This is a genomic window from Novosphingobium aquimarinum (assembly GCF_009746585.1).
Classification (GTDB): domain Bacteria; phylum Pseudomonadota; class Alphaproteobacteria; order Sphingomonadales; family Sphingomonadaceae; genus Novosphingobium; species Novosphingobium aquimarinum.
Genome location: NZ_WRPO01000011.1, coordinates 1 through 56329 on the forward strand (window position 1 = coordinate 1; position 56329 = coordinate 56329).

Genomic DNA, 56329 nt, shown 5'->3' on the forward strand with positions numbered 1-56329 from the left:
TTCAACAAACTCAAGAACTGGCGGCGCATCGCGACCCGCTACGACAAAACCAGGGAATCCTACCTTGGCTTCGTCGCTCTCGCCTCAGTCAAACTCTGGATACCCTTTGTCCACGAAGCCTAGTCGTCACTGAGTCGGACTATTTCGAACGGTTAGAGTTTGAATCGCCGCTCGACCTGAAGCTCCGATCGGACGTGCTTGGCCGCACGATCCTGTTCGTCGGGTACAGCCTAAAGGATCTCAACCTTCGCCTTCTCCTCTATAAGCTTAAGCGCACATGGGATGGCACAGCCTATGCGAAGCGGCGGCCACTGTCGTTCATCTTATTGGTCCGACCGGACGTCGTTCAGGAGGAGGTTCTGGGGAGCCGCGGGGTGTCACCGATCGTCTCTGACGCGCTAGATCCCGACGAAGCGCTGCCGGAGTTTTTCGATCGCCTCCTTGAGATGGTGCGTGGGGGCGGGTGAGCGGCCTTGGTCCTCAGCCGCAGCCGACAGCGGGGTCTTCTGCGCCTAGCCCGTGTTGAGGGATACCACTGCGCGTTCCCTCGCCAGTGGCAACAGCACTCCCATTGTGACAAGGCTTCTTCAACGTTAGCGTAACGCGCGGCAAGCCGGGGGGGCCATTTCATCCAGCATCCGCCGTGGGACCCGATGGAGCAAATCGACGTATTCACCCGCCGCCGTCCATGATCAAATTCTTAACGACAGCCAAGTCCCCAAAACCCCGCGCTCGCTCCCCGTGACATCTAGATGAACGAAGGGCCGGTTTCGGGAGCCGTTCTAGGCCGTGGAGTGTCACCTTTGTTCGCGACTGCAGTCAGAGCCCATGGTTTGCCTGAATGTTAGCTTCGCCAATTCGGTCGCTCTGAGTCAGACAGTCCGCAGGTGGCCCCGTTGCTGAAGATTTCAGAACGGATCGTAGACATGCACGATCAAACCGGGATCGCCGTCGTAATCGGCTTCGGTCAGCACCGAATAGCCATCACCGGTGTAGATCAGAACAACACAGGTCATCAGCGTCTGGGCGAGGCTCCACGCGAATTTCTGGGCGGTGGGAAGCGACATGATCTGCTCCTGTCTTCGGAGCGGGAACCTTCCCACTCGACAGGTGCACGGGCGGCCGTCGCGGGGCCGCGATCACCGGAAGCGCAGCTGGAGGCCGCAAGCTTCGCTTAGCGGACCCCCTGCGGGTTGATCGTCACAAGGCCATGCAGAGGCTAGGAGTAAGCCAAGGAGAGCGGGGCTGTGCCCGCGGCATGATACGGAGAGCAGGCCAGCTTTCCATCGCGGCAACATCAGCAGTTCACCCGAGAAAGGAATGACACCGTGTATATCGCCATGAACAGGTTCAAGATTGTGAAGGGTCAGGAAGCCGCCTTCGAAAAGGTGTGGTCGGACCGCGACAGCCATCTCGACGGCGTACCGGGGTTCAAGGATTTCAAGCTGGCGCGCGGTCCCGAGCATGAGGATCACACGCTTTATGCCTCGCACAGCATGTGGGAGTCCGAAGAAGCGTTCAGCGCCTGGACGCGGTCGGACGCGTTCCGCAAGGCGCATGCCCAGGCCGGCGATAACAGCGCGCTTTATCTCGGCCATCCCGAGTTCGAAGGATTTACGGTCGTGCTCGGCGCCGACTGACCAAACGGCATTCAACGTAGGCGACGCTCATGCGCCGCGCTTTCTGAAGTCGAACAGCGGGATGCCGAGCTTCCTCGCCTTGTCAGCGAGGTTGTCCTGAATGCCGGTGCCGGGAAACACCACGACACCGACCGGCAGCACTTCCAGTATCGTATCGTTGCGCCTGAACGGCGCGGCCTTGCCGTGGCGGTTCCAGTCGGGCTTGAATGCCACCTGGCAGACCTTGCGATTGTCGGCCCAGCAAGCGGCGATGCGCTCGGCGCCGGACGGCGCGCCGCCGTGCAGCAGAACCATGTCGGGATGCTTGGCGTACACCCGGTCCAGCGCGGCGAAGATCGCGTCGGTATCATTGCACTCCTTGCCACCGGTGAACGCGACCTTGGTGCCAGCGGGAATCATCACCTCGGTTTCGGCGCGGCGGCGGGCGGCGATGAAGTCGCGGCTGTCGACCACTGCGGCGGTCAGAGCGCGGCGGTTGACGAGGCTGCCGTGGCGCGGCCGCCAGGCCGATCCGGTGTGGGTGCGGTAAAGGTCCGAGGCGACATCGCGCATCAGTTCGTGCGCATCGCGGCGTTCGATTAGCGTCAGCCCTTGGGCGAGCAGGTTTTCCAGTTCGACCGAGGCGACCTCGGAGCCGTCCTGTTCGCGCTGCGAGCGGCGCTGCGCCTGCTCGTTGTCGTCGAGCTCGCGCTCGACCCGCTCGGCGGAGCGGTGGAACAGGTTGACCGTTGACCAGAGCAGGTCGTCCAAATCAGGTCCGAGCCGGGTTTCAGCCAGCGTCCCGACCAACGCATCGAAGATGTCGGCGATGGCTCCGGCAACACGGTCGCCGTCGGGTAACGGTCGCGGATCGGGTTCCTCCTGGTAGCGCCGAAAGCCGTAAAGCTGCAATTCGTCGAGAATGTGCGCGGTTTGCGATTGGTCGTGCGGGTCTTCGCGATCGGTCATGGCGGTTGCTCCGTTTTCGAAGACCACGCCTCTCGCGGCCTTCACGGGCGAACAGAGAGCGGGGGCGGAACGGGCCGACACCTGCAAGGCCGCAGCGCCAGTGGAGGACGGCGGAGCGCGGCTTTCTTGCTGCGCGAGGAGCCGCGTAGCGGCGGGGAAGAAAGCCGCACGCAGCCGTTGCCGGACCGGGCCGGCTCCGGTTCTCTCGCCCGCTCTGGAAGGCAAAGGCGTGCGCTAAAAGGAGACGGAGTTCACCATGATCAGCACGCGGCACACCCATTCCGCTTTCCGGTCATCAGCCGATGATCTGTTCGGCATCTTCCAAGATGAGCTGCACCCGGACATCGGCCCGCATAGCGTCCGTCCCGAACTGGCGAAGGTCGTCGTTGAAATCGCCCATTTTTGCATCGAGCGGAAGCGCGTCGATCCCGGCGTCTTGCGCCCGGGATGCAAGGTCATCGTGCGCCGTTTGACCCGCTGCATCCTTGTCGCGAGCAATATAGAGCCGGCGCAGCATGCGCGGGAATTGAAGCGCCGCAAGATGTGCAGCAGACAAAGCGGCGATCATCGGGATGGCAGGCATGATCTGGCGCAGCGACAGCATCGTCTCGATGCCTTCGCCAGCAATCATCGTTGTGCCCGATGGCCCGAACCGCACGCCATGTCCGAGCAGTTCGCCCATCGCGCGTCGCGGTGTGGCGAGGGGTGCTTTGCCGTTGCCGTGCGGAGTAAGCCATGTGCGGTGCAAGCCTGTGAGCGTGCCATTGTTATCGCGCACCGATGCGATCAGGGCCGGGAACGCGTCAGGGGTATTAGGCAAATCGTCCCGATCGGCACGATACCAACAGTTGGGATGGAAGCGTAGACAACCGCAATTGCGCAAATCGGTAATACCACGCTCGCTTAGATAGGTCTCGGCGAGCGTGCCGTGGATCGGCCGCGAGATCGCCCACAGCCACCGTGCGGCCTCGGGCGAGCCGGTGGGTGCCGATGATCGGTGCGTGGTTTCGCGAGGATCGGGAGCAGGCAGCGACAGGAAGTGCCGCGCCTCTTCGAGCGTTTCGGCGAGCGAGCCGAGCCGCCTGTTCGCGGCGATAAGGTCGAGCAAGTCGCCATGCTCGCCGGTGGCCGCATCGGTCCATTTGCCGGCCGCGCCCTTGCCGCTCTCCGGACCAGTCAACCGCACGAACATGCTGCGGCCCGGCGTGCCTTCGACATCGCCGACGAGCCAATAGCGTCCTTGGCGGTGACCCTCCGGCAAGTAGTGTCGGCAGACGCTCTCGGCGTTGCGGGCGAGCTGGCGCGCGAGGTCGGATGCCTGGTGCATCGCATCCTCCTTGAGACAGAAAGAGGGTCCGCCGGGGATCGGCGGACCCTCGAAGTGAGCAGGTCCGGGGAGCGGGAACCTACTCGGCGGCGACAGCGATGGGGGTCTCGCCGTCGACTTGCTCATTGTCGTCGATCGTCTCGTCGTCCGCCATGTACCTTGCGCCGTCTTCTTTCGCCGATTGCGCTTCGCTTTCTGCGTCGGTGGCCGTCTCCTTGCGGGTATCCTCCGACTCGGCATCGACCGGCGCGGTGCGCAGCGGCTCCGGCAGCCAGCCGGTGCCAGCGATCAGCTGCTCGGCGCGTTCAGCCTGGGCGTCCTTCTTCATGCCTTCGAGGCCATCGGCGGCTTCATCGCCCTTCGCCTCACGCACTGCCGCGACGATCCGCGCCTTGGTGACCTTGCCGAGATAGTTCTCGGCGGTGGTCGTCCAGCCCGCATCGGCCACATCGAGACCGATATCGGTCGCCAGCCGTTCGGCATGGGCAAGCGCACGCGGCCTGCGATTATAGGTCTCGATCGTGGCGTTGACTGTCATCGCCACGCAATGCGCGAACAGCGCGTTCCTGAGCTTGACCGGCATGGTCAGGATCGCATCCCACAGCTGCTCGCTGTCGTCGGGCAGCGCGCCTGCAAACGCCTCATGCCGTTCGGTGAGCGCCGTGGCGTAAGGCGTTTCGCCAAGACCCGGCGCTTGCGATCCGAAGAACACGCATTTGGCGTCGAGTTCGAGACAGCTGTCGGGCGCGTAGCTGTAGAACAGCTTAAGCGCCAGAGCGTGCAGGCAGGCGCAGAAGGCCGTGCCGTAGCTGCCGCCGACCGTCAGACGGAGCGCGACCGTGCGATGCGCGGTCAGCTCTGTGACGAGCCGGTCGGGGATCGGGCGCAGCGTGTCATCATCGTCGTCGCTATCCACGGTGCACCCGGTGTCCGGAGTGCGGGATGTGGATGCGGTCGCAGGCGATGTACCGTCGGTCTCGCCGTCATCCGGCTCGACCTTCTCCTCGTCCTCCGGACGCACATAGCCACGATCCACGCGCAACCGCCCGCCATGATCGACGCTGACGAACACGCCCGCGCGAGCGATGTCGTCCTCGTCGTAACGCACGGGCCGGTCGTCGATCGCATCAATGGCGGTCTCGATCTCGCCCAAGCGCTCGTCGACCTCGTCGGGCAGTTCGGGCGCATCGGCATATTCGGCTTCGAGCTGGTCGAGCTCGGCCTGGAGCGCATCGCGCGTCGCCTGCTCCTCCTCGGTCAGCTCCGGCTGCTCGCCCGAAATGCGGCGGAGGCCGTAAGTGTGGCCATAGGGGAAATCGAGGCCGACCTCGATCCATTTCCAGCCTTCGGCACGGATGGCTTCGGCTTCCTCGTTGAGCTTCTCGGTGACGAGCATCTCGACCAGTCCGACATCTTCGAGCCAGCCGCCATCGTCGCTCTCGAACAGGTCGCGCATGACCGCGCCGCCCGCTTCGACATAGGCATCGACGCCGACGAACTGCGCACGCTTATCCGACGCCCGGACCGAATGCTCGGTGAGCATGCGGCGGATTTGGTAAGGCTGGTTGTTGTAGCTGCCCCGCACAGCTTCCCACACCTGGGCCTGACGCTCGGGCTGGGGATTGACGGTGAACGCCATCAGCTGATCGAGCGTCATCTCATCGGCGGCGAAGGCGTCGAGCAAGGCTTCACCGACGCTGGCGAGCTTCAGCCGCTGCTTGACGATATTGGCCGAGACGAAGAACGCCGCCGCGATCTCCTCCTCGCTCATGCCCTTCTCGCGCAGTGCCTGGAAGGCGCGGAACTGATCGAGCGGATGGAGTGGCGCGCGCTGGATGTTCTCGGCGAGACTGTCTTCCTCGGCATGGCCACCCTCGCGCAGGACGCAGGGCACCGGCGCGTTACTCGGCAGCCGCTTCTGCTTCACCAGCAATTCGAGCGTGCGGTAGCGGCGCCCGCCCGCCGGCACCTCGAACATGCCGGTCTCCTTGCCCTCGGCATCGGTGACGGCGCGCACGGTGATGCTAGCAAGCAGCGTGCGCCGGGCGATGTCCTCGGCGAGTTCCTCGATCGAGACGCCCGCCTTGACGTGGCGGACATTGGCCTGGCTCAGCACCAGCTTGTCGAACGGAATGTCCCGCGAGGGGCTGAGCGCGATGGTCTTGACTGACTTGGTCATGGGTCTTCTCCATGGCGGGCCGGTCAGGAGCCTCTCTCCCGACCTCAAACCCGTCACGAAGCGCAGCGCCGCCCTCTTCCTCTGAAGAGAGCGACGCCGCGTAGGGGAATGACGCTGAGGAGGGGCGCTACGCTGCGACCCGGTCGAGCAGCTTCTTGGCGCGCGTCTCGAGATCGAGCCGCGCGTCCTGCTGGGGTTTGCTCCGTGCGTAAGCGGTGATGCCCTGTACGAAGTCGAACACGGACTCGGGCGGCCGACCTTCCTCAGCGAGGACGGTCTCGACGATCTTCGCTGTCTCCGCCTTGCCGAAGCCGCGCTTGCGCAGGAACTCGGTACGATCGTCGTCATTGCGAGCAACGATGCGTTCGCGGGCCTGCCGAATGCCGTTCAGGAACGGCTGCGGCGAAGAGTCGGCAAACCGGGTCAGCGCTGGCGCCGCCTCATGCGCGAAACGGTTAGCGGCGTATTTAGAATGCCGGATGCTGATCTCCTGAAAGTCCTCAACGCCCCACAGGTTTCGGTTCTGGCAAACGGCGCGCAGGTAGAAGCTGGCGATGCCGAGCGTCTTGGCGCCCACCTCGCTGTTCCAGCAATAGAAGCCGCGGAAGAACAGGTCGGGCGATCCATCGGGCAACTTCCCCGCCTCGATCGGGTTTCTGTCGTCGACGAGGAAGAGGAAGACATCGCGGTCGGACGCATAGAGCGTGGTCGTATCGGACGTGATGTCCACCATCGGATTGTAGACACCGGTCGACCAGTCGAGCACGCCCGGCACTTTCCAACGCGTATCGCCCGTGCCGTTGCCGGCGATGCGCTGCACGGCGGCGACCAGCTCATGATCGTAGATGCGACCATAGTCGGGTCCGGTGACAGCGCGCAGCTCGGTACGGCCATCCTCGGTCTCCAACGTCTTCACCTGCTCGGCGCGGTGATTGGTGAGGCCGTACTGCAGGTTAATAGCTGCAAGCGGTGCGGGAAGCTGGCGCATATACGCCGCCGGCGCGCCGACGAGACTCGCAAGCTGGCCGAAGCTCCAATGGGTCGGCGCCAGCGGCTTGTCCGAATCAGGCAGGACGAGCGCCAGCCGTTCGGGATCGTCGCGGTGGGCTTCAACCCGGATCGCCGCACTCTCCACCGTCCGCGTCCGGCTGCGTTCGGCGCGGCCCTTCACCGCCGCCATCAGCTCGGTCAGCGACAGATAGCGCTGGTCTGCCGGACGACTGAACCACTCGGACGAGACCCGCCCGATCCGCTGGCCGCGGCTCACATCCACCTTGTAGCCGCTGCTCCTGACGGGGCTCGCGTCGAGAACTTGAACTTGCGTCATGACATATCTCCGCGACGGCCCGGCCGGGAGCCTCTCTCCCGACGCTCGAACCGTCACGGCGACAGCCGCAGCCCTCTTACTCTCCAAAGGCGTGAGACGCGACGACTCGGATATGGCGAAAACCTCTGTCACGGGCGTGGATCAAACCGCGCCGTTCCAAACGACCAATTGCCTTCAACGTGAAAAGCGTCGTCGATGACCGTCGCGAGTTCGATTTCGTGTGGGTACGAATTGGATACCAAAAGCCCTCAAACAGGCTCGTATCCAAGATGCGAAGCCGTCAAGGCCTCGCATCTAATTGAAAATATGAGGAAATTTGGAGCGGGCGAAGGGATTCGAACCCTCGACCCCAACCTTGGCAAGGTTGTGCTCTACCCCTGAGCTACGCCCGCTCTAGACGATCACGGCCCGCTGCCGAAGCTGGCGGGCCGGAGGTGAGGCGCGCGGTTAGCATCGGTCCTGGGGGGCTGCAAGGGAAAAATGGCATCGGCGCCATGAGATCGGGGCGGGCTGTGCGAAACCGGCGGATTACCCTTCACAATTGCCCGCGAGCCCCCAAATTGTGCGAGAATTCGTCCAACGTTACGGGAGCAGCAATCTTGGCCAGCATGGGTCTCAGCATCGACGAACAAAAGGCGGTCGACCGATTCCGCAGCCAGGTCGCCGAACCCTCGATGACCAAGCTGGTGATCCTGGACTTCTGGGCGGAATGGTGCGGGCCGTGCAAGGCGCTCACTCCGTTGCTCGAGAAAGTGGCGGCCGAATACGCCGACAAGGGCGTGGTTCTGGCCAAAGTGAATGTCGACGAGGAGCAGTTCATCGCCTCGCAGTTCCAGGTGCGCTCGATCCCGACGGTCTATGCGCTATTCCAGGGGCAACCGGTTGCCGATCTGACCAATGCGCGCAGCGAATCGCAATTGAAGTCGATGCTCGACCAGCTGCTCGCCAAGCTGCCGGTTCAGGCGGGCGACGCCGCCGAGCCGCAGCAGGATGTCGCGCCGCTGCTGGCGATGGGCGAGGACGTGCTCGCCTCCGGCGACGGCGAGCGCGCGGCGGGGATCTTCGCGCAGATCGTCGACATGGCGCCGGACAACGTCGAGGCCATTTCCGGACTCATCCGCTCGCTGGTCGCTGCGGGCCATATAGAGAATGCCGAAGCGATGCTGGCCGATCTGCCCGAACCGCTCGCCAATGATCCGGCAATCGAACGCGCGCGCGCCGCGCTGACGCTCGCCAAGGACCGGCCGGACGACAGCGAACTGGAAGGGCTGCGCGCGGCGGCGGCCGAACGCCCGGCGGACATGGACGCGCAGCTCGCCTTCGCCAACGCGGCATTCGCTGCGGGCGAGCGTGATACCGCCGCTGATACGTTGCTGAAGATGATCGAAGCCGACCGCGCGTGGAACGAAGGCGCGGCGCGCACGAAGCTGTTGCAGATCTTCGAAGTCGTCGGGCTCGAGGATCCCTGGGTGGCCGCGACGCGGCGCAAACTCTCGACGATCCTGTTCGGCTAACGCGTGGCACGGATCACCATCTTCCCCCTGCCCGGCGCCGTGCTCTATCCCGGACTGCACTTGCCGCTGCATATCTTCGAACCGCGCTATCAGGCGATGATCGGCGATGCGCTGGTCCGTGACCGGCGGATCGGCATGATCCAGCCGCAGCGCGCGCAGGAAGGCGCACCGCTGTTCGCGGTCGGCTGTCTGGGCCGCATCGGCGAAGTCGAGGCGATGGAGGACGGGCGGTACAACATCATCCTCGAGGGCGAAGCGCGCTTTCGCGTCTTGCGCGAGCTCGACGTGACCACCCCGTTCCGTCAGGTCGAAGCAGTGATGCTGGAGGAAACCGGCGAACAGACCCTGGCCGCTGTCGAACGCGCAAGCTTCGAACGCGAGGCGCGCCGGTTTGCCGAGGCCCAGGGCTACAGCGTCGACTGGGACGAAGTGAATCGGCTCGACGATCTTTCGCTGATTAACGGTGTTTCGCAGATCGCACCGTTCGATCCGGCCTCCAAGCAAGCGCTGCTGGAATCGCCCAGTCTTTCGGCGCGTTGCGAGCTGCTGGTGCAGTTGATGCAGTTCTTCGGCCGCCGTCCGGAAAGCGACGACGAGGAAGGTATCACGCTGCAATAGCGGCGCCGGCCGGCATGTTGCACGCCTCGCGGATCATCGCCATTCTTCGATCCGATCCCGCTCGCTGGCGACTTCTCGAGATCGTTCGCGAGCTGGAATTGCCGGATTCCTGGATCGCGGCGGGATTCGTGCGAAATGCGGTGTGGGATCATTTGCACGGCCGCGCTCCCGCACCGATCGATGGCGATGTCGATGTGATCTGGTTCGATGCCGGATCGACGGATGCCGCGCTCGACCGCGAGCTGGAACGACGGCTGCACACCGTCGCGCCGGGGATCGACTGGTCGGTCAAGAATCAGGCGCGGATGCATGTTCGCAATGGCGACCAACCCTATACGTCGGCCAGCGATGCCATGCGACACTGGCCCGAAACGGCAACCGCGGTAGCGGCAAAGCTGGAGGCGACGGGCGAATGCCGGATCGCGAGTCCCCTTGGACTGGACGACTTGTTCGATCTGCGCCTTCGACCGACGGCGCGGTTCGCTCGTGAGAAGCACGCGATCTTCGCGGAACGCGTGCAGTCAAAAGCCTGGCTGAGCAAATGGCCGCTGCTCGGATGCGCCGAGGTCTGATCTCCCGTCGGGACAGGCCGCGCGCCGCTATTTGCCCCCTACCCCAACATCGCTTCGCGCAGGCCATCGATCACGTATTGCGCGGCAAGCGCTGCCAGCAGCACGCCAAGCAGGCGCGTGATGACCGCCTCGACGCTGTGGCCCAGCAGCTTCATCAGCGGGATCGCGGCGATCAGCGCGATCAGCGAAAGCACCAGAACCGCAGAGAGCGCGGCGAGAATGACCAGCGTCGATTCGGTGCCCTGCGCCTGCGACATCAGCAGCATGATCGTCGCGATCGAGCCGGGCCCGGCCAGCATCGGCATCGCCATCGGGAAGACCGACACGTCCTCGATTTCGGGCGTCGCCTTGACCTTTTCCACCCGCTCCTCGCGCCGCTGGGTGCGCTTTTCGAACACCATGTCGAGCGCGATCAGGAAGAGCATGATGCCGCCGGCGATGCGGAACGAGTTCAATTCGATGTGGAGCGCGGCCAGCAGCGCTTCGCCGAACAGCGCGAACACGAACAGGATGCAGGCCGCGATGAAGCACGCCTTGATCGCCATCGCCCGGGCACTGGCCGGTGGGGCGTTGGACGTCAGCCCGGCGAAGATCGGCGCACACCCGGGCGGGTCTATCACCACGAACAAAGTGACGAAGGCGGAAACGAACAAGTCGAACATCGCTCAGCTACCCGCCGGCGCCGCGACGGAACTGCGCATGACTTCGCGCAACTCGCCACCCTTGCGCATCCGCACCGTGACCGTGCGCGACAGATCGGGCGCGGTCTGCCAGGTATATTCGAGCGTGCCGTCGTCGGATCGGCCGGTGCCGTCCATCGCGACTTGCGGATTTTTCTGCTCGGAGTCGCGCTGGCGCAAGTCCGCGGGGCCGCGACCCGGCGGGCATTCGGCGATCTGTCCGGCAAGCATCTCGGGTGCGGGAAGCGGCGCGGCGAGATCGTCACCCTGATCAAGCACCCAGCGATATTCCCCGCTCCTCTGGCGGCGCCAGACCGTCGTGAAATAACCGACCGAGCCGTCCGGCCGCTGCCAGGCGCCCTTGCTCGCGCCGAGCGTTCCGTCGCAGCTCACCCAGGTTTCGTAGGGCTGCCACGAAACCGGTGCGGGCGGATTTTCGCGGCCCTTGAGCCATTCGCGCGCGTCGACGGGCTGCGGCACGAACATCACCGCGTCCTTGTCCGCCGTCTCGCGGAACGCCGTCCATTGCCCCTTCTCGCGAGCGAGCCGGTTGAACGCGAGTTCGGCCGCCACGATCGCGCCGGGCGAGCCGAACGTGGCATCGCGCAGCGGGCCGCGCGGCAGGCGCTGCCGCCCCGACTGACCGCCCGCGCAGGCTGCCAGCGCAAGGCAGGCAACGGCGCCCGCCAGCTTGGTGGCAAGGCGCGTCACAGCGCGTCCTGCGGCAGATCGATCCCTGCGTTGCGATGCGCGGCAACGAGGGTGTTGCGCAGCAGGACCGCGATCGTCATCGGCCCGACGCCGCCTGGCACCGGGGTGATCGCACCCGCGACCGCAGAGGCCGACGCGAAGTCGACATCGCCGACCAGCCGCGTCTTGCCGTCTTCGGCCGCCGGAACCCGGTTGATGCCGACATCGATGACCGTCGCGCCGGGCTTGATCCACTCGCCCTTCACCATTTCGGGACGGCCGACCGCGGCAACGACGATGTCGGCGCGGCGCACGACTTCGGGCAAGTCCTTGGTCCGGCTGTGTGCGACCGTGACGGTGCAGCTCTCCTGGATCAGCAATTGCGCCATCGGCTTGCCAACGATGTTCGAACGACCGATCACCACGGCATCGAGGCCGGCAAGCGAACCCAGCCGGTCCTTGAGCAGCATCACGCAGCCCAGCGGCGTGCAGGGCACGAAGCCCGGCAGGCCGACCGCGAGCCTCCCGGCGTTGATCACGTGGAAGCCGTCGACGTCCTTGTCGGGATCGATCGCGGCGATGACTTTCTGTTCGTCCATGTGCGCGGGCAGCGGCAGCTGGACGAGGATGCCGTCGACGGCCGGATCGGCGTTGAGCGTGTCCACCAGCGCGAGCAGGTCGGCCTCGGAGGTCTCGGCAGACAGGCGGTGCTCGAAGCTTTCCATCCCGCAGGCCAGCGTCTGCTTGCCCTTGTTGCGCACGTAGACCTGGCTCGCCGGATCCTCGCCTACGAGCACGACCGCCAATCCCGCCTTGCGACCGGCTGCCGCCGCGAAGCTGGCGGCAAGCGTGCCGACGCGGCCGCGCAGGCCTTCGGCGAAAGCCTTTCCGTCGATGATTTGGGCCGTCATGCCGGGCCTACATCGACGCGAGTGCGAGATTGCGCAGGATGATTCGCAGGATTTCGAGCCCGACGATCAGCACCAGCGGCGAGAAATCGATCGCACCGGTGTTGGGCATGATCTTGCGGATCGGGCGCAGCAGCGGATCGAGCAGCGCATTGACCGACCGCCAGATCGCATCGACGAACTGGTTGCTCATGTTGACGACGTTGAACGAGATCAGCAGGCTCAGCACGAACTGCACGATCACCAGCATGACGATGATCGAGACGATGTAACCGACGATCTCGAACAGGGTGAGGAAAATCAAGGGACGGGCCTTTCCGGAAAGGATGCCAAAGCGCGCCCGCTGATACCGGGCCCTGCCGTCGCGGGCAAGGTGGGCGCGCCGCAGTTACCCCAATGCCACTTACGCCGGGGGGCTGACTACTGCGGCAGCATCGAACTGCGATCGATCCGCCAGTTGAGCTGTTCCTCGGTCGCTCCCAGCGCATCGTTGACCCGGCTCATCACGATCGTTCCGCGGCGCGACGGCCTGCCGTCGGCAAAGTCGATGACCACCGGGGCGACATAGAACAGGGAGCCCGCCGCGCTTTCGATGTCGCCCTTGCCGACCGCGACCTTGGGACCCGCGACGCCGCCGAATTCGCTTTCCAGCTTCTGCGGCGTCATTTGCGCATCGAGGCTCCACGCACGCGCCGCCGAGTTCCAGTCACCGATCCTGAGCGCGTTGGTATAGAAGCGCAGCAGCCGCTCGGGATCCTCGCGATCGGCGAGCGCGCCGGCATCGAGAGCGTCCGCGATTGCCGTCGAAGCCCCGGTTCCGGTGGCGCTCGGCGCCGGCTCGGGAACGGCCGTCTCGCTCGCCATCGGTTCCACCAGGGGCTCTTCGGGGTCGCTGTTACAGGCAGCGAGTGCCAGAAGGCCGGCTGCGACCAGTCCCGGTTTCAGTCTCAGGATCACGGCGCGCAGTCCTTTTTGCGAATTCGTCGCCCTCACGTAAGCCCTCGAAATTGAACCGGCTAGCCTGCCCGGATGAGCGTGCCTGCACCCTCTTGTGTGAATATTTCCAGCAACATGGCATGCGAAACCCGTCCGTCAAGCACGACGGCGGCTTCGCAGCCCGCTTCGACCGCATGGACACAGGTCTCGAGCTTGGGGATCATCCCGCCCGAGATCGTCCCGTCGCCGCGCAACCGCTCGATATCGGCGGGCCGCAAGTCGCTGAGCAGGGCGCCCTGCTTGTCGAGCACCCCCGCCACATCGGTCAGCAGGAACAGCCGCGCCGCGCCCAGCGCCGCGGCGATCGCGCCCGCCATCGTGTCGGCGTTGATATTGTACGTCGCCTCGTCCTCGCCCGGCGCGATCGGGGCGATCACTGGGATCATGCCTGCCTTTGAGACCGTCTCGATCACGCTGGTGTCGATCCGCTCCGGCTCGCCGACGAAGCCGAGATCGACCACGCGCTCGATGTTGCTGTCCGGATCCTTGGCCGTGCGCGAGACTTTGCGGGCGCGCACCATCGCGCCGTCCTTGCCGGAAAGGCCCATCGCCTTGCCACCGGCGCGCGCGATCCAGCCGACGATTTCCTTGTTGATCGCGCCGGACAGAACCATTTCGGCGACTTGCGCGGTCTGCGAGTCGGTGACGCGCAAGCCGTCGATGAACTGCGATTCCACGCCCATCGTCTTTAGCATGGCGCCGATCTGCGGCCCGCCGCCGTGGACGACCACCGGATTGATGCCCACCGCCTTCAACAGCACGATGTCTTCGGCAAAGTCCTGCGCCAGCGCCGGATCGCCCATCGCGTGGCCGCCGTATTTCACCACGAAAGTACGGCCGGCATAGCGCTGCATGTAAGGAAGCGCGTCGACGAGCGTGGCCGCTTTCAGCAGCATGGCGGGATCGTGTGCCTGGGACATGGCCTGGCGTTTAGCGCGCCCGGGCGGGAATTGAAGGTCTTTTCTCGCCTTCAGGCGCGGTCGAGCCACCGTCCCAGCTTCACGAACAGCAGAATCAGCGGCGGCACCATGATCGTCGAGAGCACCAGCTTGGAGATGATCTGGCCTTCCATGATGGTGCCGATCGGAATGCCCTCGCCCGTCGCCTGGTCGATGACGCCGTAAAACGCGATGGTGATGAACAGCACCGTGTCCACCGCTTGCGACAGCAGGCTCGCGATCCAGCCGCGCAGCATCAGCAGCTTGCCGGTCTTGCCGGCGAGCCGCGTGAAGATCAGCACGTTGAGCGTCTGCGACACGCCATAAGCGATCAGCCCGGCGAACTGCAGCCGTGCGCCTTGGCCGAGCAGGCGGGCGAATGCCTCCTGATCGCTCCAGAACGGGGCCGGCGGCACCACGCGGATGACGAAGGTCAGCAGCACCATCGAGACGATCAGCGGGATGAAGCCGTAGCGCACCAGCTTGTTCGCCGCGCCTTCGCCGTGGAGCTCCGCGGTCGCGCTCGACAGGACTACCAGGAACAGGAAGGCGAAGATCCCGGATTCGACTGCGAGATCTCCGACCACCGGCCACGAGCCCAGCGAGGCAAGCTTGGTGCCGATGATCCCCGCCAGCACGACGAGGCCGCCGTAAAGCAGCGCGAAGACGAAAAGCGAGCGTGAAAGCACGAGCGGAGCGCGAGGTTGCGGGGTGTCCATGGACAAGGCCTAGCGGGGCGCGCACAATTGCACTAGCCGTACTGCAACGCGGCATCTACGTTCGGCCCCGGATTTCAACAGCCTTCCTCAAGGATCCTGCCGACGATGCACGTCGCCTTCAGCCTTTGTGGCATCGTCCTCATTCTTGCCATCGCCTTCCTTCTCTCGACCGACCGCAAAGCGATCCGGCCGCGTATCGTCGGCGCGGCGTTCGCGCTGCAGGCCGGTTTCGCGGCGCTGGTGCTCTACGTGCCGCTCGGAAACACGCTGCTGCGCGGCGCGGCGAAAGGCGTCGAAAGCCTGCTCGGCTACGCCAAGGCGGGGGTCGACTTCCTGTTCGGCCCGCTCGCCACGCCCGAGCTCGGCGGCACCAGCTTCGCCATCTCGGCGCTGCCGGTGATCATCTTCTTCGCCGCGCTGATCTCGATCCTCTATTACCTAGGCATCATGCAGCTGGTGATCCGCTGGATCGGCGGCGGGCTGGAGAAGATCACCGGCATCACGCGGGTCGAGAGCCTGGCGGCGGCCTCCAACATCTTCGTCGGGCAAAGCGAATCCCCGCTGGTGGTGCGGCCCTACCTCGCCAGCCTCGCGCCGTCGCAGCTGTTCTGCCTGATGACCGTGGGCATGGCGGGCGTCGCCGGTACGATCCTGGCCGCTTACGCCAGCATGGGAATCCGCATCGACTACCTCGTCGCCGCCGCGTTCATGTCGGCGCCGGGCGGCATCCTGATGGCCAAGCTGATCATGCCCGATCCGCGCGTCGTCGCCGAAGCGCCCGAGCCCGACGAGCGCGCCGAAGGCACCCAATCCGCCACTGCGCCGGCCGCGATGGCCGCCGCCGCGCTGCGCCGCGAGACGGTGACCGACCAGCCCGGCCTCCATCTCGACGAGACCGCAGCCCCCGCCCACGACGAAGAGCCCCCCGCCAACGTCATCATGGCCGCCGCGCAAGGCGCGCAGACCGGCGTCAAGCTGGCGGTCGCGGTCGGCGCGATGGTGCTCGCCTTCGTCGCCCTGATCGCGCTCGCCAACGGCTTGGTCGGCGCCATCGCCGGGCTGTTCGGCGCGCCCGAGCTGACCTTCCAGCAGCTCATCGGCTACGTCTTCGCGCCGGTCTTCTACCTCCTTGCCACACCCGACTGGAGTGAGGCGCTGCAAGCCGGCGGGCTGTTCGGCACCAAGATCGTGCTCAACGAATTCGTCGCCTTCATCGAACTGGGCAACGACACCGGCCTCAGCCCGCGCACCGTCGCCGTCGTCACGTTCGCGCTGTGCGGCTTTGCCAACTTCTCCTCGATCGCGATACAAATGGCGGTGACCGGCGGCCTCGCGCCCAACCAGCGCCCGGTCATAGCCAAGCTGGGCCTGCGCGCGCTGGTCGCGGGCAGCTTGTCGAACCTCATGAGCGCCGCACTGGCCGGGCTGTTCCTCGGCCTCGCCTAGCGATGCTCATGCTCGCCCTCGCCTCGATCGCGCTCGGCTTTGCCATCGGCTGGGTCCTGCGCGGGCGAATGGCGGGGCTGGACGCACCGCGCGAGGGCCCGCCCGCGCCGCCCCGGCTAGAGCGCCGCGAAGATCGAGATCGCGACGTTCAACCATAACGCAAAGCCCATCACCAGCCCGAGCACGAAGCCGACCGCGCGGTGCGCCGTATTGTTGTAGCTCATGTGGATCGCGCTCTGCGCCACGCGCGCGATCACGAAGCCCCAGGCGAACACCAGCGTCCACACGCCGACCGCGCCCATCACGAAGGCGGTGAGGCAGGCGGCGTAGATCAGCGTGGGGAATTCGAACAAGTTGTCCCAGTGCCGGGCGGGAACGCGCCCCGCCTCGGGCTCGGCCTCGCCCAGGTGCGCCTTGTAGTATCCGGGATCGAAGCCCGGGTCCTTCGCCGCCACGGTCCGCCCCGCGGCCAGCCGGACGAAAGCGATCAGTGTCAGCAGCACCAGCGCGAGCACCGGCAGGAATATCGCGGCCTGGTTGGTCACCGGCATGATGGACCCCTTCCCCGTGTCGCCAGCCCGCAGGCCCGAGCCGAATGCGCCGGCGAAGGTGACAAAGGTGACACCCTACAAACACGCATTTTCGCGCTAAGCTTTTGGTTTAACAGACAAAAGACCGCCATACCGAAGGTGACACTTTGCCATCGCGTTTTCGCCATTCGTAACCGTCCCAGTCCGCGCGGTGGCATCATGCGCGACCAGACCGCAGTAGGAAAGGCGCAAAAACGCCGGCTCAGTTGGCCGGCGGTGTCGGCGTGGCGGGCGGCGGCGCTTCCGGCGTGGCGACGGGCGAGGTCATGGTCGCATCGGGCATCGCGCTCTCCTCGGTCGGCACCGGCGTCATCGGCGTTTCGGGCAAGTCGACCGGGACTGCGGACGGGTCCACCTCGCTGGCGATGAGATTGCCGGCGCTTTCGTCGGTGACGTCGGGCTCGTACGTCGCGGCATCCTCCGACTGGCCGCAAGCGGCGAGCGCCACGAGGCCCAGAGCGGCAAGGCCGGCGCGCAAAGCGGTGCGGTTCGTGATCATGCGGTGTTCTCCCTTGGATCTGCCAAGGCAATGCACGGGAGCGGCGGGAGGTTCCGAATGGCGGCCTTCGGGCCATCCGGGCGGCGGGGGAACCGGGGGCGGAAAGGCCGACACCCCTCTCACCCCGCCTGCGGGAGGAAGCGCCACGTAATCTTCCCTCCCGCTTGCAGAATGGGGCGCCTTTTAATCTCCCCTCCCGCTTGCGGGAGGGGCTGGGGGTGGGCAATCTCCCAACCGTGCCAACCTATCAGCCTCGCAACACCAACCGCGCCCGCGAACTGCGCAACCAGGCCACGCCCGCCGAACGCCAGCTCTGGCGCCACCTCTCCCGCAGCGCGCTCGGCGCCAAGTTCAGCCGCCAAATGCCGGTCGGGCCGTATTTCGCCGATTTCCTGTGCCGCGACCGCCGTCTGATCGTAGAACTCGACGGCTTCTCCCACGACTTGCGCCCCGAGCACGACGCCGCCCGCGACCGCTGGCTGCGCGACAACGGCTACCGCGTGCTGCGCTTCCCCAACGCGGAAGTCTTCGCCAACCTGGAAGGCGTCCTCACCGTCATCCGGGAAGCCCTGGAAGCCCCACACTGACACCCCTCCCGCCCGCGGGAGGGGCAGCGAGACTTGGCGGCCCCGCCGCCTAGTCGCAGCGGGGTGGGCCGCTCAGCCCCGACGCCCGCAACCCAAGCGCACCAAACCGCCCTCCCGCCCGCGGGAGGGCCGCGAGACTTGGCGAACCGCAGGTGAGCCTAGTCGCAGCGGGGTGGGCAGACCGCGACGGCCCTTCTTACCCGCACCGCCGCAAGGCCCACCCCCAACCCCTCCCGCAAGCGGGAGGGGAGTGGTCTAGTCCCATGAGTATAGGAGAATTAGATTATTTTCCGCTTTTACTATAATGGATTTAAAAGAACGCTATAACAACTAAACGGAAATTTCATTCTTTTGAACGTCCGAATCCATCCCTAGACAAGCGAAAGCGAATTCAAACCCATAGTCTGTTACAAATATAGCAGCTTTCTCGAAAATCAGCGTATTATCTTCGACTTTTTCAAGTATTTTAAATTCTCGGATGCCTGCATATCGATTTTTAACTTCATTTATCAAATGATCATAGGCATGCTCGCCAGTAGAAAATCGATCGTCATAAATGTTTATGAGACCATTACGAGCAAGACTTGCCAGATAAATCGAAAGACAATCTTTCCGATCTAAATCCCCAGGAATCTCCATGAAGAATTCTTCTATCGAGCGCTTCGCGTGTTTTTTGGCGTCGACGATACGGGTTATAGAAAGATATGGATGAATCTTCTTTTGCTTCATGAATTTTAGCAACCGAGCCTCATCCGGCGCTAAGCTCGAGACTATCCCAACGTAGCTCGGGTGGACTGATCCAGACTTGTCTTCTCGGGCACTATTAACCAATAGTTCTGCGAACATATCCCGAAGATTGCCATCTCTTGTTTGGGACAATCCGTCAAGAATAGGCAATCCAATCTCTGGATTGACCTCAACTACTTTTTCCTCTGGAATTTGCGAAAATTTTTGCGCCAGCAATTCAAAATTCTCACGCTCAAATTCTGCCGCGCGCTTATTTAGAAGACGTAGCGGGAGGAGGATCGTGTTGCCGAGGCCGAGGAGCTCGCCAATTGCTTTTCCAACTTGCGCAACTCCTGGCTTTGCAAGATCGCCATAGATTTCCTTGAGAAGCTCAGGCGCCCTAAGAGCCAAGGCTGCGGCAGCCCCCGCAGATCCGAAACTTGCGGCCGCTTCAACTAGGTCACTCATTTGGCCATCACCTCACTCCGCCGCGACACCCTCGCCGAACAGACCCGGCTCATCGCCCGCGTCGTCGCCTTCTTCGTTCGCGGCTTTCGCATTCCGCCGCTGGTCGAAGTTGGTCCACACCGTGTTCCAGTCGCCGCGAGTGGCGCCCTTCGAGTATTCCGTCGCGCGGGTCTCGAAGAAGTTGGCGTGCTCGACGCCGTTGAGCAGCGGGGTCAGCCAGGGGAGCGGGTGGTCCTCGATCATGTAGATCTCGGGCAGGCCGAGCTGGCCCAGGCGCCAGTCGGCGATGTAGCGGATGTAGCGCTTGATGTCCTTGGCGCTCATGCCCGGCACCGGGCCCATCTCGAAGGCGAGGTCGATGAAGGCGTCTTCGAGCCGCACCGTCTTCTGGCAGCAGTCGATGATGTCTTCCTTGACCGCCTTGGTGAGGCAGCCGCGTTCCTTCACGAAAGTGTGGAACAGGCGGACGATGCCTTCGCAGTGCAGCGATTCGTCGCGCACCGACCAGCTGACGATTTGTCCCATGCCCTTCATCTTGTTGAAGCGCGGGAAGTTCATCAGCATGGCGAAGCTGGCGAACAGCTGCAGCCCTTCGGTGAAGCCGCCGAACATGGCGAGCGTGCGCGCGATGTCCTCGTCGGAATCGACGCCGAACTGCTGCAGGTAATCGTGCTTGTCGCGCAGTTCCTGGTATTCGAGGAACATGCCGTATTCGCTTTCGGGCATGCCGATGGTGTCGAGCAAGTGCGAGTACGCGGCGATGTGCACCGTCTCCATGTTGGAGAAGGCGGCGAGCATCATCTTGATCTCGGTCGGCTTGAAGACGCGGCTGTATTTCTCGTGGTAGCAATCCTGCACTTCCACGTCGGCCTGCGTGAAGAAGCGGAAGATCTGGGTGAGCAGGTTGCGCTCGTGCGCCGAAAGCTTCTGCGCCCAGTCGCGGCAATCCTCGCCCAGCGGCACTTCCTCGGGCAGCCAGTGCACTTGCTGCTGGCGCTTCCAGAACTCGTAGGCCCAGGGATATTCGAAGGGCTTGTAGGTCTTGCGGGCTTCCAGCAGCGGCATCGGGCGGGGACCTTCCTGTTACTTAGGGCCTTGGTTACGTCATGCGGAGAACCGCGCAGACATCGGTCTCCGCAAGCCTCCTGAATGCGACCGAGCAATCGGTCGAGATGGTCTTTCGTCCCAGGCTCGGGCGAAGCGTTCGCCGGGCCGTGGAAGCGCGGGCCCGATCCGCTCGCATCCTGCGGCGAGCGCCGGACGGACTGCGGGATCAAAGCCGTGATGGTCCAGATAATCACCCCGACGCTCAGGCGCCATGTCGATCACCGAGTAATCCCCACCTGCGATCCCCTTGCGCGCAAAAAGTCGCGAATCGGACTGGCCGCAGAGCCGTCCCGCAGCGGCGGCGCGGCCGCGCGGCATCGTGTGGCGGAACCACTGTCGCACCTGGCCGTTGCATTTGCGAACGCCCGGTCGCAGGTTGCAAGCACGCCTCACCGCGGCCCCAGCCATCATGGAGTATGCCCGTGCCGAACTCAGAAACGCCAGCCGGATCCGAGCCGTCCACGGGCCGGGGCGACGGCAACGCCGAGGCGAAGTCGTTCCGCACCTTCGCGGGCACGATCCACCAGCACATGCAAGTGCTCGATGTCGACGGCAAGGTGCTGGGCACCGTCGCCGAAGTGCGGGGCGACCAGATCATGCTGGAAACGCCCGACCCCGAAACCAACGAGCTGGAATCGCTGCCGCTCTCGCTGATCGACGGGATCGACGACAACCAGGTGCTCCTCGCCGGGCGCGGCGATGCGTCGTTCGGGCTCGGCGCCGAGCCTTGAGGTTTCTCACTCGGCGGGTCTGAACAGCGGCCCGCCAGGCGAACGCCTCCGATCGCGGATCGGAGGCGTTTTGCCGTCTGCCGGATAACCCGGCTCGGCGATGCTATTCGGGTTCGGCGACCATCGTGCCGAGCGGGGTCTGCTGGTGCTGCACCACGTCCCATTCCTCATGCGAGAGACGGCGCAAGGTGCTGGTGCAAACCGCCTTGTAGGTTTCGTCGCCGCGCGTGGCTTCGGCGCGATAGGCGATCACGATCAGGCCCTCCTGCGGGCGCGAGACCTGCTGGTCGCTGAAGGCCACCTCGTCCCAGTGCGGGGTGTGCTTGACGGCATCGGTCGCGGCCGCACTATCGAACACGTAAGGCGCGGTCGGGAGCGCCATCAGGCAATCGTCGCTGACGCGTTCGTCGTAAACCTTTTCGCCGCCCAACCACAGGTCGCGCTCGAAGCTCCAGATGCGTTCGTCTTCCATCGGTCTCGTCCTTGTCCGTTGATCCTTCGCGCATGCAACGAACGAACCGGGCGGGCTTGTTCCCTGCCCATCCGGGCAGGGCTGCGCCATGTCTCAAGAAAAGGCGCGAAGGACAGCGTCGGTCCGCTGGCGCCTTCGCTCAGGGTGCGATCGGGGCGAACTCGAAAATGCCGCCGTCCATCTTGAGCGCGAGATAGAGCTTGCCGTCGCGCAGCACGTAGCTGGCGACATCGGGCAAGGTCCGCGCGACGAAACCGCCCATCGATGGCTCGGGGCACATCGCTCGAGTCGAGGCCACGGGGCCGATCGCAAGGCCGCTGCCGGTGGCATGATGCGGGCCCGCGCTCCAGGTTGCAGTGCCGCGATTGCAGTCGAGCTTGAGCACGAGCTTGCCGTCTTCCGCGAACGTCGCGGTCACGGTGCGATCGGACGCGGGGCGGCGCGTGCCCTGGGCATCGTCCATCGACTGGAATTCGACGAGCTGCCAGCTGGTGCCAGCCAGATTCATCGGCCCGATCGCGGATCCGCCCGCTGCGTCCGGCACGGTGCCGCCCGCCGCGCATCCGGCCAGCGCCAGCAGCGCAGCCGCCGCGAATCCCCGCGTGAATAGCCCAAGCACCATGACCCGTTTCCTTCTTCCGTCTGCATGCGAACCAGGACACGAAGGCTGCCGATGGTCAACGAGCAATGTGTCAGCCGCGCGGCTCACGGGTGTCACGGCGGCGCAGGCCGCCCTGCAATGGCAACGTCTCGGCCATTTTTCGCTGCCGTCCCGAACAATCTGCGGTTCCACGCGTTGCCGGTTCATCAGATCAACACCATTGCCTCGAACTCAGGATAAACTTAACCTATGTCAATCGAGGCAGCAGGGGATGTTTAAAAGTGAGTAAGCCTTCGGGCCATATGCAGCTGTTTCTCAAGGGCCGCTTGCGCCACGCCATGTCGGATCATGAGAAGACGCTGCTCGAGAACATCATCGATGACGTCGAGCGCCTCCCCGATGGGACCTGCATTCTCGAGCGTGGGAAACTGGCAAATCGCAGCACGCTGCTGGTGGACGGTTTCATCGCGCGCGTGATCGAGGACGGGGGCAACCGCAATATCGTCGGCGTCCAGGTTCCGGGGGACTTCGTCGACCTCCACGCATTCGCGCTGAAGCGGCTCGATCACGACGTGGTGACGGTGGGGCCGTCCATGGTCGCCTACGTAACCCATGCGGCCCTCGCCGAAGTCGTCGCCACCGAGCCGCACCTGACGCGGCTGCTGTGGTTCTCGACCTTGCTCGATGCCGCGATCCACCGCGAATGGATCCTCAAGCTCGAGCAGTTGCGCGCCGGGGAACGCCTGGCGCACATGATTTGCGAACTGTGGCACCGGCTCAATTTCGTCGATCTGGCCGATTCCCACGGGTTCAACATGCCGCTGCTGCAAACGCATCTCGCCAATGCCTGCGGTACGACGGCGGTGCATATCAACCGCGTGATCAAGTCGCTGCGCTCGCAAGGACTGTTGGAACTCAATCGCGGCCGCGTGACCATCCCCGACCGCGAAGCGCTCGAACGCTATGCGCATTTCACCGCGGATTACCTCTACGGGCATGGCACCCTGTTCCTCGACCCCAGGACCGAAGTAGAGACGGATTAGGCTCACTGGGCGGAGGTTGCCCGGCCCCTGGCTTCTGCCGATCGGCGCTCCAGCGACAGCTAGATCTCGGGCAAGCGCTGCTCGGCAAAGCCCCAACCGGCCAGCGCCTTGTGGCCCCCGCGCTCGATGAGATCGTCGGCATCGTCGATGGTGAAGGCGTTCGCCTTGTCGAAGCCATCGAGTTCGTCCCACGCGATCGGCACCGCGACGGGCGCACCTTCGCGCGAGCGGGCGGAATAAGGCAGGACGGCCGTGGCGCCGCGCTGGTTGCGCAGCCAGTCGATGAAGATCTTGCCCTTGCGCTTGGCCTTGCTCATCGTCGCGACGAAGCGATCGGGCTCGGCCATCGCCAGCGCTTCGGAAAAGCGCCGCGAAAAGTCCTTGTGGGCATCCCACGAATGGCCGGGCACCAGCGGCACGACCACGTGGACGCCCTTCCCGCCCGAGAGCATCGCAAAGCTGGTGAGCCCGATCTCGGCAAGGCGCTTGCGAATGTCGACGGCGGCGGCTTTCACGTCGCCGAAATCGAGGCCTTCATCGGGATCGAGATCGAAGATCATACGGTCGGGCAGCTCCACGTCCCCCGTGCGCGCGCCCCAGCCGTGGAATTCGATCGTCCCCATCTGCACGCACTGGAGCAGGCCGCGCGCGTCCTCGACGTAGAGATAATCCTCGCTGCCGCCGTCCTTCTCGCGGATCGGAACGTGCTTGACGCCGTTGCCGAACCCGCCGCTGTCGTGCTTCTGGAAGAAGCATTTCTTCGCGCGCCCTTGCGGACAGCGGACCAGGCTGATCGGGCGCTCGGCGGCGAACGGCAGCATCAGCGTCGCGACATCGGCGTAGTAATCGGCGAGCTGGCCCTTGGTCTGCCCGCTTTCGGGAAACACCACGCGGTCGCGGCTGCTGATCTCGATATCGGGCTTGGCGCGCGGCGGCTTGGCCTTCGTCTCCGGCTTGACCGCCTTGGCCGGTTTGTCCGCGCGCAGGCCTAGGAAGCTACCGTGGCGAACGCGGCCTTCCGAGGTGAATTCGGCAAAGGCGATCTCGGCCACCAGCTTGGGCGTCACCCAGCTCGCGCCGCGCGCATCGGTGCGCGGGACGTCGAGCGGCGGCGTCTTGCGCGCCAGCCCGCGCATCTTGCCGGCAAGGTCGTCCATCGTATCGGCATCGAAGCCGGTGCCGACTTTGCCTTTGTAGACAAGCTCGCCCTTTTGCTTCTGCGCCAGCAGCAGCGAGGCGAACGGGCGCCCCTTGGCGCTGGACTTGCTCCAGCCGACCACCACGAATTCCTGTCGGTTGGTGCACTTGACCTTGAGCCAGGACTTGCTGCGTCGACCGCGATAGGGGGCATCGGCCTTCTTGCAGATGATCCCTTCCTGCCCGGCATCGCACATCGCCTTGAGCAGCTTCTCGCCCGCGCCGATGACGTGATCGGCGACGCGCACCGGCGGCTCGGCTTCGGCCAGCAGCGCTTCGAGCCGTTCCTTGCGTTCGATGTTGGTGCGCTCGGTGAGGTCGGCACCGTCGATCTCGAGCAAGTCGAAGGCGTGCAGTTCCAGCTTGTCCTTGCTGGTCTGCGAGCCATGGCCGCGCTTGAGCACCTCCTGCAAAGCGGAAAAGCTGGGATTGCCGTCCTTGCCGTAAGCGACGATCTCGCCGTCGATCAGGCAGGGCGGCAAATCGAGCGCGGCGATCGCGTCTGCGAGCGGCCCGAACTTGTCGGTCCAGTCGTGGCCGTTGCGGGTATAGACCGAAACCTTATCACCCGCCGCCGCGATCAGCGCGCGATAGCCGTCGAACTTGATTTCGTGGATCCAGTCGTTGCCGGTAGGCACGGTATCGACCAGCGTCGCCAGTTGCGGCGAGCGGAACTTGGGGGGCTTGCCCGAGCGGGCCTTGGCTTTCTTGCGCGGTGCCTTGGCCTCGTCCGCGTTGTGATCCGCCGCCTTTTCCATCTGAGCGGCGAACGCTTTGCCCTTCTTGCCTTGAAGCGAGAATTCGCCCGCCTTGTCGGCCTCGATCTCGGCCATCGAGCGGCCGGTGAGCACGCTGGTCAATTCATGCTCGACGAGCTTGTCGCCGTCCTGCGCGAACTCGTCCTTCACCTTGCGCAGCAGCCAGTTCTCGCGTTTTTCGTTGCCGCGCGGCTTCATTCGCACGAGCAGCCATTCGCCCTTCATCCGCTCGCCCGCGAGGGTGAAGTGCAAGTGTCCCTCGTCTAGATCCTTGGCGCTCTTGCCCGGGATCGGCGACCAGGTGCCCTTGTCCCACAGCATCACCGTGCCGCCGCCGTATTCGGCCTTGGGAATGCCGCCTTCGAATTCGGCATAGGCCATCGGATGATCTTCGGTGCGCACCGCCAGGCGCTTGTCATCGGGATCGGGGCTCGGCCCCTTGGTCACCGCCCACGACTTCAGCACGCCGTCGACTTCCAGCCGCAAGTCCCAGTGCAGCCGCGTCGCCGCGTGCTTCTGGACGATGAACAAGTTGCCGCCCTTCGAAGCGCCGCGTTTGCCCGCCGGTTCCTTGGTCTTTCCGAAATCGCGCTTGCGGTTGTATTCGGCGAGCGGATCGGCGGCTTTCGCGCTCATTGGCTTTCGTCCTTCCTACCCAAGGTGCGATCCTCGTCGAACAGGTGATGCTCGACCACGCGCAGCACCGTCATCATCAGCAGGCTGACGATCGTGCCGGTCACGACAAGCGGCCACTGGCCCGCTCCACAGGCGATGCCGATCACCGCCGTCAGCCACAAATGCGCCGCGGTCGTGAGGTTGTGCAGCCGCCCGCGACTGAATACGATCAAGCCCGCGCCGATGATGCCGACGAAAGCCCCGATCGCTTCGTAGAGCCGCAAGGGATCGATCCGCGAGCCATCGAGCTGGTTGTAGAGCGCCATCATCGACACGACCGTCGCCGATGCGGAAACGCAGATCAGCCCGTGCGTCCGCATTCCCGCGGCATGTCCCCGCGATTCGCGGTCGAGGCCGAGAATCAGTCCGATCACCGCGGCCACGCCAAGGCGCAGCAGGATCTCGAAATCGAGGAATTCGATCCCGACCGGAGCATTGAGCTGCACGGCCTTCAGGCCTGCTTGCGGGTCCGCGATCCGGACCCGGTCTTGCTACTGGATGTTTTGGTCGCGCGCTTCGCCGCGGGTTTCTTGGCCGCCGTGCGCTTCGTCGAGGATTTCGCATCTCCATCGACCGACTTCTTGAGCGCGGCCATCAGATCGATGACGTTCGAGCCCGAAGCCTCGGAGGGCTCTTCCACATCCTCGAGGATCTTCTTGCCTTTGGCCTTGGCCTTCTTCTCGACCAGCGCCTTGAGCGCTTCGACGTAGCGATCCTCGAACTCGCCCGCATCGAACGGCGCGGTCTTCTTGTCGATCAGCGTCGTCGCCAGATCGAGGAGTTCGGGATCGGGTTTTTCCTCAGGGATTTCGGCGAAGTAGCTCTGCGCGCGGCGCACTTCGTCGGCGTAGCGCAGGGTTTCGAGGACGATCCCCTTGCCGCAGGGTTTGAGGCTGACCAGCATCTCGCGCCCGCGCACCGAAAGCTGACCGAGCGCCACTTTGCCGGCCTTACGCAGCGCTTCGCGCAGCACGATGAAGGCTTCGTCGGCCAGATCGTCGGCAGGCACGACGAAGTAGGGCTTTTCGAAATAGAACACGTCGATCTCATGCTGATCGACGAACTGAACGAGTTCCAGCGTCTTGCGGCTTTCGATCTTGACCGCCTCGATCTCGTCTTCTTCGAGCAGAACGTAATTGCCCTTCGAGATTTCGTAGCCCTTGACGATGTCGTCGCGGTCGATCGGGCCAATGCCCTGCACCACTTTTTCGTACGAAATCGGCTTGCCGGAAGGTTCGTGGATCTGGCGGAAGCTGATCGAGGCGCCGGACCGTGTCGCGGGATAGATCTCGACCGGAATCGAGACCAGTGCCAGCCGTATCTGTCCCTGCCAATACGCGCGCGCTGCCATGGAATGAGTTCCTTTCCGGGACTCCATAGCTCACGAAGAGCCGCAGAGTTCCCGGAAAGGCCGGTTTCGGGAACGCCCAAAGAGGCGCGGCGGCCGTTCCCAATCCCGGATGTCAGCCATCCCCGCCGTTTTCGGCGTGGAATGGCCTCTGTTCCGCCTCATCGAGGAGGCGAACGAGAGCTCCGTTATGGTTGCACATCGAAAGGCCGTAGAGCGCGAAGCCCTGGAGCGCGGACTCGCCGGTGAACGACCGACGCGGCTGCGCGGCGCGGGATGACTGCGATGGCATTCTTGGCGCATTCATCATCAACCACCTTTCCTTGGTTCGGCCGCTGGCGACCTCACAAACATTCAGTCCGGGATCACCCAGGTCACGGCACTGCTGTAACTGCCCGTCGCCCGGGCGCCGTTCGCATCGGTTGCCGGTTCGAACCGGGCCCGTGCCGAAACGAACTTGCAGGTTGCCGCATCGAGCGTGGAGGACCCGCTGCTCGCGATCACGCGGCAGGCCTCGACTTTGCCGTTCGCGCTGACCGTCAGTTCGAAACGAACCGTGCCCTGCTCGCCCCGGCGCAGCGCCGAGGCCGGATAATCATCGGTGCTGACCCATCCGGACGCGGCATTCTTCGGCCGCGCGGCCTTCGGCGGAATCCGCGACGGCGACGCTTCGGGGATGGGCGTGAACTGGGGGATCTCGATCACCGCATCGACCGGGATACGCGGCGTCACCGGCAGAGGGTCGAAGATCGGCGCTTCCGGGCGCTGGGCCAGCGGCGGGGTCGGCAGCACGGTCACGACGCTCTGGTCGGGGACCTTCTGCGAAGGCGTGATCTGGGGCTCGGGCGGCGGGGGCGGCGGCTCGATCGGGATGTTCCTCCCGGTGATGCCAGGCACGATCCGATCGACATATTCGATACCGAGACCCGTCACGAGGGCGTAGAACGCTCCTGCATGAAGCGCCGCGACCGTAATCACCGTCGCCGCTCGTTTGCTGCCCAGTCCATTTTGCGCGTACGCCATGGGGCATCCTCTCCGTTACCGCGCTCCTCATCTGCAACTGAGCGCAAACGGGGCACGGCTTATGAGTAAGCTAGCACAGACAGCTGAGATGAAAACCCTTTTTTACTAAGCAAAACAAGGGTCTAACTAACTGCCCTCACTATAATCATGCTTAGTACTTATTGCATCGCAGCAATCTTCTTCTGCCGGCGGCGCTGGACCGAACTGCCCAGCCCGATCGCCTCTCGGTACTTGGCCACGGTCCGTCGGGCGAGGTCGTAACCCTTGGCCTTGAGCAGATCGACCAGCGCATCGTCGGATAGGATGTCCTTGGGATCCTCCGCATCGATCAGTTGGCGGATCGCGGATTTGACGGCTTCGGCCGATGCGGCGCCATCCGTCGCGGCAACGCCCGAAGTGAAGAAGTACTTGAGTTCAAAGGTCCCGCGCACGCAATGCAGGTACTTGTTCGAGGTCACGCGGCTGACCGTGGATTCGTGCATACCGATCGCTTCGGCCACCGCGCGCAAGGTCAGCGGACGCAGTGCCGAGACGCCTTGGCGGAAGAAGCCTTCCTGCTGTTTGACCAGTTCGGTCGCGACTTTGAGAATGGTGCGCTGACGCTGGTCGAGCGCCTTGATCAGCCAGTTCGCATCTGCGAGCTTTTCCGAGAGCCAGCCACGCGCGGCCTTGTCGTCGCACGAAGTTTTCAGTTCGACGTAGTAGCCGCGATTGACCACGAGACGCGGCAGCGTCGCCTGGTTGAGCGAAATATTCCAGCCGCCCGAAGCCTGTTCGGTGATCAGCACGTCCGGAGTCACCGGGGCGCCGGGCTCGCCACCGAAGCGCAGACCCGGCTTGGGATCGTAAGCGCGCAGTTCGGCCATCATCTCGGCGAAGTCCTCGTCGTCGACCTGGCACAAGCGCTTGAGCCGCGCGACTTCGCCGCGCGCGAGCAGATCGAGATTCTCGAGCAGGCGCGCCATGCACGGGTCGTGACGGTCGACCTCGATCGCCTGCAGCGCGAGGCATTCGCCCAGATTGCGCGCGCCCACTCCGGTCGGTTCGAGCGATTGCACCAGCCGCAGCGCCGTGTCCGCCTCGGCGGCCTCGATCCCGAGATCGCCGGCGATCTCCTCGATCGTCGCGCGCAGATACCCCGCTTCGTCGAGCAGGCCGATGATGTAGCGGGCGATCCCCGCGATTCGCGGATTCGGCGCCAGCGGCCCGACCTGCCCTTCGAGATGATCGGCGAGCGAGGTCGCGCCACCCGCGCGTTCGGTAATGTCGAGGCCCTCGCTGCCGGGGCCGGCGGCGCGGATCTCGCCACTCCAGTCGCCCCGCTCCCCATCGCCGCGTTCGCCGTCGCCGGTGTCACGGTCGACATCGACGGCCGTGCGGTCGATGTCGAGCGGGCGGTCGTCCTCGCCGCGGCCTTCGCCGATGAGTTGGTCGATGGGCGAGCTTTCCAGCGTGGTGCGGCGCGAATCGGGGTCGGCATCGTCAGGCGTTGCCGCCGCCTCGCCGCCACCGACATCGAGCAGGGGATTGGCCTCCAGCGCTTCGCCGATGAAGGTTTCGATCTCGAGATTGGATAGCGCCAGCAGCTTGATCGCCTGCTGCAGCTGCGGCGTCATCACCAGCGACTGCGTTTGCCTCAGGTCGAGACGGGGCCCCAGCGCCATGGTCTAGTCTGCCGTCGCGAGGTAACTCACAAGGTGAAGCCCTCACCAAGATAGAGCCGACGCACGTTCTCGTCAGCGACCAGCGCGGCGGGGCTGCCCGCGAACAGCACTTGGCCCCCGTAGATGATGCAGGCGCGATCGACGATGTCGAGCGTCTCACGCACGTTGTGATCGGTGATGAGCACGCCGATGCCGCGCGTCTTGAGGTCGCGCACCAGATCGCGGATATCGGAGATCGAGAGCGGATCGATGCCCGCGAAGGGCTCGTCGAGCAGCATGATCGAAGGCTTTGCCGCCAGCGCGCGCGCAATTTCGCAGCGCCGCCGCTCGCCGCCCGAAAGCGCCATCGCCGGGCTGGAGCGCAGGCGCGTGAGGCCGAATTCATCGAGGAGCTTTTCCAGCTCCTGCTCGCGCACCGCCTTTTCGGGCTCCATCAGTTCGAGCACGGCACCGATGTTCTGCTCCACGGTCAGGCCGCGAAAGATCGAGGTTTCCTGCGGCAAATAACCAAGGCCGAGAATGGCGCGGCGGTACATCGGTAACCGCGTCACATCGATGCCGTCCATCAGAATACGGCCCGAATCGGGGCGGACCAGCCCCATGATCGAATAGAAGCAGGTCGTCTTGCCCGCGCCGTTGGGGCCAAGCAGTCCGAGAACTTCGCCCTTCGCCACCGACAGCGAAATGTCGGTCAACACCGCGCGCTTGTCGTAGCTCTTGGCGATCGAGACGACCTCGAGGCCGCCGCGCTCGGCCAGCGCGTTGCTGTTCACGGCTTCGGCCTGATCGACTGGCGCCGTGGGATCGGGAAGGATGGTGTCGTTCATGTTGCAGCCGATTCTAGGCAGCCCGCCCCCTCATCGCAAGCGCGGGCTTCACCGAAAGGCGTCAGATGGCAAGCTTCGTGCATGGGGCGGTGAATTAGAGCGATGTCCTCGTGGCTTGCGCCTGCAATTGCAAAAATGGTAACAGCTGTTGAACAAACAACAATTTAATGCTCTGATAGAGTCGTCCGCTTCAAGGGAGACCTGCGCGATGGATAAGGCCAGCCATACTGTCATGAGCGCCACTGCGGCCCCGACCCGCCCGACCGTATCGCGAACGAACGCCACATCGCGAACCAACGATTGGCGCCGACGGATGAGCGATCATATCGCCTATGCGCTGCTGGTCTATACTTCGCTGCAGATTTTCGTGACCATCGGCGCGCTCAAGTCCGGGAGCGGTTCGCTGCTGCCTTATCTTGCGCTCGTCATCCTGGTCGTCGCGATCATTCCCGCCTGCCGCCGATTCGAGCGCCGCTGGAACCGCCTGGACGACAGTCAGGCGAGCGATCCGATGCTGGAACCCTATTACAAGCGTGACCGGATGGCGCTCTGGCTGCTCGCGATCGGCTTGCCCTTCGCACTGACCGGCCTGTTCAAGGGCCTCACTTACGCCTTCGCCTGATCGGCTTGCTCGACCGTAGCTGCGGCACGGCTTTCGCACCCCTCGACCACGCGGCCCCGATTGCGGCGGGGCGCCAAGCTCCCTAGGTACGCGCGGGACGCATTTCCTCGCGCCGATCTGAAGGCCCGTTCGTGGCCGGGAGACATCATGCTCGATAAAGACGCCGCCGTCGCGCGCGCAGCCGATCTCGTGGACCGCGCCCGTCGCGCGGGCGCCGACGCCGCCGACGCGGTGTTCCTCGCCAACGCTTCGCAATCGATTCAAGTCCGCCTCGGCCAGCTCGAAGAAGCCGAACGCTCCGAAAGCGAGCACATCGCGCTGCGCGTCTTTTGCGGCAAACGCAACGCCAGCATCGGCTCTTCGGACCTGAGTTCCGCCGCGCTCGACGAGCTGGCCGCACGCGCGGTGGCCATGGCCCGAGCCGCGCCCGAAGACGCTTATGCCGGGCTCGCCCCCGCCGAAATGCTGGCAAAGGGCCCCTTTCCCGATCTCGACCTGGCAGATGACGGCGAACCCGAACCGGCGCAGCTGCGCGAGGATGCGGCCGAAGCCGAAGCCGTAGCGCGCGCGGTGCCGGGCGTCACCAATTCCGAAGGCGCGGGCGCCGGGGCGACGCGATCGGTGTTCGCGCTCGCGACCAGTCACGGCTTTGCCGACGGCTACGTTTCGTCCAGCCATTCGCTGAGCGCGGTCGTGCTTGGCGGCGAGGGCAATGCCAAGCAGCGCGATTATGCCTGGCGCCAGACGCGGTTTCGCGATGACCTCCCCTCGCCCGCCGAGATCGGCGAACTCGCCGGCACGCGTGCGGTCGCCAAAGTGGCGCCGGAACGGCTGCGCAGCGGGCCGATGCCGGTCGTGCTCAGCCCGCGCGTCGGGGGCTCGATCATCGGCCATTTGCTCGGCGCGATTTCGGGCAACGCCATCGCGCGCCGTTCCAGCTTCCTGCTCGAAAAGCGCGACGAACAGATCTTCGCGCCCGGATTTACGATCCTCGACAACCCGCACATGGTCCGCGGGCTGCGCTCGCGCCCGTTCGACGGCGAAGGACTGCCCACGGGCGAACGCGCGATCGTCGAGGACGGCCGGCTGACCGGCTGGCTGATGGAAAGCGCCGCAGCGCGCCAGCTCGGCCTCGCGCCGACCGGCCACGCCGCACGCGGCGGCGGCGGCGCGCCCGGTGTTTCGGCGGGCAACGTCCATGTCGCGGCGGGCGAGCTGAGCCCCCAAGCGCTGATGGCGGACATCGCCGACGGGGTCTACGTGACCCAGCTGTTCGGCCAGGGGGTCAACGCCGTGACCGGCGACTACAGCCGCGGCGCTTCGGGATTCCGCATCGTCAATGGCGAGCTTGCCGGCCCTGTCGCCGAGTTCACCGTGGCCAGCAACCTGCTGACCATGTTCGCCAACTTGCGCGCCGCGAACGACCTCGAATGGTTCCGCGCGGTCAACGTGCCGACCATGCGCATCGACGGGATGACTGTCGCGGGCGGTTGAGGAAGACCCGAGTAGGAACACCAAGACTCCGATACCCGCTCGGGAGTCTTTGTAAGTGGCAACCTGCATCCGCAGGTTGCCTGCGGCACCAGCCCACGCCCCCACCCGACCTCCCACGAGTGTATCCTGATGGGAGGTCGGGTGGGGGCGTGGGCTGGTGCCGCTAGCTCGTCACGGATGTGACGAGCGCACCCAGCAAAAAAATCTGGTGCCGCCGGCAAACCGCCAATGCGGTCTGCCGATCAGAACTACCCCTTCTTCGCGGCCTTTTCGCGCTCGATCGCCTCGATCACGATCTGGCGCGCTTCGGCGGCGCCGCCCCAGGTGCCGACGCGGACCCACTTTTCCTTCTCGAGGTCTTTGTAGTGCGTGAAGAAGTGTTCGATCTGGCTGAATACGATCTCGGGCAGATCGTCCTTTTCAGCGACGTTGGTGTAGTACGGAAAGGTCGAATCGACCGGCACGCAGACCAGCTTCTCGTCGCCGCCATGCTCGTCCTCGAGGTTGAGCACCGCGATCGGGCGGGCGCGTACGACGCAGCCGGCGATGAAGGGCGAGCGGGCCACGACCAGCGCATCGAGCGGATCGCCGTCGGGCGAAAGCGTGTGCGGCACGAAACCGTAATTGGCGGGATAGCGCATCGGCGTGTGCAGGATGCGATCGACGAACAGCGCGCCCGATTCCTTGTCGAACTCGTACTTGACCGGCTCGCCGCCGATGGGAACCTCGATAACGACGTTCAGACTTTCAGGCGGATTGTCGCCAACCGGGATCATATCGATACGCATCGCTATCCTCTTCGTACTGGGCCGCAGCCCTTGTCCGGACGCGGCAACGCGGCCCTAGCGCCGGGCATGTTGCGCTGCAACAGGCTTATGCTGCAGTTTACGGCCGTCGCGGTGACAACAGCTTGTCGAGCCCCGCCTCGCCGGCCTGCTTGCCGCCGATCTTTTCCAGCCACGGCCAGCGCAGCCCGCCGTGATAGTCGACCGGTATCGTCAGGACCGAGTTGCCGCGCTGGACGATGAGCTCGATCGCCGTCTTTCGCCCTGCCGCCCCCGCAATCGCCCGCTTCATCGCCTCCGCGCTGTACGTCTGCGTATTAACGGCGAGGATCTTGGCGCCCGAGACGATTCCCGCCGCGAATGCCGGGCTGTCCCAGCGCACCGAACTGACGGTGCCGTCCGACGACAGGCTGAGCCCGAGCGAATGCCACAGCGACAAGCTGTTGCGCTGTGCCATGGTGGCCTTGTCGTAGGGATTGGGCTCGTCGCGGAAGACGACGCGATAGCCCGCCTTCTCGATCCCCGCATAAGGCGCGGGCCGGCCACTGGCATCGATCCGCGCAGTGAGGAATCCGGCCCAGTCATAAGGATAGATTTCACCCAGCGTGCGCACCACGTCGTCGCGGGTGTAGCGCAGCGTCGGGCGCGTGCCTTCGCGATAGGAGAAGAACGCGCGCGCGAAATCGTCGAGCCCGCGCTTGCCGCCCGTGCCTTCGCGAATGATCTGGTCCGCTTCGAGCCAGACCAGCGCGCCTTCCCAGTAATAGTCCTCGCCCCGTGCGAGCGAGGCATAGGGCTTGGGCTTGCGTGCCGCGAACACCGGATCGTAGGTCGTATCCTCGACCGAGCGCCAGGCCCGCCCCGGGCTGTCGGCCAGCGCGGCGGCGCGCTGGGCGATCGCGCCGAGCACGATATCCTTGGACTGCGTGCCCGAGCGCGCCGCGAGCACCAGCCCCCAAAGCTGGGTCTGCCCTTCGTAGACCCACAATAGGCTGTCTTCCATCGGCGTGCGGTAATCGGGCGTCCACAGCGTCGCCGGGCGGCGGTACTTGCCGTTCCAGCTATGCACGAACTCGTGGCCGAGCACGTTGCGGTCCCAATCGAAATCGGACCATTTGACGAAGTTGTTGGGTTCGAGCTGGTTCTCGCTGGAACGCAAATGCTCGAGCCCGATCCCGCCGATCCGGTCGGACAGCGCGACGAGGAATTCGTAGCGCTCGAACGCGGGCTTGCCGAAGACCAGCAGCGTTTCGTCGACCAGCGCCTTGAGCTTCGCCTGGTCCGAGGCGGCGAGCGAGAGCAGTTCGGGCGAATCCGCCACTGCACTCAGCATCACCGAATGTCCCAGATCCCAGCTGCGCAAATGCGCGCCGGCGAAGATCGGCGAATCGACCAGCCGTTCGTAATCGGTTTCGGCCCAGGCATAGCGATCGCCGCTCCTGGCTTCGCCTTCGAGCGCCACTGCCGGTGTCCAGCCCTTGGGCAGCGTGACGCTGGGCCGGACGCGGATCTTCGAAACCGCGTGGCCGGCGGGATAGAGGCTCATTTTCTCCCACTGCAGATTGAGCATCTCGGGCGTCATCGTGATCCGCCCCTCGTCGGACTGCAACGGCGAGGTATGGATGAAATTCGCGACCACTTCGCGCGCGCCTTCGGGAAGGTCGAGGTGAAAGGCGTAGACTTCGAACGGATCGCGCCGCCAGGTCACCGGCTTGCCGTTCACCATGAAGCGCAAGTCGACCAGTTCGGCCAGCGGCCCGCGCGGACCGTGCTTTCCGGGCAGCCATTGCGGGAACAGCAGCGTCAGCCGCTGGGTGCCCGGCGCGACCGGAATCGTCTCGGTCACGCGATAGAGCCCGCGCCGCACGTCGCTCGCATCGATATCGAGCGCGATCGTGCCGCCGGGCCAGGCGGTGTCCGCAGGCTGCGGAATTTCGGGGCTGGGAGCGGCGGCGCCAGGGGCAGCGAATGCGGCGGCGGGCAAGGCGAGCGCGACCAGGACGGCGCCGGCAGTGGCTTTAAGGCTGTTCATGCACGACATTCTTGGCCGCTCGATCGAATAAGGGCAACTGCACAGGCGGGCCGGGGACAAGTCTTTTCCCCGCGCAGCATTGCCGCTAAGCGCGTGCCCCATGATCAACCCGCCGATAAAGATACCGTCATGAAGACACCCGGCGCCATTCGCGGCACCCAGGACATATTCGGCGCCGAGGCGGAAGCCTTCGCCTTCGTGGTCGAGACCTTCGAACGCGTGCGCAAGCTCTATCGCTTTCGCCGCGCCGAAATGCCTGTGTTCGAGAAGACCGAAGTGTTCTCGCGTTCGATCGGCGAAACCACCGACGTCGTTTCCAAGGAAATGTACAGCTTCGAGGATCGCGGCGGGGACTCGCTGACGCTGCGGCCCGAATTCACCGCCGGGATCGCGCGCGCCTACCTCACCAACGGCTGGCAGCAGCACGCGCCCTTGAAGCTCGCCACCCACGGCCCGCTGTTCCGCTACGAGCGGCCGCAAAAGGGCCGCTATCGCCAGTTTCACCAGATCGATGCCGAGATCATCGGCGCCGCCGAACCGATGGCCGATGTCGAACTGCTGGTGATGGCGGACCAGCTGCTCAAGGAACTGGGCATCGCCGAAGGGGTGACCTTGCAGCTCAACACACTGGGCGACACCGCCAGCCGCGATGCCTGGCGCGATGCGCTGGTCTCGTACTTTCGCGATCACCGCGAGGCGCTGTCCGAAGATTCGCAGGACCGGCTTGAACGCAATCCATTGCGCATCCTCGACTCCAAGGACTCGCGCGACCAGGCCTTCGTGGCGGATGCGCCGAAGATCGACGATTTCCTGTCCACCGAAGCCCAAGATTTCTTTGGCAAGGTGACACAAGGGCTCGAGGCGGCCTCGGTGGACTACGTCCGCGCCCCGTCCCTTGTGCGCGGACTGGACTACTACCGACATACGGCTTTCGAGTTTGTGACAAATCGTCTCGGCGCGCAGGGCACCGTACTCGGCGGCGGCCGCTACGACGGACTGATGGAATCGCTCGGCGGACCAGCGACACCGGCGGTGGGCTGGGCCGCGGGGATCGAGCGGCTGGCGATGCTGGTGGGGGAGCGGGGCGAGCCCGTGACCGATGTCGTCGTCGTGGCCGAAAGCGACAATGCGGTTTTGGCCGCCGTGGAGGTTGTCGCGCGCTTCCGCGAGCAAGGCTACTCGGCCGATATGATCGCGACGGGCTCGCCGAAAAAGCGCTTCGACAAGGCGGTGAAGTCGGGCGCCAGTGCGATTGTCAGCTTACGCACGGACGCGACGGGGGTCACGTCGAACTGGCGCGGAACCAACGACCGGGCGGCGGAAGTCGAGCAGGCATGGACCGCCATCAAGCCATCCGTCCTCGCATGACAGACCCGCGCCCAACCCTCGTCACCCCGGACTTGATCCGGGGTCCAACTCTCCATTCGCGGAATTTATGCTTGGGGCACGATGGATGCTGAAACAAGTTCAGCATGACGAATTTTTCGAGGGTCGATCCGCCCCGCAAACCCGTCACCCTGAACTTGTTTCAGGGTCCAACTTTCGGCGGTCCCGGAGCAAGTCGGTCAAAGCCGAGACCCAATGCGAGGTCACCCCAGCGCGGATTAAGCTCCTCTATCAGGTTGATCTTCCATTGCCGGCGCCAGTTCTTGATCTGCTTTTCGCGCAGGATCGCAGTTTCCATCGTGTCGTGGCGCTCGTACCAGACCAGCAACTTTACCCCGTAGCGATCGGTAAAGCCGGGCAAGACGCCCTCGCGATGCTGCCAAAGGCGGCCCTCAAGGTTGGAAGTAACGCCAACATACAGCGTGCCTCTCGGCTGGCTCGCCAGGATGTAGACGCAAGGTGCGCGCGTTGGGCCCATTCGATGGAGCGTGCGGCACGATGGATGCTGAAACAAGTTCAGCATGACGAATTTTTCGAGGGTCAAACCGCCCCGCAGACCCGTCACCCTGAACTTGTTTCAGGGTCCATTCTTCGGCCCGTGCGTATGCTAACAGGGCTCCGAGTGGCCCCTTGCCAGACACGAGCGGCACGGTCGGCGCTTCGAGCCCCACGCTCAGCGCTGTCGGCACGATGGACCCTGAAACGAGTTCAGGGTGACGGGACTGGCTTTGTCGCGGTGACCGCATGAGTATTTCCGCCGAACGGCTGGGGCAGATCGCGCATCGGTTCGCGGAGCTCGAAGCGCGGCTGGCGTCGGGGACGCTCGAGGGCGAGGCGTTCGTTGCTGCGAGCCGCGATTATGCCGAGCTCGAGCCGGTCGCGCAGGCCGCCGCGCACGTCGCCTCGCTGCGCGGCGAAATCGAGAGCCTGGCCGCGCTGCAGGATACGGATCCCGAAATGCGCGCGCTCGCCGAAGAGGAATTGCGCAGCCTCAAGGACGAATTGCCCGAAGCCGAGCGCAAGCTCGCGCTCGCCATGCTGCCGCGCGACAGTGCCGACCAGCGCCCGGCGATGCTCGAAATCCGCGCGGGCACCGGCGGCGACGAAGCAGCGCTGTTCGCCGCCGATCTCTATCGCATGTACGAGCGCTTCGCTGCCGAGCAGGGCTGGCGGATCGAACCGATCAGCGTCAACGCCAACGACATCGGCGGCTACAAGGAAGTGGTCGCCAACATCGCCGGGCAAGGCGTGTTCGCGAAGCTGAAGTTCGAAAGCGGCGTCCATCGCGTGCAGCGCGTCCCCGTGACCGAAAGCGGCGGGCGCATCCACACCTCGGCGGCGACCGTCGCAGTGCTGCCCGAGCCCACCGAAGTCGACGTGCAGATCGAGGACAAGGACCTCAAGATCGACATCTACCGCGCCAGCGGTGCGGGCGGCCAGCACGTCAACACTACCGATTCCGCCGTGCGCATCACGCACTTGCCCAGCGATATCGTCGTCACCTGCCAGGACGAGCGCAGCCAGCACAAGAACAAGGCCAAGGCGATGCAAGTGCTGCGCGCGCGGCTCTACGAGAAAATGCGCGACGAAGCACACGGCGCCGAGGCCGAGGCGCGCAAGGCGATGGTCGGTTCGGGCGACCGGTCCGAACGCATCCGCACGTACAATTTTCCGCAAGGGCGCGTGACCGACCACCGCATCAACCTGACCCTGCACCGCTTGCCCGAAGTGCTCGAAGGACCGGGCCTCGGCGAACTGGTCGATGCGCTGATCGCCGAGGACGAGGCCAAGCGGCTCGCGGCGATGGACGCCTGACGACATGGCAGACACGGTCGCGGCCGCGATCCGCGCTGCCACGCTGGCGATCGGCGAAAGCGATCCGATCGCCCGGCTCGATGCCGAACTGCTGATGGCGGGTGCGCTGGGCGTGTCACGCTCGGACTTGCTGCTACGGCATATGCGCGATGCGCCTCCGCCAAGCTTCTCGAACTTGCTGCAACGCCGCCTCGCAGACGAGCCGGTCGCTTACATCCTGGGTTCGGCCGAATTCTACGGGCTCAAGCTGGACGTGACGCCCGACGTGCTGATCCCTCGCGGTGATACCGAAGTGCTCATCGATCGCGCGCGCGACGCGTTCGCTGACAAGGCGCCGCAGCGCGTGCTCGATTGCGGCACGGGCTCGGGCGCACTGCTGCTGGCCGCGCTGGCACAATGGCCCGAAGCGCAGGGAACCGGGATCGATCGCAGCGCCGCAGCCCTGGAAGTGGCTGCGCGCAACGCACAGTCGCTCGATATCGCCAAGCGCACGACCTGGCATGTCGCCGACTGGGATGCGCCGGGCTGGGACGATGCGCTCGATGCTCCGTTCGACCTGATCCTGGCCAATCCGCCCTATGTCGAGGACGACGCGCCGCTGGCTGCTCTCGTGCGCGATCACGAGCCTGCCGGCGCGCTTTTTGCCGGGCCCGAGGGGCTTGATGCCTACCGCGCGCTGATCCCGCAGCTGCCCGCTTTGCTCGCGCCCGACGGGCGCGGCTTCCTCGAGATCGGTTCGCGCCAGGCCGACGCGGTCAGCGCGATTTGCGCGGCTGGCGGCTTTGCCACCCAAGTGCATCGCGACCTTGCGATGCGACATCGTGTTGTCGAAATCTGGGTGAATTGCTAAAATTATACTTGGCATCTGCGTGCTTCATGCCTAAGTCTTGCTGCAGAACCTTCGTATGGACGAATTTTTCCCATGCAGGTGGTTCTATTCCAGCATTTGCGGGAAGGTGCGGCGGGAGAGCTGCTCCGGGCAGATGATGAGATGGCGCGGCTCTCGCAGGCGATCCGCGGTTTAAGCGACACGCCCGGACCTTGAATGGCCGGACGCCAAGGGGCTTTTTTGAGGACATCATCCTTGAACAATAATCGTGGTAATAACCGGCGGCGCGGCCGCGGGAATAATCGGCAGCAGAATAACCAGCAGCTGAACCGGATCGACAGTCGGGCGCGTGGAAACGCGCCGCAACTGCTCGAAAAGTACAAGAAGCTGGCGCACGACGCGCATCTCAATGGCGACCGGGTTCAGGAGGAATACTACCTCCAGTTCGCGGATCACTATTTCCGCGTGATGGCCGATCAACGCGTTCGCCAGGAAGAATCGCGCCAGAACCAGAATTCCAATCAGGGCCAGAACCGCCGCGACGATCGTCAGAACGATTATAACAACGACGACGATGGCGACGACAACGACGGTTACGACGATCGCGGCAACTCCTCGCATCATACGCAGGGTCGCGATCAGCAGAGCGACAACCGCTCCAACGGCCGTTCCGACAATCGGTCCGATAACCGGTCGGACAGCCGCTCCGGCAATCGTGCCGACAGCGATGACAATGAAAACGGCGGCGATGACGGCGTGAGCGATCGCTCGGCCTACGAGCCGCCCGAAAATCCGTTTGTGCGTGGCGATCGCGCGCCGCGCAACGCCGCCCCCAAGGCACCGCGCAAGCCGCGCCGTCGCAAGGACGCCGAAGAAGGCGAGACGCGCGACAAGGCGTCCGCCGACGCCACCGACGGCGACGAGAAGAAATCTCGCAAGCGCATCGATGCCGCCGCCCTGCCACCGGCCATCGCCAAGGACAGCGACAGCGGCGAGGAAGCCCCCGCCAAGCCCAAGCGCCGCACGCGCAAGGCCAAGCCCGCGGGCGATGCCGACGAGACTCTCGAAGCCGTGAACTGATCCGCCCGCGGTCCAACCCGCGCGCGATCCTTCCGGGACCCGGCGGCTTGGGCCGGACCGCGCGATGGCGGCTTGCCAGCCTCTGTCGCGCGCTCCAAAAGCCGCGTCCATGAACGCACTACGTCAGGCGCCGGCTGCGGCCCTTCGCCATCCGCGCAGCGGCGCCATCATTGCGGGCGCGCTGGCCGCCTGCGGCTTCCAGCCCCTCGCGCTGTGGCCGCTCACCCTTGTTGCACTTGCCTGGCTGGTCGAGATCACGGCGCGCGCCCAGAGCGCCCGCCGCGCGTTCGTGCTGGGCTGGCTGTTCGGCATGGGCCACTTCACCGTCGGCAACAACTGGATCGCCACGGCCTTCACCTATCAGGCCGAAATGCCGCAATGGCTCGGCGGGATCGCGGTGGTACTGCTGTCGGTCTATCTCGCGGTGTTCCCTGCGCTGGCCACGCTCGGCGCTTGGCTGTTCGCCCGCTGGCTGGGGCGGCGCGCCACCGCAGAAACGGGCGTCCTGCCTGGCTTCGCGCTCGCGTTTCCCGCCTTCTGGCTGCTCAGCGAATGGATCCGCTCCTGGCTGTTCACCGGCTTTGCCTGGAACCCCATCGCCGTGGCGATGCTGGGCGGATATGAGGCGCAGGGGCTGGCTCTGCTGGCACCCTGGATCGGGACTTACGCGCTTTCGGGCTTGGTCGTCGCGATCGCCTGCCTGCTGCGCGCACTCGTCCACGCCGCGATGGCGGGAACGGGACAGCGCCGCGCAGTGCCGGCCGCCGCCATCCTCGCCATCGCCATCGGCCTAGGCCTGCTCATCCATCTGCCGGCGGGCTATCTCACGCCGCAGCAAGGAGCGATCCGCTACACCCTGATCCAGCCCGATCTGCGCCAGGAAACGCTCGACGATCCGCGCAACTTCGAAACGCACTTCCTCAAGATGGCGCGCCTCACGATCCAGAAGGGGCGGGCCGGCAACGTCTCCGACCGCCGCCTGGTGCTCTGGCCCGAGTCCGGGCTCGCCGACTACTTGCGCGATGGCTACCCGCCGTTCCTCTACCGCCTGATGACGTACGAAGCCGATCCCAAGCTGGCGCGCGAGCGGATCGGCCGCGTGATCGGGCCCTACAGCGTGCTGCTCACCGGCGCGGTCGACGTCGTCATCGAAGATGGAGACGAGCTTGCTGCGCGCAATTCGGTGACCATGCTCGACGGCAACGGCGATATCCTCGCCGGCTATTCCAAGGCGCACCTCGTGCCCTACGGCGAATATCTGCCGATGCGCTATCTGCTCGAACCGATCGGACTGACGCGACTGGTCGCGGGTCAGCTCGATTTCTGGCCCGGCCCCGGCCCCCGCAGCTACGATCTGGGTGCACTCGGCAAAGCGGGCATCCAGATCTGCTACGAGATCGTGTTCTCGGCCGAAGTCGTCGATCGCGGCAACCGGCCGGATTATATCTTCAACCCCTCGAACGACGGCTGGTTCGGGTCCTGGGGCCCGCCGCAGCACCTCGCGCAGGCGCGGCTGCGCGCGATCGAGGAAGGCCTGCCGGTGCTGCGTTCGACCACCACCGGGATCAGCGCGGTGATCGATGCCGATGGGCTGGTGCGCAAGTTCCTGCCGCGTCACACCACCGGGCGACTCGACGGACGGATTCCGCCGCCGCACGCCGCCACGCTGTTCGCGCGCACGGGCAACGCCCTGCCCCTCATCCTCGCCGCGATCTGGCTGGTAGCAAGTGCTGTTGCCTTGCGCCGCCGGACGCGATAGACGCGTCTCCGAATACACATAAAGAATTCTTTATATCACGGAGCGAGCATGCGCAGCGAATATGTCTTCACGTCCGAAAGCGTCTCCGAGGGCCACCCCGACAAGGTCTCCGACCAGATCTCCGACGCGATCGTCGACCTCTTCCTGTCGAAGGACCCCGAAGCGCGCGTCGCCTGCGAGACACTGACCACGACCGACCGTGTCGTGCTGGCCGGCGAAGTGCGCGGCAAGGGCATGATCGATACCGACGGCAACTGGGAACCGGGCGCCTTCGAGGAAATCCAGAAGGTCGTGCGCAACGTCGTCAAGACGATCGGCTACGAGCAGAAGGGTTTTCACTGGCAAAACCTGCAGTTCGAGAACCATCTGCACCCGCAAAGCGCCGACATTGCGCAAGGCGTCGATTCGGCGGGAAACAAGGATGAAGGCGCGGGCGACCAGGGTATCATGTTCGGCTATGCCAGCGACGAGACGATCGACCTGATGCCGGCGACGCTCGATTACAGCCACAAGATCCTGCACAAGATGGCCGCCGACCGCCATTCGGGAGCGGCGCCCTTCCTTGAGCCCGATGCCAAGAGCCAGGTCACGCTGAAGTATCGTGATGGCAAGCCCGTCGCCGCGACCGCGATCGTCGTTTCGACCCAGCACGCTAAGGACTATTGCGAGCCCTGGGAGAAGGACGGCAAGTCGGGCGGTGACGCCGCCAAGTACGCCGAGCTGCGCGATTACGTGAAAAGCGCGATCGCCTCGGTGATCCCGGCCGAGCTGCTGACCGACGAGACCGTCTACCACATCAACCCGACCGGCAAGTTCGAGATCGGCGGTCCCGATGGCGACGCCGGGCTCACCGGCCGCAAGATCATCGTCGACACGTATGGCGGCGCAGCTCCGCATGGCGGCGGCGCGTTCTCGGGCAAGGATCCGACGAAGGTCGACCGTTCGGCGGCTTACGTGACGCGCTACATCGCCAAGAACGTGGTCGCCGCAGGGCTTGCCAAGATGTGCACGATCCAGGTGTCCTACGCGATCGGCGTGTCCGAACCGCTGTCGCTCTATATCGACACCAGCGGCACCGGCACGGTTTCCGACGAGCAGATCGAGAAGGCCGTCTGGGACGTGGCCAAGGCCAAGCTCGGCGGCCTCACCCCGCGCGGCATCCGCATGGGCCTCGGCCTCAACAAGCCGATCTACCAGAAGAGCGCCGCCTACGGTCACTTCGGGCGTCTTGCGGAAGGGGATTTCTTCCCCTGGGAGCGCACCGATCTGATCGACGACTTGAAGGCCGCTGTCGGCTGAAGGCCGGTTCTTAGCTGAATACGAGAAAGGGGCGTCGGTCGGACCGGCGCCCCTTTTGTTTGCGGGGTATTCGCTGATCCTGCGCTCAGTCCGATTCTTCGGGCGTGACGCCTGCCCTTCGACAGGCTCAGGGCGAGCGGGTGTGGGCGACCGGCAGGTCTGCTCGACCCAGCCCGAACAGCCACCAAGCCCCGCTCATCCTGACCTTATCGAAGGACGGGCGGGGCCCTTCAGCCCGGAGCGAAAAACCACCAACCTCCGCTCGTCCTGAGCTTGTCGAAGGACAGGCGCGACCACCGAGCGGCGAGAACCTACTTCGCCAGTTCAGCCTCGATCGCAGATAGCAGCGCCGGATCGTCGGGCGCAGTGGTCGGCGCGAAGCGGGCGGCGACCGAACCATCCTTGGCAATCAGGAACTTCTCGAAGTTCCACAGCACTTCGGGATCTTCGTTGGGCGTCATGCCGAAACCGCGCAGCTTCTCGCGGAATCCTTCGGCATCGCCCTGCTTGGTTGGCGCTTCGCTTGTCAGTTCGGCATAGAGCGGCTGCTTATCGGCGCCGGAGACCGGGGCCTTTTCGTAGAGCGGGAAGCTGACGCCGTAGTTGAGCTGGCAGAATTCCACGATCTCGTCAGCCGTGCCCGGCTCCTGCGCCCCGAAATCGTTGGCGGGAAAGCCGAGGATTTCGAATCCCTTGTCGCTATATTCCTTGTAGAGCTTCTCCAGCCCCTCGTACTGCGGCGTCAGCCCGCACTTGCTGGCGACGTTGACCACGAGCAAGACTTTGCCCTGATGGTGGGCGAGGCTGTCGGAAGCCCCGTCGATACGAGTCAGCGGAATGGAGGCGAGTTCGGTCACAGAGGGTTCTCCAATTTGCGATTCACTTGCCACAGGTATGGGGTGCGCCGCGCGCCCCGGCAAGCGCGACTATCGCCCGGCGTCGACTTCGCGCGCCGCGCCCCTGGCTCGGAACCTCACCACCCGTCGCGCGCTAGCGTCTTCGAACGCGAACAGGCAGCGAAAGGACGAAGGCGATGAGCGGGTACCTCAAGGATGGCATTTGGCGGACCGGTGATGAGGGTTTCGCCGATGAAGACGGCTCGTTCAAACGCACGACCAGCGAATTCCGCGACTGGATTACGCCGGATGGCTCGCCTGGTCCCGATGGACAAACCGCGGTGAAGGCCGAGCCCGACCGGTTCCATCTTTATGTATCCTACGCCTGCCCCTGGGCGCATCGCACCCTGATCACGCGACGCCTCAAGGGGATCGAGGATTTCCTCCCCGTCTCGGTCACGCACTGGCTGATGCGCGATCGCGGTTGGACGTTCGATGAAGGCCCCGGAGTGATCCCGGATCCGAACGAGAATGCAGGTACGATCCACGAACTCTATTCGATCGCGAAGAGCGATGTCTCGGGCAAGGCGACGGTCCCTGTCCTGTGGGACAAGCACGAGCGCCGCATCGTCAACAACGAGAGCGCCGATATCATCCGCATTTTCAACACGGCATTCGCGGACCTCGGCGCGAACGACATCGACCTCTATCCGCAGGACTGCCGCGCCGAAATCGACGCGGTGAACGAGCGGGTCTACGATAACGTGAACAACGGCGTCTACAAAAGCGGCTTCGCGACGACGCAGGAAGCCTACGAAGAGGCGGTCGAACCGCTATTCGAAACGCTGCACTGGCTCGAGGCGCGACTGGAGGGGCACGATTACCTCGTTGGAGATCGACTGACTGAAGCGGACGTGCGGCTGCTGACCACGCTGCTGCGCTTCGATGCGGTCTATTACAGTCATTTCAAATGCAATCGTAAGCGCATCGCCGATCTGCCCAACCTGTATCGCTACATGCTCGCCCTGGCGGGGCGCGAGGAGATTGCCGAAACGATCCATATGGATCACGCCAAGCGGCACTATTACCAGAGCCACACGAGCATCAATCCCACCCAGATCGTCCCCGTCGGACCTGAACTGCAGTTTGGCTGAGCCTTCGGGCACCGCGTCATTGGAGGCGGAACCTCCTTCCAGCGATACAACTCCTGGCGGGATGCGATCCGAAAAAAGCGGACCTATCCGGCCGACAGCACCGGCGAGACGAATTCGGGGTCGTGATCCAGCGGCAGTTCGCGCCCCTCGCGCATGGCGGCGAGGATCGCGCCGAAATCGGTTTGCGCGCGCCAGCCGAGCAGGCGTTCGGCCTTGCCGGGATCGTAGACCCGCTCGATCGTCGCCGGCAGCCGCCAGCCGCGTGCCGCGTAAAGCTTGGCCGCATCGGGGAAATGCCGGGCGATCACGGCGGGCGCATCGCGCGCGAGCTCTTTGGCCTCCGCGGGCGCGAACGGAGGCGGGGCGGAACCGATCAGGACTTCGCAGCCTTCGATCCGATCCAGTGCGGCGAGATGCAGCCGCGCGCAGTCCGCCACCGACAAGCGCCGGTTGAGGAATTCGTTGGCCTTGAGATTCTCGCCCGGCGGATCGACGTGCGTGTCGTCGTCTTCGGGGAAGAAGCGACCCGTGCGCAGGATCGCGACGGCCATGCCGGTCTCGGCCGAGACGATGCGGCACACGTTTTCCGCCGCCAGCTTGGTGACGCCGTAGATGTTGCGCGGCGCAAGCGGGCCGAAGTCCTCGGTCATCCACCAGGCACCGCGCTCGCCCGCCCCGGCGCGCACGTCGGCGCGGATCATCAGCGAGGTGGTCGAAGTGAAGACGAAGCGCCGATGCCCCGCCTCGGCCGCCGCTTCGAGCAGATTGAGCGTGCCGGTGACGTTGGTATCGATGAACGCCTGGCGCGGGTTGCGGGCGATGTCGGGCTTGTGCAGCGCGCCGCCGTGGACCACCGCCTCGATGCCGAAGTGCGCGACGGTCTGGAACACCAGGTCCCGGTCCGCCACCGATCCGGTAACCCGCGTGTGCGGCCCCGGCGCGACATCGAGGCCAGTCACCTCGTGACCGGCCTCGGCGAGCAGCGGCGCGAGGTGCCGTCCCAGCCAGCCCGAAGACCCGGTGAGCAGCACTCTCATCGCAATCTACCTAGCTGACGTAATGCGCGGTCGTCTTCGCCGCGACATCCTCGGCCGTGACGCCGGGCGCCAGTTCGACCAGCTTGAACGGGCTTTCGTGATCGGGGCGCTGGAAGACGCACAAGTCGGTCACGATCATGTCGACCACGTTTTTGCCCGTCAGCGGCAGTGTGCATTCGGGAATGAACTTGGGATCGCCGTTCTTGGAAGTGTGCTCCATCACGACGATGATCTTCTTGACCCCGGCGACGAGGTCCATCGCGCCGCCCATGCCCTTGATCATCTTGCCGGGGATCATCCAGTTGGCGATGTCGCCATTCTCGGCGATCTCCATCGCGCCGAGCACGGCCACGTCGATGTGGCCGCCGCGAATCATCGCGAAGCTCTGCGCGCTATCGAAGTAGGCCGAATGCGGCAGTTCGCTGATCGTCTGCTTGCCCGCGTTGATGAGGTCGGGGTCGACATCCTCGGGGTAGGGAAACGGGCCGATGCCGAGCATGCCGTTCTCGCTTTGCAGCGTGACGGTGATGTCGGTCGGCACGAAGTTCGCGACCAGCGTCGGAATGCCAATGCCAAGGTTCACGTAAAAGCCGTCTTCCAGCTCCTGCGCCGCGCGGGCGGCCATTTGATTGCGATCCCAGGGCATTATACCGTCTCCCTCTCGCGAGTGGTCGTGAATTCGATCTTCTTGTCGTAGGGCGCACCCACGATGATGCGCTGGACGTAGACGCCAGGCAGATGAATGGTGTCGGGATCGAGCGATCCGGTGGGCACGATCTCTTCCACTTCGATCACGCAGACCTTGCCGCACGTGGCGACGGGCACATTGAAGTTGCGCGCGGTCTTGCGGAACACGACGTTGCCGGTCTCGTCCGCCTTCCACGCCTTCACCAGCGCGAGATCGGCGAAGATGCCCTTTTCGAGCACGTATTCCTCGGAGCCGTTGCGGCCCTCCATCACCTTGGTTTCCTTGCCCTCGGCGATCTGGGTGCCGACGCCGGTCTTGGTGTAGAAGCCGGGAATGCCCGCGCCGCCCGCGCGCATGCGCTCGGCCAGAGTGCCTTGCGGACAGAACTCGACTTCGAGCTCGCCGGCGAGGAACTGGCGTTCGAATTCCTTGTTCTCGCCCACGTAGCTGGCGATCATCTTCTTCACTTGCTTGGTGCGCAGCAGCTTACCGATGCCTTCGTTGTCGATACCGGCGTTGTTCGAAGCGAACGTCAGGTCCTTCACGCCACTGTCGCGCACCGCATCGAGCAGTCGCTCGGGAATGCCGCACAGGCCGAACCCGCCGGCCGCGATCAGCAGGCCGTCGCGCAACAGGCCGTCGAGCGCCGCGGCGGCATCGGGGTAAAGCTTGTTCATCGTTCGGCGGCTCCTCTGCGTGACATTGACCTGCTGCGATGCAGCGCCGCCCCCGGCGATAGCCAAGCCGCACCGCGCGGTCCAGTTACAGAATGTTTGATCCTGGTCATGGAAATCGCCGTTCGACCGGTTAGACTCCGAGCTGAAAAGGAGAGCTGTCATGAAATCCATTCTCGTCAGCGCCGATGGTCCCGCCGGCTTCAATGCCCGGCTCGAAACCGCGCTGAGTCTCGCCAGGTCGATCGGTGGCCATGTCACCGCGCTGGTCAATATGCCGATTGCAGCCCACGTCGTGATGGATCCGATGGGCGGAACCTATTTCGCGAGCGAAGCGCTCGATCGCATCCGCGACGATCGCGATCAGCGCGCCGAAGCGGTCAAGGCCCGCCTCGCACGCGAAGACGTGGCGTTCGATGTGCTCAGCGTGGAAGGCGATCCGGTCGAATCGCTCGCCAGCGCAGCGCGATTCGCCGATGTGGTCGTGGTTTCGCGCGGCGAAGGGCTAGCCGGCGATCTGGCGCTGACCGCCACCATTCCGGTGATTCGCGTCGCCGACGATGCGCCGCTCGCCTTTCCCATCGAAAAGGCCTGCATCGCCTGGAACGGCAGCGAGGAAGCCGCTTTCGCGCTGCGCAGCGCGGTGCCCCTGCTGAGCCGCTGCGGTACCGTCGATCTCATCACCGTGATCGACCAGATGGGTGGTTTCCCGGCAGCCGATGCGCTGCGCTATCTCTCGCGCCACGATATCCATGCGCAGTTGCAGGAAATCGAACGGCGCGGGTCGACCGAGGAGACGCTGGCCGTCGCGGTGGGACTGAGCGGCGCTTCGCTGCTGGTGATGGGCGCCTTCGGCAAGAGCCGCATGCGCGAATTCCTGTTCGGCGGCGTGACCGCGCACTTTCTGGACGGAACCGGACCGTTGGCGCTGTTCCTGGCGCACTGACCGCCAAGGTCGGCGAAGCACGTCAAGGCCGGCGACGCTCGCCAAGGTCGCCGAAAGCCCGGCAAGATTTGGCACTCCCCTTATTGGTGCAGTGCAGCGCAATCGCTCCTGCCCGGTGTCATTGCGACGGCCCCGCGACCGTCAGATTGCGAACCCCCGCTCCAGCCAAAATTTTTTCGACGCAAAATCAACACGATGCTTCGAAACATGAATCAGTTGTCAATTTTACACCCCTCTATGAGCATTTCGCACTTGCACAAAAACCGAGTCGAAGTCATAAAGACCCTGCCTTTCAGGCATCCTCTCCCAAACTTCCAGGGCCCGGTCGGAAACGATCGGGCCACTTTTTTTGCCCATTGCATGGTCGGCACACCAAGCGGGTGAAACCGCCTTTACGGTGCTGCCTGCACGCTCCCGTTTGAAAACCCCTCGACGAGTTCCTAGCTGTTGGGCTGTCAAGGTAGGTCCGTCTGGACCGGCTAACGGGAAGGACGCGCATGGCCGAGGCTGCCACCGACGAAGACGTACGTACCATCAAATTGCAGGTTGCCGCCGCGAGGCAGGAAGAAAGCGGTCGCGGGATCGCCCGCCTGTCGCGCGCATCCTTGTCCGCGATCGGCGCGCTCGAGGGCGACACGCTCGAAATCAACGGCAAGCAGATGACGGTGGCGCGCGCGATGCTCGCCTATCCCGAGGACGAGGATCTGCAAGTGATCCGCCTCGACGGCCTGCAGCGCGGCAACGCCGAAGTCGGCTCGGGCGAGCACGTGCGCGTGCGAAAGGCCGAATCGCGGCCTGCGCAACGCGTGGTCTTCGCTCCGGCGCATCGCGAAATGCGGCTGCAGGGCCCGACCGTGGCGCTAAAGCGCAACTTCGCGGGCCGGCCGATGGTTCAGGGCGACCTCGTCGCCACGACTGGCCAGCAGCAAGTCGCGGACATTCCGCCGCAGCTGCGCCGCATGTTCAACGCGCCCGCCTATGCCCTCACGCAGATCCGCCTCAACGTCGTCTCGACCGTGCCCAAAGGCATCGTCCATATCGACGAGAACACCGAGGTCGAACTGCGCGAAATGTTCGAGGAAGCGCAAGGCCCGCGCGGCGACATCAACTACGACGATGTCGGCGGCATGGGCGAGACGATTACCGCGCTGCGCGAGATGGTCGAGCTGCCGCTGCGCTATCCCGAGCTGTTCACGCGCCTGGGTGTCGATCCGCCGAAGGGCGTGTTGCTGCATGGCCCGCCAGGCACCGGCAAGACTCGCCTCGCGCAGGCGGTCGCCAACGAGAGCGACGCGAACTTCCTGCTCATCAACGGCCCCGAGATCATGGGTTCGGGCTATGGCGAGAGCGAGAAGGCGCTGCGCGAAGTGTTCGAGGAGGCGGCCAAGTCCAGTCCCGCGATCATCTTCATCGACGAGATCGATTCGATCGCGCCCAAGCGCGACCAGGTCCACGGCGAAGCCGAGAAACGCCTCGTCGCGCAGTTGCTGACGCTGATGGACGGCCTCAACAGCCGCGCCAACGTGGTCGTGATCGCCGCCACCAATCGCCCCGAAGCGATCGATTCGGCCTTGCGCCGTCCGGGTCGCTTCGATCGCGAGATCATCGTCGGCGTGCCGGACGAAAGCGGTCGTCGCGAGATCCTGACGATCCACACGCGCGGCATGCCGCTCGGCGCCGATGTCGACCTCAAGGAGCTGTCCCGCACCACGCACGGCTTCGTCGGGGCCGACATCGCCGCGCTCGCGCGTGAGGCGGCGATCGAATCGGTGCGCCGGATCATGCCGCAAATCGATTTCGAGGAGCGCACGATCCCGGCCGAAGTGCTCGAAAGCCTTTCGGTCGAGCGCAACGATTTCGTCGAGGCGCTCAAGCGCGTCCAGCCGAGCGCGATGCGCGAAGTCATGGTGCAAGTGCCGGACATCGGCTGGGAAGACATCGGCGGGCTCGACGATGCGCAGATGAAGCTGAAGGAAGGCATCGAACTTCCGCTCAAGAACCCGGAAAGCTTCCACAAGCTGGGCATTCGCCCGGCCAAGGGCTTCCTGCTCTATGGGCCTCCGGGCACGGGCAAGACGCTGCTGGCCAAGGCCGTCGCCAAGGAGGCAGATGCCAACTTCATCTCGATCAAGTCCTCGGACCTGCTGTCGAAATGGTACGGCGAGAGCGAACAGCAGATCGCCAAGCTGTTCGCCCGCGCCCGGCAAGTCGCGCCTTGCGTGATCTTCATCGACGAGATCGACAGCCTGGTGCCCGCGCGCGGATCGGGCGGTTCGATGGGCGAGCCGCAAGTGACCGCACGCGTGGTCAATACGCTGCTCACCGAGATGGACGGCATGGAGGATCTGCAATCGGTCGTGCTGGTGGGCGCCACCAACCGCCCGGCGCTGCTCGATCCGGCGCTGCTGCGGCCGGGTCGCTTCGACGAGCTGGTCTACGTCGGCACTCCCGACCAGGCGGGCCGCGAACACATTCTCGGCATCCACACCGCCAAGATGCCGCTGGGCGAGGACGTCTCGCTGGCCGACATCGCCGCGCGGACCGAGCGCTTCACCGGCGCCGATCTGGAAGACGTGGTGCGCCGCGCCGGCCTGATCGCGATCCGCAAGCACGGCGCCGAAGTCAGCACCGTATCGCGAGCGGAATTCGAGGAAGCGCTGGAAGACAGCCGCGCGACCGTGACGGCCGAGATGGAAGAAGAATACAACAAGATGAAGGGCGAACTGAAGAAGCGCGCCATGGCGGTGGAGCCGATCGGCTTCATCACGCCCGGCATGCTGGAGCCGATTCGCGAGAAGAAGCACGGCGACTGATCGCTGCAGGACTGCGCGGGATCATCCATCCCGCGCAGTCCTTGCCGTTGCAGAAAACGCGCGGTAGTATCTTTCTGGCTTTAAACGGAGACGCCGGTCCGATGAACATCTGAGCACATAGCAGCCCTTCCTCACGCTATTTGCCGGTGTTGACCCATGACATTGCTGACACTCGACCGCGTTTCGTGCGCGACGCCCGATGGCACTCGCCTGTTTTCCGATCTGACTTTCGCGCTGGGCCGCGAGATTCTGGGCCTTGTCGGTCGTAACGGTTCGGGCAAGTCGACCCTGCTGCGCGCGATTGCGGGTGAATATCCGCTGGCCGCAGGCACAATCACGACACAAGCGCGCGTTGCCAGCTTGCGCCAGCTGCCCCGTGCCGCCGACGCGACCGTGGGCGATGCGCTCGAATGCGCGGATGCGCTGGCGGTGATTGCGCGGATCGAAGCGGGCGAGGCGCGCGCCGACGATCTCGACCGCGCCGACTGGTCCCTGCCCGCCCGGCTCGAGGCCGCGTTTGCCGCGGCCGGTTTCGCCGAGGTCGCGCCGGACCGGCCTTTGGCTACGCTGAGCGGGGGCGAGCGCACCCGACTGATGCTCGCCGGCATGCTGCTGGGCGAACCCGACGTGCTGCTGCTCGACGAACCGACCAACAATCTCGATGCCGAAGGGCGCGCGGCGGTGGCGCAATTGCTCGCAAGCTGGCCCGGTGGCGCGATCGTCGCCAGCCATGACCGCGCGCTTCTCGCCGACGTCGATGCGATCATCGAGCTCACCCAAACGGGCGTCCACCGCATCGGCGGCGGCTGGGCGCTGTTTGCCGAGCGTCGGGACGCTGAGCGCGAAGCGGCCCAACGCGACGTCGAAAAGGGCCGGCAGGGCCTGGCGCAAGCTCGGCGCGAAAGCCAGCAGGCGCGCGAGAAGCAGGCGCGGCGCGATGCGCGAGGTCGGCAGGCCGGGACGCGCGGTGGCGAACCGAAGATCCTGTTCGGCGCGCGCAAACGTCAGGCCGAGGCCACTGCCGGGCGCGTGCGCGGGCAAGGCGATGCGGTGGTGAGCGAGGCACAGGCGGAGCTTGCCGCGGTCCGCGAACGGATCGAAGTGCTCGATCCGGTCCGGCTCGACCTGCCGTCCTGCGGTCTCGCGATGAACCACGTGCTGATCGAAGCGCGCGGCATCGTCTGCCGGCGCGACGCGCGGCAATTGTTCGGCCCGCTCGATATCGTGGTGCGCGGGCCGCAGCGAATCGCCCTCACGGGTCGCAACGGCGCAGGCAAGACCAGTCTCGTGCGCATCCTGCTGGGACTCGAGCCCCCCGCGCATGGGGAAGTCCGGTGCGATCGCGATCGTTCGGCTCTGCTCGACCAGAATCTGACACTGCTGGATGGGACCGCGACCGTGCTCGATGCGATCCGCCGGCTCGCACCCGGTCTCGACGCGCACGCGGCGCATGCGGCGCTCGCGGCCGCGGGGTTTCGCAACACCTGGGCGGAGCGCGATCCGGCAAGCCTCTCCGGCGGGGAGCGCATGCGCCTCGCACTCGCCGGGCTGTTCGCAAGGCCGCAGCCGCCGCAGTTATTGGTGCTCGACGAGCCCAGCAATCACCTCGATCTGGCTTCGTTAGAACTGCTCGAGATGGCGCTGGCGGATTACGACGGCGCGATCCTGTGCGTGAGCCACGACCCCGCCTTTCGCGCGAGGCTGCGCCTGACCGAAACCATCGCGCTCTAGTGTCTTGCCGGGGCGAAGCCGTCAGGCGTTGGCCGCGCGCGCGCGATCCGCGGTATCGCTGCGTTCGCCGATCATTTCGACCATCGACGGCGTCGCACTCAGCTCGACCGCCGAAACCGGCATGATGCGATTGCGCACGATCGTTTCGGGCCGAGTCTCGCGAATCCAGGCGATCAGCGCCTCGCGAATGTCACAGCGCAAGTCGAACAGGGTGGGCGAATCCTTGGCGGTCATCAGGAAACGCACCTCGATTGCATCGCGCGTGAGCTCGGTCACTTGCATGTGCTTCACCCGCTTATCCCAACGCGCGTTGCTTTCGACCAGCTCGTAGAACTTCTCCCGGAACGGCTCGAGCTCGGTCATCGGATCGACGTAGAGCATCACGGTTCCGAGCAGCTGCGATGTGGTCTTGGTCCAGTTCTGGAAGATCTCGTCGAGGAACTTCTGCGTGGGGACCACAAGCCGCCGTTCGTCCCAGACTTTGACCACGACGTAGGTCATCCGGATCTCCTCGATCCAGCCCCACTCGCCGCCGATGATCACGGCATCGCCGATCACCACCGGCTCGGTCAGCGCCATCTGGAAGCCCGCGATCAGCGACTTGAGCGCCGGTTGCGCGGCCGCGCCGACCGCAAGGCCCGCCAGACCTGCCGATGCGACCAGCGTCACGCCGATGTCGCGCACCCCGGGAATCGAGAGCAACATCATCCCGACGGTGACGAACACGATCGCGAAGCTGGCGATCCGCCCGAAGATCGAGATCCGCGTTCGCTTCCGGCGGTTGCGCCGGTTGTCGTCCATCGAGATGTCGCTGCGCAGGATCGCGGTTTCGACCAGGGCGTGGAGGATGGCGAGCGCCATCCAGCCGATCATCAGCGGCATCACCAGCCCGCCGAGCCGCTCCCACACGGCTTCGAGCGCCGGTGTCTCGCGCGCCGCCACCACCAGCGCGAGGGCTATCAAGGCCCAGCGGGTGGGCCGCGCGATGCGAGACACCAGGATATGATCGGATTTCGACGCGGTGGCACCCGCCAGTCTTCGCAACACGCGGAAGACCACTGCATGGATGACGAGCGCGACCGTGACCGCGATGAAAGCGATGATGGCGGCGGTGACCGACTGCTGTGCCCATTCGGGCAGGCCACCGATCAGTTGATGATACGGGTCCAGCATGCCCCTAGATTATGCTGCATCGCAGCATTTGCAAGCGGGTGTCGTGATTGTCTGTGCAGGGTCGGAGGATTTCGCTGCCGATCAGTGCGCCGCGCCCCAGCTCAATCCGTGGCCGATCTCGACGCCGAGCGGGATGTCGAGCTTCACCGCCGGCAGCGCGGCTTCGCTCATCACCCGCTCGATCACCGGAGCGGCGGCTTCGACATCGCCTTCGGGCAGCTCGAACACCAGTTCGTCGTGCACTTGCAGCAGCATCCGCACGTTGGGCAGGCCCGCATCGGCGAGCGCGGGGAGTATGCGGACCATGGCGCGCTTGATGATGTCGGCGCTGGTGCCCTGGATCGGCGCATTGATCGCGGCGCGTTCCGAGCCCTGGCGCTCGGCCTGATTCTTCGACGTGATGCGCGGAAACCAGGTCTTGCGGCCGAACAGCGTCTCCGAATAGCCCAGCGCGCGCACCGTCTCGAGCGTCTCGTGGATGTAGCGCTGGATACCGGGGAAGCGCTCGAAATAGCGGTCGATCATCGCTTGCGCCTCGTCGGGCTCGGTGCCGAGGCGGCCCGCGAGCCCCCAACGCGAAATGCCGTAGAGAATCGCGAAGTTGATCGTCTTGGCGCGGCCGCGGGTGTCGCGATCGACCGTGCCGAACATTTCCATCGCGGTGCGCGAGTGGATATCCTCGCCGTTGGCGAAGGCTTCCTTGAGGCTCGGCACGTCCGCCATGTGGGCGGCAAGGCGCAGTTCGATCTGGGAATAGTCGGCCGAGAGCAGCACGTTGCCCGGCTCGGCGACGAAACAGTCGCGGATCTGGCGGCCGATCTCGGTGCGAATCGGGATGTTCTGCAAGTTGGGATCGGTCGAGGAAAGCCGCCCGGTCTGCGCGCCGACCAGCGAATACGAGGTATGGACGCGGCCGGTATCGGGGTTGATCGCGGCCTGCAGCGCCTCGGTATAAGTCGAGCGCAGCTTGGAAAGCTGGCGCCATTCGAGCACCTTGTTGGCGACTTCGGCGCCCTCGCCTGCCAGCTTTTCGAGCACGGCCTGATCGGTCGAGTACTGGCCCGACTTGCCCTTGCGGCCGCCTTTGTAGCCCAGCTTGTCGAACAGGATTTCGCCCAGCTGCTTGGGGCTGCCGATGGTGAATTCCTGACCGACGCTGGCAAATACCTCCTTCTCGATCCCGCCGATGGCCTCGGCGAACTGACTCGAAAGGTGCGCGAGCTTGTCGCGATCGACCTTGATGCCCTGACGCTCCATGTGCGCGACCACCGGGATCAGCGGGCGATCGACCCGCTCGTAGATCCGCGTCCCACCCTCGAACGAGAGCCGGGGCCTGAGGTGGGCGTGCAGGCGCCAGG

Annotated in this window: 54 protein-coding genes, 1 tRNA gene and 1 pseudogene (1 of these 56 cut by a window edge); 22 read left to right on the forward strand and 34 right to left on the reverse strand. The window is 64.9% G+C overall.

The features are described 5' to 3' along the window. Together GQO94_RS11990 and GQO94_RS11995 are read left to right on the forward strand one after the other, a co-directional pair. Positions 1–123, forward strand: a pseudogene (locus tag GQO94_RS11990) (IS5 family transposase); the annotation flags it as partial. Further along, the gene (locus tag GQO94_RS11995) at positions 96–467 is read left to right on the forward strand and encodes an SIR2 family protein (RefSeq protein WP_232332915.1); all 372 of its coding nucleotides are present in this window, start codon (positions 96–98) and stop codon (positions 465–467) included. The pseudogene GQO94_RS11990 and the gene GQO94_RS11995, both read left to right, overlap by 28 nt. Before the next feature lie 441 nt (positions 468–908). Here the strand turns inward: GQO94_RS11995 and GQO94_RS20805 are convergent, their stop codons facing one another. After that, positions 909–1067: a hypothetical protein gene (locus GQO94_RS20805; RefSeq protein WP_198045936.1), complete on the reverse strand. Its 159-nt coding sequence runs from the start codon at positions 1065–1067 to the stop codon at positions 909–911. 261 nt (positions 1068–1328) lie between these two features. Here GQO94_RS20805 and GQO94_RS12000 point away from each other — a divergent pair, with 261 nt between their 5' ends. After that, a complete protein-coding gene (locus GQO94_RS12000; protein ID WP_156841765.1) occupies positions 1329–1640 on the forward strand; it encodes an antibiotic biosynthesis monooxygenase family protein in 312 nt (103 codons plus the stop codon). 27 nt (positions 1641–1667) lie between these two features. Here the strand turns inward: GQO94_RS12000 and GQO94_RS12005 are convergent, their stop codons facing one another. From GQO94_RS12005 to GQO94_RS12025, 5 genes are all read right to left on the reverse strand, one after another. After that, complete coding sequence (locus GQO94_RS12005) at positions 1668–2588, reverse strand: DUF2493 domain-containing protein (RefSeq protein WP_156841767.1); 921 nt, start codon at positions 2586–2588, stop codon at positions 1668–1670. 295 nt (positions 2589–2883) lie between these two features. Next, positions 2884–3915 carry a DUF7146 domain-containing protein gene (locus GQO94_RS12010; protein ID WP_156841769.1) on the reverse strand — a complete coding sequence of 344 codons (1032 nt, stop codon included), beginning with the start codon at positions 3913–3915 and terminating at the stop codon, positions 2884–2886. Between the two features lie 79 nt (positions 3916–3994). Beyond that, positions 3995–6094: a ParB/RepB/Spo0J family partition protein gene (locus tag GQO94_RS12015; protein ID WP_156841771.1), complete on the reverse strand. Its 2100-nt coding sequence runs from the start codon at positions 6092–6094 to the stop codon at positions 3995–3997. A 127-nt stretch (positions 6095–6221) separates the two neighbouring features. Further along, positions 6222–7421: a DUF932 domain-containing protein gene (locus GQO94_RS12020; protein ID WP_156841773.1), complete on the reverse strand. Its 1200-nt coding sequence runs from the start codon at positions 7419–7421 to the stop codon at positions 6222–6224. A 317-nt stretch (positions 7422–7738) separates the two neighbouring features. Further along, positions 7739–7813, reverse strand: a tRNA-Gly gene (locus GQO94_RS12025). A gap of 216 nt (positions 7814–8029) precedes the next feature. Here GQO94_RS12025 and GQO94_RS12030 point away from each other — a divergent pair. Genes GQO94_RS12030 through GQO94_RS12040 form a run of 3 tightly spaced genes read left to right on the forward strand, consistent with a single transcriptional unit; the run spans position 8030 to position 10125 of the window. Next, positions 8030–8935 (forward strand): tetratricopeptide repeat protein, encoded by a 906-nt coding sequence (locus tag GQO94_RS12030; RefSeq protein WP_232332916.1) that lies wholly within the window; start codon positions 8030–8032, stop codon positions 8933–8935. A gap of 3 nt (positions 8936–8938) precedes the next feature. Beyond that, entirely contained in the window at positions 8939–9553 is a 615-nt protein-coding gene (locus tag GQO94_RS12035; RefSeq protein ID WP_156841777.1) for an LON peptidase substrate-binding domain-containing protein, read from the forward strand. 14 nt (positions 9554–9567) lie between these two features. Further along, positions 9568–10125: a nucleotidyltransferase family protein gene (locus tag GQO94_RS12040; protein WP_156841779.1), complete on the forward strand. Its 558-nt coding sequence runs from the start codon at positions 9568–9570 to the stop codon at positions 10123–10125. Between the two features lie 38 nt (positions 10126–10163). Here GQO94_RS12040 and GQO94_RS12045 read toward each other — a convergent pair whose 3' ends face one another. From GQO94_RS12045 to GQO94_RS12075, 7 genes are all read right to left on the reverse strand, one after another. Continuing rightward, the gene (locus tag GQO94_RS12045) at positions 10164–10787 is read right to left on the reverse strand and encodes a MarC family protein (RefSeq protein ID WP_156841781.1); all 624 of its coding nucleotides are present in this window, start codon (positions 10785–10787) and stop codon (positions 10164–10166) included. Positions 10788–10790: 3 nt separating this feature from the next. Further along, complete coding sequence (locus GQO94_RS12050; RefSeq protein ID WP_232332907.1) at positions 10791–11516, reverse strand: hypothetical protein; 726 nt, start codon at positions 11514–11516, stop codon at positions 10791–10793. Beyond that, complete coding sequence (gene folD, locus GQO94_RS12055; RefSeq protein WP_156841783.1) at positions 11513–12406, reverse strand: bifunctional methylenetetrahydrofolate dehydrogenase/methenyltetrahydrofolate cyclohydrolase FolD; 894 nt, start codon at positions 12404–12406, stop codon at positions 11513–11515. Before folD ends, GQO94_RS12050 begins: the two co-directional genes overlap by 4 nt. 7 nt (positions 12407–12413) lie before the next feature. Next, on the reverse strand, positions 12414–12707 hold the full coding sequence (locus tag GQO94_RS12060) for a YggT family protein (protein ID WP_156841785.1): 294 nt from the start codon (positions 12705–12707) through the stop codon (positions 12414–12416). 116 nt (positions 12708–12823) lie between these two features. Beyond that, positions 12824–13360 carry a hypothetical protein gene (locus tag GQO94_RS12065; protein WP_156841787.1) on the reverse strand — a complete coding sequence of 179 codons (537 nt, stop codon included), beginning with the start codon at positions 13358–13360 and terminating at the stop codon, positions 12824–12826. Between the two features lie 59 nt (positions 13361–13419). Continuing rightward, positions 13420–14319, reverse strand: a complete 900-nt coding sequence (argB, locus tag GQO94_RS12070; RefSeq protein WP_156841789.1) for an acetylglutamate kinase — start codon at positions 14317–14319, stop codon at positions 13420–13422. A gap of 50 nt (positions 14320–14369) precedes the next feature. Further along, complete coding sequence (locus tag GQO94_RS12075) at positions 14370–15056, reverse strand: queuosine precursor transporter (RefSeq protein ID WP_156841791.1); 687 nt, start codon at positions 15054–15056, stop codon at positions 14370–14372. Between the two features lie 105 nt (positions 15057–15161). Between GQO94_RS12075 and GQO94_RS12080 the strand changes: the two genes are divergently transcribed. Then, positions 15162–16502 (forward strand): NupC/NupG family nucleoside CNT transporter, encoded by a 1341-nt coding sequence (locus GQO94_RS12080; protein ID WP_156841793.1) that lies wholly within the window; start codon positions 15162–15164, stop codon positions 16500–16502. Positions 16503–16618: 116 nt separating this feature from the next. Here the strand turns inward: GQO94_RS12080 and GQO94_RS12085 are convergent, their stop codons facing one another. Both GQO94_RS12085 and GQO94_RS12090 read right to left on the reverse strand, forming a co-directional pair. After that, positions 16619–17053: an MAPEG family protein gene (locus GQO94_RS12085; protein ID WP_156841795.1), complete on the reverse strand. Its 435-nt coding sequence runs from the start codon at positions 17051–17053 to the stop codon at positions 16619–16621. 241 nt (positions 17054–17294) lie between these two features. Next, entirely contained in the window at positions 17295–17591 is a 297-nt protein-coding gene (locus GQO94_RS12090; protein WP_198045938.1) for a hypothetical protein, read from the reverse strand. 218 nt (positions 17592–17809) lie between these two features. Here GQO94_RS12090 and GQO94_RS12095 point away from each other — a divergent pair, with 218 nt between their 5' ends. Continuing rightward, complete coding sequence (locus GQO94_RS12095) at positions 17810–18178, forward strand: endonuclease domain-containing protein (RefSeq protein ID WP_232332908.1); 369 nt, start codon at positions 17810–17812, stop codon at positions 18176–18178. A gap of 330 nt (positions 18179–18508) precedes the next feature. Here the strand turns inward: GQO94_RS12095 and GQO94_RS12100 are convergent, their stop codons facing one another. Both GQO94_RS12100 and GQO94_RS12105 read right to left on the reverse strand, forming a co-directional pair. Continuing rightward, positions 18509–19372 (reverse strand): DUF4393 domain-containing protein, encoded by an 864-nt coding sequence (locus GQO94_RS12100; RefSeq protein ID WP_156841797.1) that lies wholly within the window; start codon positions 19370–19372, stop codon positions 18509–18511. 12 nt (positions 19373–19384) lie between these two features. Further along, positions 19385–20437, reverse strand: coding sequence for a ribonucleotide-diphosphate reductase subunit beta (locus tag GQO94_RS12105; protein ID WP_156841799.1), 1053 nt, complete (start codon positions 20435–20437; stop codon positions 19385–19387). Positions 20438–20901: 464 nt separating this feature from the next. Here GQO94_RS12105 and GQO94_RS20810 point away from each other — a divergent pair, with 464 nt between their 5' ends. Next, the gene (locus GQO94_RS20810; RefSeq protein ID WP_198045939.1) at positions 20902–21210 is read left to right on the forward strand and encodes a DUF2171 domain-containing protein; all 309 of its coding nucleotides are present in this window, start codon (positions 20902–20904) and stop codon (positions 21208–21210) included. A gap of 103 nt (positions 21211–21313) precedes the next feature. Here the strand turns inward: GQO94_RS20810 and GQO94_RS12115 are convergent, their stop codons facing one another. Both GQO94_RS12115 and GQO94_RS12120 read right to left on the reverse strand, forming a co-directional pair. Next, on the reverse strand, positions 21314–21682 hold the full coding sequence (locus GQO94_RS12115; RefSeq protein WP_156841803.1) for a DUF4440 domain-containing protein: 369 nt from the start codon (positions 21680–21682) through the stop codon (positions 21314–21316). A 139-nt stretch (positions 21683–21821) separates the two neighbouring features. Then, on the reverse strand, positions 21822–22304 hold the full coding sequence (locus tag GQO94_RS12120) for an META domain-containing protein (protein ID WP_198045940.1): 483 nt from the start codon (positions 22302–22304) through the stop codon (positions 21822–21824). Between the two features lie 260 nt (positions 22305–22564). Here GQO94_RS12120 and GQO94_RS12125 point away from each other — a divergent pair, with 260 nt between their 5' ends. Next, positions 22565–23326: a Crp/Fnr family transcriptional regulator gene (locus tag GQO94_RS12125; protein ID WP_232332909.1), complete on the forward strand. Its 762-nt coding sequence runs from the start codon at positions 22565–22567 to the stop codon at positions 23324–23326. Positions 23327–23385: 59 nt separating this feature from the next. Here the strand turns inward: GQO94_RS12125 and ligD are convergent, their stop codons facing one another. The 6 genes from ligD to lptB form a co-directional block, all read right to left on the reverse strand. Next, positions 23386–25917 (reverse strand): DNA ligase D, encoded by a 2532-nt coding sequence (ligD, locus tag GQO94_RS12130; RefSeq protein WP_156841807.1) that lies wholly within the window; start codon positions 25915–25917, stop codon positions 23386–23388. Beyond that, positions 25914–26402: an MgtC/SapB family protein gene (locus GQO94_RS12135; protein WP_156841808.1), complete on the reverse strand. Its 489-nt coding sequence runs from the start codon at positions 26400–26402 to the stop codon at positions 25914–25916. The genes ligD and GQO94_RS12135 overlap by 4 nt, the downstream gene beginning before the upstream one ends. A gap of 5 nt (positions 26403–26407) precedes the next feature. Beyond that, a complete protein-coding gene (gene ku / locus GQO94_RS12140) occupies positions 26408–27307 on the reverse strand; it encodes a non-homologous end joining protein Ku (RefSeq protein ID WP_156841810.1) in 900 nt (299 codons plus the stop codon). Positions 27308–27658: 351 nt separating this feature from the next. Continuing rightward, positions 27659–28327, reverse strand: a complete 669-nt coding sequence (locus GQO94_RS12145; RefSeq protein WP_156841811.1) for an energy transducer TonB — start codon at positions 28325–28327, stop codon at positions 27659–27661. 158 nt (positions 28328–28485) lie between these two features. Then, positions 28486–29991 (reverse strand): RNA polymerase factor sigma-54, encoded by a 1506-nt coding sequence (rpoN, locus tag GQO94_RS12150; protein ID WP_156841813.1) that lies wholly within the window; start codon positions 29989–29991, stop codon positions 28486–28488. A gap of 26 nt (positions 29992–30017) precedes the next feature. After that, entirely contained in the window at positions 30018–30818 is an 801-nt protein-coding gene (gene lptB / locus GQO94_RS12155) for an LPS export ABC transporter ATP-binding protein (RefSeq protein ID WP_156841815.1), read from the reverse strand. A gap of 313 nt (positions 30819–31131) precedes the next feature. Here lptB and GQO94_RS12160 point away from each other — a divergent pair, with 313 nt between their 5' ends. Together GQO94_RS12160 and GQO94_RS12165 are read left to right on the forward strand one after the other, a co-directional pair. Further along, positions 31132–31440, forward strand: coding sequence for a hypothetical protein (locus GQO94_RS12160; RefSeq protein WP_156841817.1), 309 nt, complete (start codon positions 31132–31134; stop codon positions 31438–31440). A gap of 147 nt (positions 31441–31587) precedes the next feature. Continuing rightward, entirely contained in the window at positions 31588–32934 is a 1347-nt protein-coding gene (locus GQO94_RS12165) for a TldD/PmbA family protein (RefSeq protein WP_156841818.1), read from the forward strand. 248 nt (positions 32935–33182) lie between these two features. On the opposite strand, the gene ppa is transcribed toward GQO94_RS12165, so the two are convergent. Beyond that, positions 33183–33722: an inorganic diphosphatase gene (gene ppa, locus GQO94_RS12170; protein ID WP_156841819.1), complete on the reverse strand. Its 540-nt coding sequence runs from the start codon at positions 33720–33722 to the stop codon at positions 33183–33185. 97 nt (positions 33723–33819) lie between these two features. After that, positions 33820–35751: a M61 family metallopeptidase gene (locus GQO94_RS12175; protein WP_156841820.1), complete on the reverse strand. Its 1932-nt coding sequence runs from the start codon at positions 35749–35751 to the stop codon at positions 33820–33822. A gap of 129 nt (positions 35752–35880) precedes the next feature. On the opposite strand from GQO94_RS12175, the gene hisS reads away from it, so the two are divergent. After that, complete coding sequence (hisS, locus tag GQO94_RS12180) at positions 35881–37119, forward strand: histidine--tRNA ligase (RefSeq protein ID WP_156841822.1); 1239 nt, start codon at positions 35881–35883, stop codon at positions 37117–37119. Positions 37120–37279: 160 nt separating this feature from the next. Here hisS and GQO94_RS12185 read toward each other — a convergent pair whose 3' ends face one another. Continuing rightward, positions 37280–37615, reverse strand: a complete 336-nt coding sequence (locus GQO94_RS12185; protein ID WP_156841823.1) for a GIY-YIG nuclease family protein — start codon at positions 37613–37615, stop codon at positions 37280–37282. A 266-nt stretch (positions 37616–37881) separates the two neighbouring features. Between GQO94_RS12185 and prfA the strand changes: the two genes are divergently transcribed. The 5 genes from prfA to metK all read left to right on the forward strand — a co-directional run bounded on the left by prfA (position 37882) and on the right by metK (position 43919). Beyond that, positions 37882–38952 carry a peptide chain release factor 1 gene (gene prfA, locus GQO94_RS12190; protein WP_156841825.1) on the forward strand — a complete coding sequence of 357 codons (1071 nt, stop codon included), beginning with the start codon at positions 37882–37884 and terminating at the stop codon, positions 38950–38952. Between the two features lie 4 nt (positions 38953–38956). After that, positions 38957–39802 carry a peptide chain release factor N(5)-glutamine methyltransferase gene (gene prmC, locus GQO94_RS12195; protein WP_156841827.1) on the forward strand — a complete coding sequence of 282 codons (846 nt, stop codon included), beginning with the start codon at positions 38957–38959 and terminating at the stop codon, positions 39800–39802. Positions 39803–40036: 234 nt separating this feature from the next. Next, entirely contained in the window at positions 40037–40861 is an 825-nt protein-coding gene (locus tag GQO94_RS12200; protein WP_232332910.1) for a DUF4167 domain-containing protein, read from the forward strand. 109 nt (positions 40862–40970) lie between these two features. Continuing rightward, on the forward strand, positions 40971–42620 hold the full coding sequence (gene lnt / locus GQO94_RS12205) for an apolipoprotein N-acyltransferase (RefSeq protein WP_156841831.1): 1650 nt from the start codon (positions 40971–40973) through the stop codon (positions 42618–42620). A 48-nt stretch (positions 42621–42668) separates the two neighbouring features. After that, entirely contained in the window at positions 42669–43919 is a 1251-nt protein-coding gene (gene metK / locus GQO94_RS12210) for a methionine adenosyltransferase (protein WP_156841832.1), read from the forward strand. 311 nt (positions 43920–44230) lie between these two features. Here the strand turns inward: metK and GQO94_RS12215 are convergent, their stop codons facing one another. After that, complete coding sequence (locus GQO94_RS12215) at positions 44231–44776, reverse strand: glutathione peroxidase (protein ID WP_156841833.1); 546 nt, start codon at positions 44774–44776, stop codon at positions 44231–44233. Between the two features lie 176 nt (positions 44777–44952). Between GQO94_RS12215 and GQO94_RS12220 the strand changes: the two genes are divergently transcribed. Further along, on the forward strand, positions 44953–45909 hold the full coding sequence (locus GQO94_RS12220) for a glutathione S-transferase family protein (RefSeq protein WP_156841835.1): 957 nt from the start codon (positions 44953–44955) through the stop codon (positions 45907–45909). 83 nt (positions 45910–45992) lie between these two features. Here the strand turns inward: GQO94_RS12220 and GQO94_RS12225 are convergent, their stop codons facing one another. Genes GQO94_RS12225 through GQO94_RS12235 form a run of 3 tightly spaced genes read right to left on the reverse strand, consistent with a single transcriptional unit; the run spans position 45993 to position 48311 of the window. Beyond that, on the reverse strand, positions 45993–46946 hold the full coding sequence (locus GQO94_RS12225; protein ID WP_156841837.1) for an NAD-dependent epimerase/dehydratase family protein: 954 nt from the start codon (positions 46944–46946) through the stop codon (positions 45993–45995). Positions 46947–46956: 10 nt separating this feature from the next. Beyond that, positions 46957–47592: a CoA transferase subunit B gene (locus GQO94_RS12230; protein WP_156841839.1), complete on the reverse strand. Its 636-nt coding sequence runs from the start codon at positions 47590–47592 to the stop codon at positions 46957–46959. Then, entirely contained in the window at positions 47592–48311 is a 720-nt protein-coding gene (locus tag GQO94_RS12235; protein ID WP_156841841.1) for a CoA transferase subunit A, read from the reverse strand. Before GQO94_RS12235 ends, GQO94_RS12230 begins: the two co-directional genes overlap by 1 nt. A gap of 160 nt (positions 48312–48471) precedes the next feature. Here GQO94_RS12235 and GQO94_RS12240 point away from each other — a divergent pair, with 160 nt between their 5' ends. The 3 genes from GQO94_RS12240 to GQO94_RS12250 all read left to right on the forward strand — a co-directional run bounded on the left by GQO94_RS12240 (position 48472) and on the right by GQO94_RS12250 (position 53798). After that, positions 48472–49254, forward strand: a complete 783-nt coding sequence (locus GQO94_RS12240; protein ID WP_156841843.1) for a universal stress protein — start codon at positions 48472–48474, stop codon at positions 49252–49254. Positions 49255–49751: 497 nt separating this feature from the next. Continuing rightward, the gene (locus GQO94_RS12245) at positions 49752–52067 is read left to right on the forward strand and encodes a CDC48 family AAA ATPase (protein WP_156841845.1); all 2316 of its coding nucleotides are present in this window, start codon (positions 49752–49754) and stop codon (positions 52065–52067) included. Between the two features lie 156 nt (positions 52068–52223). Next, the gene (locus GQO94_RS12250; RefSeq protein ID WP_156841847.1) at positions 52224–53798 is read left to right on the forward strand and encodes an ABC-F family ATP-binding cassette domain-containing protein; all 1575 of its coding nucleotides are present in this window, start codon (positions 52224–52226) and stop codon (positions 53796–53798) included. Positions 53799–53819: 21 nt separating this feature from the next. On the opposite strand, the gene GQO94_RS12255 is transcribed toward GQO94_RS12250, so the two are convergent. Further along, on the reverse strand, positions 53820–54971 hold the full coding sequence (locus GQO94_RS12255; RefSeq protein WP_156841849.1) for a mechanosensitive ion channel family protein: 1152 nt from the start codon (positions 54969–54971) through the stop codon (positions 53820–53822). 81 nt (positions 54972–55052) lie between these two features. Continuing rightward, a protein-coding gene (gene polA, locus GQO94_RS12260; protein WP_156841851.1) for a DNA polymerase I crosses the window boundary here: on the reverse strand, positions 55053–56329 show its end. 1579 nt of this gene lie beyond the right edge of the window; the window shows 1277 of its 2856 coding nt (coding positions 1580–2856); its start codon lies beyond the right edge, outside the window — the gene reads right to left on this strand; its stop codon occupies positions 55053–55055.

Excerpts from the sequence above, each read along its gene's own strand:
- GQO94_RS12185 (WP_156841823.1), bottom strand. The coding sequence starts at position 37,615 with ATGGGCCCAACGCGCGCACCTTGCGTCTACATCCTGGCGAGCCAGCCG.
- GQO94_RS12020 (WP_156841773.1), bottom strand. The coding sequence starts at position 7,421 with ATGACGCAAGTTCAAGTTCTCGACGCGAGCCCCGTCAGGAGCAGCGGC.
- GQO94_RS12100 (WP_156841797.1), bottom strand. The coding sequence starts at position 19,372 with ATGAGTGACCTAGTTGAAGCGGCCGCAAGTTTCGGATCTGCGGGGGCT.
- GQO94_RS12090 (WP_198045938.1), bottom strand. The coding sequence starts at position 17,591 with ATGATCACGAACCGCACCGCTTTGCGCGCCGGCCTTGCCGCTCTGGGC.
- ppa (WP_156841819.1), bottom strand. The coding sequence starts at position 33,722 with ATGCGTATCGATATGATCCCGGTTGGCGACAATCCGCCTGAAAGTCTG.
- GQO94_RS12040 (WP_156841779.1), top strand. The coding sequence starts at position 9,568 with ATGTTGCACGCCTCGCGGATCATCGCCATTCTTCGATCCGATCCCGCT.
- GQO94_RS12240 (WP_156841843.1), top strand. The coding sequence starts at position 48,472 with ATGAAATCCATTCTCGTCAGCGCCGATGGTCCCGCCGGCTTCAATGCC.
- GQO94_RS12165 (WP_156841818.1), top strand. The coding sequence starts at position 31,588 with ATGCTCGATAAAGACGCCGCCGTCGCGCGCGCAGCCGATCTCGTGGAC.
- GQO94_RS12225 (WP_156841837.1), bottom strand. The coding sequence starts at position 46,946 with ATGAGAGTGCTGCTCACCGGGTCTTCGGGCTGGCTGGGACGGCACCTC.
- hisS (WP_156841822.1), top strand. The coding sequence starts at position 35,881 with ATGAAGACACCCGGCGCCATTCGCGGCACCCAGGACATATTCGGCGCC.
- GQO94_RS12235 (WP_156841841.1), bottom strand. The coding sequence starts at position 48,311 with ATGAACAAGCTTTACCCCGATGCCGCCGCGGCGCTCGACGGCCTGTTG.
- GQO94_RS12015 (WP_156841771.1), bottom strand. The coding sequence starts at position 6,094 with ATGACCAAGTCAGTCAAGACCATCGCGCTCAGCCCCTCGCGGGACATT.
- folD (WP_156841783.1), bottom strand. The coding sequence starts at position 12,406 with ATGACGGCCCAAATCATCGACGGAAAGGCTTTCGCCGAAGGCCTGCGC.
- GQO94_RS12010 (WP_156841769.1), bottom strand. The coding sequence starts at position 3,915 with ATGCACCAGGCATCCGACCTCGCGCGCCAGCTCGCCCGCAACGCCGAG.
- GQO94_RS20805 (WP_198045936.1), bottom strand. The coding sequence starts at position 1,067 with ATGTCGCTTCCCACCGCCCAGAAATTCGCGTGGAGCCTCGCCCAGACG.
- GQO94_RS12160 (WP_156841817.1), top strand. The coding sequence starts at position 31,132 with ATGAGCGATCATATCGCCTATGCGCTGCTGGTCTATACTTCGCTGCAG.
- GQO94_RS12005 (WP_156841767.1), bottom strand. The coding sequence starts at position 2,588 with ATGACCGATCGCGAAGACCCGCACGACCAATCGCAAACCGCGCACATT.
- GQO94_RS12115 (WP_156841803.1), bottom strand. The coding sequence starts at position 21,682 with ATGGAAGACGAACGCATCTGGAGCTTCGAGCGCGACCTGTGGTTGGGC.
- GQO94_RS12085 (WP_156841795.1), bottom strand. The coding sequence starts at position 17,053 with ATGCCGGTGACCAACCAGGCCGCGATATTCCTGCCGGTGCTCGCGCTG.
- GQO94_RS12075 (WP_156841791.1), bottom strand. The coding sequence starts at position 15,056 with ATGGACACCCCGCAACCTCGCGCTCCGCTCGTGCTTTCACGCTCGCTT.
- prfA (WP_156841825.1), top strand. The coding sequence starts at position 37,882 with ATGAGTATTTCCGCCGAACGGCTGGGGCAGATCGCGCATCGGTTCGCG.
- prmC (WP_156841827.1), top strand. The coding sequence starts at position 38,957 with ATGGCAGACACGGTCGCGGCCGCGATCCGCGCTGCCACGCTGGCGATC.
- metK (WP_156841832.1), top strand. The coding sequence starts at position 42,669 with ATGCGCAGCGAATATGTCTTCACGTCCGAAAGCGTCTCCGAGGGCCAC.
- GQO94_RS12080 (WP_156841793.1), top strand. The coding sequence starts at position 15,162 with ATGCACGTCGCCTTCAGCCTTTGTGGCATCGTCCTCATTCTTGCCATC.
- lnt (WP_156841831.1), top strand. The coding sequence starts at position 40,971 with ATGAACGCACTACGTCAGGCGCCGGCTGCGGCCCTTCGCCATCCGCGC.
- GQO94_RS12120 (WP_198045940.1), bottom strand. The coding sequence starts at position 22,304 with ATGGTGCTTGGGCTATTCACGCGGGGATTCGCGGCGGCTGCGCTGCTG.
- GQO94_RS12030 (WP_232332916.1), top strand. The coding sequence starts at position 8,030 with ATGGGTCTCAGCATCGACGAACAAAAGGCGGTCGACCGATTCCGCAGC.
- GQO94_RS12230 (WP_156841839.1), bottom strand. The coding sequence starts at position 47,592 with ATGCCCTGGGATCGCAATCAAATGGCCGCCCGCGCGGCGCAGGAGCTG.
- GQO94_RS12250 (WP_156841847.1), top strand. The coding sequence starts at position 52,224 with ATGACATTGCTGACACTCGACCGCGTTTCGTGCGCGACGCCCGATGGC.
- GQO94_RS12145 (WP_156841811.1), bottom strand. The coding sequence starts at position 28,327 with ATGGCGTACGCGCAAAATGGACTGGGCAGCAAACGAGCGGCGACGGTG.
- GQO94_RS12245 (WP_156841845.1), top strand. The coding sequence starts at position 49,752 with ATGGCCGAGGCTGCCACCGACGAAGACGTACGTACCATCAAATTGCAG.
- lptB (WP_156841815.1), bottom strand. The coding sequence starts at position 30,818 with ATGAACGACACCATCCTTCCCGATCCCACGGCGCCAGTCGATCAGGCC.
- rpoN (WP_156841813.1), bottom strand. The coding sequence starts at position 29,991 with ATGGCGCTGGGGCCCCGTCTCGACCTGAGGCAAACGCAGTCGCTGGTG.
- GQO94_RS12220 (WP_156841835.1), top strand. The coding sequence starts at position 44,953 with ATGAGCGGGTACCTCAAGGATGGCATTTGGCGGACCGGTGATGAGGGT.
- GQO94_RS12045 (WP_156841781.1), bottom strand. The coding sequence starts at position 10,787 with ATGTTCGACTTGTTCGTTTCCGCCTTCGTCACTTTGTTCGTGGTGATA.
- GQO94_RS12105 (WP_156841799.1), bottom strand. The coding sequence starts at position 20,437 with ATGCCGCTGCTGGAAGCCCGCAAGACCTACAAGCCCTTCGAATATCCC.
- ligD (WP_156841807.1), bottom strand. The coding sequence starts at position 25,917 with ATGAGCGCGAAAGCCGCCGATCCGCTCGCCGAATACAACCGCAAGCGC.
- GQO94_RS12175 (WP_156841820.1), bottom strand. The coding sequence starts at position 35,751 with ATGAACAGCCTTAAAGCCACTGCCGGCGCCGTCCTGGTCGCGCTCGCC.
- argB (WP_156841789.1), bottom strand. The coding sequence starts at position 14,319 with ATGTCCCAGGCACACGATCCCGCCATGCTGCTGAAAGCGGCCACGCTC.
- GQO94_RS12255 (WP_156841849.1), bottom strand. The coding sequence starts at position 54,971 with ATGCTGGACCCGTATCATCAACTGATCGGTGGCCTGCCCGAATGGGCA.
- ku (WP_156841810.1), bottom strand. The coding sequence starts at position 27,307 with ATGGCAGCGCGCGCGTATTGGCAGGGACAGATACGGCTGGCACTGGTC.